Annotated in this window: 56 protein-coding genes and 1 tRNA gene (1 of these 57 running past the window's edge); 29 read left to right on the top strand and 28 right to left on the bottom strand. The window is 52.2% G+C overall.

Features of this window, described 5'->3' with window-relative positions:
* From VMF88_01575 to VMF88_01565, 3 genes are all read right to left on the bottom strand, one after another.
* Positions 1-494 carry the 5' portion of a sigma-70 family RNA polymerase sigma factor gene (locus VMF88_01575; GenBank protein HTY09735.1) on the bottom strand. The gene continues 262 nt to the left of window position 1, outside the view, so only the first 494 of its 756 coding nucleotides appear in the window; it begins with the start codon at positions 492-494; its stop codon lies off the left edge, out of view.
* Between the two features lie 203 nt (positions 495-697).
* A tRNA-Ile gene (locus VMF88_01570) sits at positions 698-771 on the bottom strand.
* 64 nt (positions 772-835) lie between these two features.
* A complete protein-coding gene (locus tag VMF88_01565) occupies positions 836-1,636 on the bottom strand; it encodes a hypothetical protein (protein ID HTY09734.1) in 801 nt (266 codons plus the stop codon).
* Between the two features lie 39 nt (positions 1,637-1,675).
* Between VMF88_01565 and VMF88_01560 the strand changes: the two genes are divergently transcribed.
* The 3 genes from VMF88_01560 to rpsU all read left to right on the top strand — a co-directional run bounded on the left by VMF88_01560 (position 1,676) and on the right by rpsU (position 2,947).
* Complete coding sequence (locus VMF88_01560) at positions 1,676-1,804, top strand: hypothetical protein (protein ID HTY09733.1); 129 nt, start codon at positions 1,676-1,678, stop codon at positions 1,802-1,804.
* 585 nt (positions 1,805-2,389) lie between these two features.
* Complete coding sequence (locus tag VMF88_01555; GenBank protein ID HTY09732.1) at positions 2,390-2,704, top strand: hypothetical protein; 315 nt, start codon at positions 2,390-2,392, stop codon at positions 2,702-2,704.
* 45 nt (positions 2,705-2,749) lie between these two features.
* Positions 2,750-2,947 carry a 30S ribosomal protein S21 gene (gene rpsU, locus VMF88_01550; GenBank protein HTY09731.1) on the top strand — a complete coding sequence of 66 codons (198 nt, stop codon included), beginning with the start codon at positions 2,750-2,752 and terminating at the stop codon, positions 2,945-2,947.
* A gap of 89 nt (positions 2,948-3,036) precedes the next feature.
* Here the strand turns inward: rpsU and VMF88_01545 are convergent, their stop codons facing one another.
* The 6 genes from VMF88_01545 to VMF88_01520 form a co-directional block, all read right to left on the bottom strand.
* On the bottom strand, positions 3,037-4,476 hold the full coding sequence (locus VMF88_01545) for a hypothetical protein (GenBank protein HTY09730.1): 1,440 nt from the start codon (positions 4,474-4,476) through the stop codon (positions 3,037-3,039).
* Between the two features lie 22 nt (positions 4,477-4,498).
* A complete protein-coding gene (locus VMF88_01540; GenBank protein ID HTY09729.1) occupies positions 4,499-5,125 on the bottom strand; it encodes a sigma-70 family RNA polymerase sigma factor in 627 nt (208 codons plus the stop codon).
* Between the two features lie 125 nt (positions 5,126-5,250).
* Complete coding sequence (locus tag VMF88_01535; GenBank protein ID HTY09728.1) at positions 5,251-5,457, bottom strand: histone H1; 207 nt, start codon at positions 5,455-5,457, stop codon at positions 5,251-5,253.
* 55 nt (positions 5,458-5,512) lie between these two features.
* Positions 5,513-6,625 (bottom strand): deoxyhypusine synthase, encoded by a 1,113-nt coding sequence (gene speY / locus VMF88_01530; GenBank protein ID HTY09727.1) that lies wholly within the window; start codon positions 6,623-6,625, stop codon positions 5,513-5,515.
* Positions 6,626-6,751: 126 nt separating this feature from the next.
* Positions 6,752-7,672, bottom strand: a complete 921-nt coding sequence (locus VMF88_01525; GenBank protein HTY09726.1) for a CPBP family intramembrane glutamic endopeptidase — start codon at positions 7,670-7,672, stop codon at positions 6,752-6,754.
* Positions 7,611-8,372 carry a 3-oxoacyl-ACP reductase family protein gene (locus VMF88_01520; protein ID HTY09725.1) on the bottom strand — a complete coding sequence of 254 codons (762 nt, stop codon included), beginning with the start codon at positions 8,370-8,372 and terminating at the stop codon, positions 7,611-7,613. The genes VMF88_01525 and VMF88_01520 overlap by 62 nt, the downstream gene beginning before the upstream one ends.
* A gap of 281 nt (positions 8,373-8,653) precedes the next feature.
* On the opposite strand from VMF88_01520, the gene VMF88_01515 reads away from it, so the two are divergent.
* The 6 genes from VMF88_01515 to VMF88_01490 all read left to right on the top strand — a co-directional run bounded on the left by VMF88_01515 (position 8,654) and on the right by VMF88_01490 (position 14,619).
* Positions 8,654-9,094, top strand: a complete 441-nt coding sequence (locus tag VMF88_01515) for a transcriptional repressor (protein ID HTY09724.1) — start codon at positions 8,654-8,656, stop codon at positions 9,092-9,094.
* Between the two features lie 6 nt (positions 9,095-9,100).
* Positions 9,101-9,337, top strand: a complete 237-nt coding sequence (locus VMF88_01510; protein HTY09723.1) for a FeoA family protein — start codon at positions 9,101-9,103, stop codon at positions 9,335-9,337.
* Between the two features lie 3 nt (positions 9,338-9,340).
* Positions 9,341-9,583, top strand: coding sequence for a FeoA family protein (locus VMF88_01505; protein ID HTY09722.1), 243 nt, complete (start codon positions 9,341-9,343; stop codon positions 9,581-9,583).
* The gene (gene feoB, locus VMF88_01500) at positions 9,580-11,694 is read left to right on the top strand and encodes a ferrous iron transport protein B (GenBank protein HTY09721.1); all 2,115 of its coding nucleotides are present in this window, start codon (positions 9,580-9,582) and stop codon (positions 11,692-11,694) included. Before VMF88_01505 ends, feoB begins: the two co-directional genes overlap by 4 nt.
* A gap of 243 nt (positions 11,695-11,937) precedes the next feature.
* Positions 11,938-14,217, top strand: coding sequence for a TonB-dependent receptor (locus VMF88_01495; protein HTY09720.1), 2,280 nt, complete (start codon positions 11,938-11,940; stop codon positions 14,215-14,217).
* A 75-nt stretch (positions 14,218-14,292) separates the two neighbouring features.
* Positions 14,293-14,619, top strand: coding sequence for a metal-sulfur cluster assembly factor (locus VMF88_01490; GenBank protein HTY09719.1), 327 nt, complete (start codon positions 14,293-14,295; stop codon positions 14,617-14,619).
* A gap of 78 nt (positions 14,620-14,697) precedes the next feature.
* Here the strand turns inward: VMF88_01490 and VMF88_01485 are convergent, their stop codons facing one another.
* The 3 genes from VMF88_01485 to ychF form a co-directional block, all read right to left on the bottom strand.
* Positions 14,698-16,695, bottom strand: a complete 1,998-nt coding sequence (locus tag VMF88_01485; protein HTY09718.1) for a carboxypeptidase-like regulatory domain-containing protein — start codon at positions 16,693-16,695, stop codon at positions 14,698-14,700.
* A 40-nt stretch (positions 16,696-16,735) separates the two neighbouring features.
* Complete coding sequence (locus tag VMF88_01480) at positions 16,736-18,043, bottom strand: hypothetical protein (GenBank protein ID HTY09717.1); 1,308 nt, start codon at positions 18,041-18,043, stop codon at positions 16,736-16,738.
* A 149-nt stretch (positions 18,044-18,192) separates the two neighbouring features.
* Positions 18,193-19,290, bottom strand: coding sequence for a redox-regulated ATPase YchF (gene ychF / locus VMF88_01475; protein ID HTY09716.1), 1,098 nt, complete (start codon positions 19,288-19,290; stop codon positions 18,193-18,195).
* Positions 19,291-19,440: 150 nt separating this feature from the next.
* Between ychF and argC the strand changes: the two genes are divergently transcribed.
* The 17 genes from argC (at position 19,441) to VMF88_01390 (ending at position 38,194) form a co-directional block, all read left to right on the top strand.
* Positions 19,441-20,454, top strand: coding sequence for an N-acetyl-gamma-glutamyl-phosphate reductase (gene argC, locus VMF88_01470; protein HTY09715.1), 1,014 nt, complete (start codon positions 19,441-19,443; stop codon positions 20,452-20,454).
* Between the two features lie 2 nt (positions 20,455-20,456).
* Positions 20,457-21,680: a bifunctional glutamate N-acetyltransferase/amino-acid acetyltransferase ArgJ gene (gene argJ, locus VMF88_01465; GenBank protein HTY09714.1), complete on the top strand. Its 1,224-nt coding sequence runs from the start codon at positions 20,457-20,459 to the stop codon at positions 21,678-21,680.
* Between the two features lie 35 nt (positions 21,681-21,715).
* A complete protein-coding gene (gene argB / locus VMF88_01460) occupies positions 21,716-22,576 on the top strand; it encodes an acetylglutamate kinase (GenBank protein ID HTY09713.1) in 861 nt (286 codons plus the stop codon).
* Between the two features lie 9 nt (positions 22,577-22,585).
* Positions 22,586-23,044 carry an arginine repressor gene (argR, locus tag VMF88_01455; protein ID HTY09712.1) on the top strand — a complete coding sequence of 153 codons (459 nt, stop codon included), beginning with the start codon at positions 22,586-22,588 and terminating at the stop codon, positions 23,042-23,044.
* A 50-nt stretch (positions 23,045-23,094) separates the two neighbouring features.
* Positions 23,095-24,330, top strand: coding sequence for an argininosuccinate synthase (locus VMF88_01450; protein HTY09711.1), 1,236 nt, complete (start codon positions 23,095-23,097; stop codon positions 24,328-24,330).
* A gap of 209 nt (positions 24,331-24,539) precedes the next feature.
* Entirely contained in the window at positions 24,540-25,274 is a 735-nt protein-coding gene (locus VMF88_01445) for a cytochrome c biogenesis protein CcdA (GenBank protein ID HTY09710.1), read from the top strand.
* Positions 25,275-25,300: 26 nt separating this feature from the next.
* Positions 25,301-27,142: a 2-oxoacid:acceptor oxidoreductase subunit alpha gene (locus VMF88_01440; GenBank protein ID HTY09709.1), complete on the top strand. Its 1,842-nt coding sequence runs from the start codon at positions 25,301-25,303 to the stop codon at positions 27,140-27,142.
* The gene (locus tag VMF88_01435; GenBank protein ID HTY09708.1) at positions 27,139-28,188 is read left to right on the top strand and encodes a 2-oxoacid:ferredoxin oxidoreductase subunit beta; all 1,050 of its coding nucleotides are present in this window, start codon (positions 27,139-27,141) and stop codon (positions 28,186-28,188) included. The genes VMF88_01440 and VMF88_01435 overlap by 4 nt, the downstream gene beginning before the upstream one ends.
* A 156-nt stretch (positions 28,189-28,344) precedes the next feature.
* On the top strand, positions 28,345-29,334 hold the full coding sequence (locus tag VMF88_01430) for a bifunctional oligoribonuclease/PAP phosphatase NrnA (GenBank protein ID HTY09707.1): 990 nt from the start codon (positions 28,345-28,347) through the stop codon (positions 29,332-29,334).
* 20 nt (positions 29,335-29,354) lie between these two features.
* Positions 29,355-30,860, top strand: a complete 1,506-nt coding sequence (locus VMF88_01425) for a leucyl aminopeptidase (GenBank protein ID HTY09706.1) — start codon at positions 29,355-29,357, stop codon at positions 30,858-30,860.
* A gap of 64 nt (positions 30,861-30,924) precedes the next feature.
* On the top strand, positions 30,925-31,494 hold the full coding sequence (locus tag VMF88_01420; protein ID HTY09705.1) for a thioredoxin family protein: 570 nt from the start codon (positions 30,925-30,927) through the stop codon (positions 31,492-31,494).
* Positions 31,494-32,018: a TlpA disulfide reductase family protein gene (locus tag VMF88_01415; protein HTY09704.1), complete on the top strand. Its 525-nt coding sequence runs from the start codon at positions 31,494-31,496 to the stop codon at positions 32,016-32,018. The genes VMF88_01420 and VMF88_01415 overlap by 1 nt, the downstream gene beginning before the upstream one ends.
* Positions 32,019-32,109: 91 nt before the next feature.
* On the top strand, positions 32,110-33,309 hold the full coding sequence (locus tag VMF88_01410) for an NAD(P)-dependent oxidoreductase (protein ID HTY09703.1): 1,200 nt from the start codon (positions 32,110-32,112) through the stop codon (positions 33,307-33,309).
* A 281-nt stretch (positions 33,310-33,590) separates the two neighbouring features.
* Positions 33,591-35,129, top strand: coding sequence for an FAD-binding oxidoreductase (locus VMF88_01405; protein HTY09702.1), 1,539 nt, complete (start codon positions 33,591-33,593; stop codon positions 35,127-35,129).
* Positions 35,130-35,292: 163 nt separating this feature from the next.
* Entirely contained in the window at positions 35,293-36,513 is a 1,221-nt protein-coding gene (locus VMF88_01400; GenBank protein ID HTY09701.1) for a GWxTD domain-containing protein, read from the top strand.
* Positions 36,510-37,505 (top strand): 4-hydroxythreonine-4-phosphate dehydrogenase PdxA, encoded by a 996-nt coding sequence (gene pdxA / locus VMF88_01395; protein HTY09700.1) that lies wholly within the window; start codon positions 36,510-36,512, stop codon positions 37,503-37,505. The genes VMF88_01400 and pdxA overlap by 4 nt, the downstream gene beginning before the upstream one ends.
* Before the next feature lie 20 nt (positions 37,506-37,525).
* The gene (locus tag VMF88_01390) at positions 37,526-38,194 is read left to right on the top strand and encodes an ATP-binding cassette domain-containing protein (protein HTY09699.1); all 669 of its coding nucleotides are present in this window, start codon (positions 37,526-37,528) and stop codon (positions 38,192-38,194) included.
* Between the two features lie 80 nt (positions 38,195-38,274).
* On the opposite strand, the gene VMF88_01385 is transcribed toward VMF88_01390, so the two are convergent.
* From VMF88_01385 to VMF88_01315, 15 genes are all read right to left on the bottom strand, one after another.
* Complete coding sequence (locus VMF88_01385; GenBank protein ID HTY09698.1) at positions 38,275-38,502, bottom strand: NifU family protein; 228 nt, start codon at positions 38,500-38,502, stop codon at positions 38,275-38,277.
* Complete coding sequence (gene apbC / locus VMF88_01380) at positions 38,502-39,605, bottom strand: iron-sulfur cluster carrier protein ApbC (GenBank protein ID HTY09697.1); 1,104 nt, start codon at positions 39,603-39,605, stop codon at positions 38,502-38,504. The genes VMF88_01385 and apbC overlap by 1 nt, the downstream gene beginning before the upstream one ends.
* Positions 39,606-39,685: 80 nt before the next feature.
* Positions 39,686-40,579, bottom strand: coding sequence for a phosphoribosylaminoimidazolesuccinocarboxamide synthase (locus VMF88_01375; GenBank protein HTY09696.1), 894 nt, complete (start codon positions 40,577-40,579; stop codon positions 39,686-39,688).
* 91 nt (positions 40,580-40,670) lie between these two features.
* Complete coding sequence (gene aat / locus VMF88_01370) at positions 40,671-41,267, bottom strand: leucyl/phenylalanyl-tRNA--protein transferase (GenBank protein HTY09695.1); 597 nt, start codon at positions 41,265-41,267, stop codon at positions 40,671-40,673.
* 14 nt (positions 41,268-41,281) lie between these two features.
* Entirely contained in the window at positions 41,282-41,815 is a 534-nt protein-coding gene (locus VMF88_01365) for a CBS domain-containing protein (GenBank protein ID HTY09694.1), read from the bottom strand.
* Between the two features lie 78 nt (positions 41,816-41,893).
* Positions 41,894-43,354, bottom strand: a complete 1,461-nt coding sequence (locus VMF88_01360) for a pitrilysin family protein (GenBank protein HTY09693.1) — start codon at positions 43,352-43,354, stop codon at positions 41,894-41,896.
* 44 nt (positions 43,355-43,398) lie between these two features.
* Entirely contained in the window at positions 43,399-44,760 is a 1,362-nt protein-coding gene (locus VMF88_01355) for a pitrilysin family protein (GenBank protein HTY09692.1), read from the bottom strand.
* A 56-nt stretch (positions 44,761-44,816) separates the two neighbouring features.
* Positions 44,817-45,149, bottom strand: coding sequence for a DUF971 domain-containing protein (locus tag VMF88_01350; protein HTY09691.1), 333 nt, complete (start codon positions 45,147-45,149; stop codon positions 44,817-44,819).
* 87 nt (positions 45,150-45,236) lie between these two features.
* Positions 45,237-46,208 carry an aldo/keto reductase gene (locus VMF88_01345; protein HTY09690.1) on the bottom strand — a complete coding sequence of 324 codons (972 nt, stop codon included), beginning with the start codon at positions 46,206-46,208 and terminating at the stop codon, positions 45,237-45,239.
* Positions 46,209-46,269: 61 nt separating this feature from the next.
* Complete coding sequence (locus tag VMF88_01340) at positions 46,270-46,485, bottom strand: hypothetical protein (GenBank protein ID HTY09689.1); 216 nt, start codon at positions 46,483-46,485, stop codon at positions 46,270-46,272.
* Between the two features lie 117 nt (positions 46,486-46,602).
* Complete coding sequence (locus VMF88_01335) at positions 46,603-47,703, bottom strand: ATP-dependent 6-phosphofructokinase (protein HTY09688.1); 1,101 nt, start codon at positions 47,701-47,703, stop codon at positions 46,603-46,605.
* 60 nt (positions 47,704-47,763) lie between these two features.
* Positions 47,764-47,991, bottom strand: coding sequence for a hypothetical protein (locus VMF88_01330; GenBank protein ID HTY09687.1), 228 nt, complete (start codon positions 47,989-47,991; stop codon positions 47,764-47,766).
* A 10-nt stretch (positions 47,992-48,001) separates the two neighbouring features.
* Positions 48,002-50,407 (bottom strand): glycoside hydrolase family 31 protein, encoded by a 2,406-nt coding sequence (locus tag VMF88_01325; protein ID HTY09686.1) that lies wholly within the window; start codon positions 50,405-50,407, stop codon positions 48,002-48,004.
* Positions 50,408-50,480: 73 nt separating this feature from the next.
* The gene (locus VMF88_01320; protein HTY09685.1) at positions 50,481-51,482 is read right to left on the bottom strand and encodes a Gfo/Idh/MocA family oxidoreductase; all 1,002 of its coding nucleotides are present in this window, start codon (positions 51,480-51,482) and stop codon (positions 50,481-50,483) included.
* Positions 51,463-51,801, bottom strand: coding sequence for a hypothetical protein (locus VMF88_01315; protein ID HTY09684.1), 339 nt, complete (start codon positions 51,799-51,801; stop codon positions 51,463-51,465). The genes VMF88_01320 and VMF88_01315 overlap by 20 nt, the downstream gene beginning before the upstream one ends.
* Here VMF88_01315 and VMF88_01310 point away from each other — a divergent pair.
* Positions 51,782-55,306 (top strand): discoidin domain-containing protein, encoded by a 3,525-nt coding sequence (locus tag VMF88_01310; GenBank protein ID HTY09683.1) that lies wholly within the window; start codon positions 51,782-51,784, stop codon positions 55,304-55,306. The genes VMF88_01315 and VMF88_01310 overlap by 20 nt on opposite strands.
* Before the next feature lie 113 nt (positions 55,307-55,419).
* On the opposite strand, the gene VMF88_01305 is transcribed toward VMF88_01310, so the two are convergent.
* Positions 55,420-56,379, bottom strand: coding sequence for an integron integrase (locus tag VMF88_01305; protein HTY09682.1), 960 nt, complete (start codon positions 56,377-56,379; stop codon positions 55,420-55,422).
* 288 nt (positions 56,380-56,667) lie between these two features.
* Between VMF88_01305 and arr the strand changes: the two genes are divergently transcribed.
* Both arr and VMF88_01295 read left to right on the top strand, forming a co-directional pair.
* Entirely contained in the window at positions 56,668-57,105 is a 438-nt protein-coding gene (arr, locus tag VMF88_01300) for an NAD(+)--rifampin ADP-ribosyltransferase (GenBank protein HTY09681.1), read from the top strand.
* Positions 57,106-57,407: 302 nt separating this feature from the next.
* A partial coding sequence (locus VMF88_01295) for a hypothetical protein (protein ID HTY09680.1) occupies positions 57,408-57,671 on the top strand: 264 nt, incomplete at its 3' end.

The following is a 57,671-nucleotide window of genomic DNA, read 5'->3' as shown; positions in this document are numbered from 1 at the left end:
GAAGAGCTGCAATCCGGATACCATCGGCGAATATCTTCGGCGTTCAATGGAATCCTATAGTGAAGCTTCAAGCACAGTAACAACTTGGGGCGCTGTTTGTAGTAAAGAGTAAGAACTGTCTTGAATCGACGGATCTCCTCTTCGAGAGAAATCTTCTTATCTACAGTATCGGTCTTACCATCGTCGGGAATTTCCGCCTGATGCACGATATTTTTTCTTCTAGCTTTCGCAAACTCCCTCATGCAGCTATTGCGAACAATAACGGAAAAATAGGTCTTGAAGAGAGACATTCCGTTGTACTGCTTCTGCATCGTTGGAATTTTCGTCAAAACTTCTGAAAGGGCTTCCTGAACGGCATCTTCAAAGTCTGCACGCGAGATGATTCCGGACAGTATAAACTTCTTCACGATGATCCTCACCGTCTCTTGATATTTCAAAACAAGAGCATTGGGGTTTTTGTGAAGCAGCTCAATATCCTTTTCGTTTTCCGTCATACAATATCTTTGCGCAGGTACGTCGGCCATTGTCGGGTTGACAAAACATTTCGTCAAGTTCAAGTGCTAGAGATGTTCCACTCGACGATCTAAGAGTTTTTGTCACTACATGTGATCCCCTATTCCTTACAGTGCGACGAAACAATATTATGGTATGGCCGGATATCGGCCGTTAGCGGGGAGAGTCGGGGAGAATCCCAAAGTGGGCCCTGCAGGACTTGAACCTGCGACCCGCTGATTATGAGTCAGCTGCTCTAACCAACTGAGCTAAGGGCCCAAGATTATTGTGAAAATAATTTACCACTAATTGATTCGAATATCAAGAATGGCCCGCATCCCAATCATCGCGGATAGAACATTTTGATGAGAGACTTCGGCTTCTTGAGACGGCTCATCAACAAAGCGATGTAAACGAGCGGATCCTTGAGATAAAACCGGAGCGCCGAACGGGAGTACGGGAATTTTTCAACGCGCCTGAAGAAAAAACGCCTCACACCGCGGAGGACCGTTTCTGCCGGCCAGATATAGTGGATAGGAATCATTGCCGGAAGAGCAACCGGACGTCCCAATGCTGTGTAACATGCTAGGAGCGGAAAATTAATTCCGGCGGCAGCGGAGCCGCAAACGCTTCCCCAATACCGGGCGTTAAAGTCGACAACCATCCTTGCACCGGTACCCCTTTCGATCCTCATGTCCAGGTGCGCAATGCCGCTGAACTTCAGGTCCTTCACCAGCTTGCCGACGGTCTGTAAAGTCATTGCGTCATCCAGGAACTTTACTACTCTGTCGGTTTTAAATGGATCTCTCCTCGTCACGGCCGTTGTTTGCATCGAATGATAAAGAATCGCTCCGTCCCTGGCAAGAAAACTGCAATCGATATCGGAGCCAGGAACGTATTGCTGCATGATCGCTTCCCCTGCAAGCTCTCGGAGCATCTCTCGAGCCGCAGAAATTGTTGCAAAGTCTTGATACGACTTCATGTTCAGTGCATTGTCTCCCCTGCGCATTTTCAAAATAACCGGAAATGTGATCTCGGATATATACTTCATGTAACTGCCGCCGGTGTCAACCAGGACCGTCTTGGGAGATGGAAGCTGCTGCTCCTTCAAAAAATTGTGAAGAAGCCACTTATCATTGACCATTTCAAACACCTTGGGCTCGGGATGAAAGCAGACCAATACATGAGGCAAAAGGTCTTTGAAATGGGCGGCAATAAATCTAACGTCGGCGTTGTTGACCGGCAGAATTACATCGCATCTCTTTTGTCGCACGATCGAACGCAAATCTGCCATCAATTCTTCATCGGGTAACGGACGCCGGAAAACACTGAACGAGCGGCAGCATCGGCTAAAGCGTCCCGGGTCCTCCAGTGTATCGCTAAAAAGATGGACGTCAACCGACGGGTCTTCTGCAAGGCAGGAGGTAATTCTTCCCCGCAAACTATTTCCAAAAACGAGGACCGATATCCTTTGCATTACTCAATGACGTTTTTTTCGACAATCCCGTTGGCTTCAAATTTCATCGCAAAATCTGACATATTTTCATTCCCAGCAGCATGCCCAACGACCACAAGGACGTTTGAAACTAATGAAAATGCGGGCTGGAAACAAGCACACAACACCGTGATTCGAACGGAACTGCTTCCAAATTCACGTAAACTAGAGCACACCCCCCATCTCCCCCCAAAAATCCGCTTGACTTCGAGGCATCGATTGCTTAATTTTAAGAACGAATTGCAGATGACCATAACTCTTCGAGGTTGCTCTACCTGCCAATTTTTCATCGTGACGTTTTTCAACTGATCTAAATGCTAGACGAAGGCGAAGGGAGTTTTGCTCATGAGTAAAACAAAGTACGTTTTGCACTTTTGTGTTTCCTGTAATAGAGAAGCCAAGATGGCGATCGTGGGCACCATGGAAGGTGAAGGTAACAAAGTTTGGTATCGGTGCACGAGGTGCCATCACAGCACGATGATCGACACCTCCAAAAGCCCCGCCGAAAGCAATGTCATAAAATTCAGCAAAGAAGAGTGCATCAGCTATTCGCCCGAACGAAGCTACACCGTCGGAGAATTGATTTATCATTCCGATTGGGATGATATGGGAAAGGTCACCGGGAAGGAAAAAACGTCGAGCGGCGGACGGGCTATTCTTGTGACCTTCGAGAAGTTAGGATCACGCCGGTTGGTGGAGAATCTGCCGGCGGAATAAATTGAGACCGTGTAACAATTTGCAAACTTGAGGAGGTGATTGTTTTTGGTCGGTATCGTCGTGAATGAGAATGAACCGATCGACCGTGCTTTAAAGCGATTCAAGAAAAAATATGAGCGGTCGGGCGTGTTGAAGGAATTTAAAAAGCGCACGTTCTTCACAAAGCCTTCTGTCAAGAAGCGCATGAAGAAAGTGAAGGCCATTCGGCGCTCGCAGCGCGCGGATGCTGAAGAAAAGATGTGACAAAAAAACCCGTCACGAAACTCTCGTGACGGGTTTTTTCTTGCCGGCCCTTCCCTTTTCTGCCCCCACTCTGAAATCCCTCTAAGAATTTACAGCTCGAACGGACTCTTGTATCGTTTTTTGCTTTGATCCGAATGCGGCCGCGATTTCCTGTCCCTCGGCGCGCTGATCACGGAATCAAGGTCGATATTGCGGCTTTGTGGAGCGCCTTCGTTCCAAACACCCGGAGGCGGAGTGTTCTGGAAGAAACGGTCCGATGCTTCGGAATCGCCATTGAAAAATTTCGGCATCCCGGGCGTTTGATGCATCTCGTACTGAAATTGAAGAGCCCTCGGCGCGCGCGCAACAACCTCAAATGGCATCTCACCCGGCGGCGCTTCCAGCGCATTCTCTTCCACCTTGATACTCAGATAATTCGAACCGGAAAATACGGAGAGCGGTGAATTCGGCGCTATCGGCCGGCGGGCATGCTGGGCAAATTCCCGTATGAGCGCATGTGCCCGCTCGTTCATCGTCCGAACTTCCTGCACCGATAAATCCTGCGAGCGCATAACTTGTTGAAGGTCGATCTTCAGGTGCGCTATGGTGCAGCTGTCCGGAGTGATCAGGACGAATTGTTCCATGCCCGGATGAGGAGGCATCCGCCGCGCCGGCGCCGGCGCATGACCGGGAAGCGACGGCGGAATCACGAAAGTGTACGGCGATCCCGACACTGCAAGGAACTTCTTGAATTTCATCCGCTGCGGCTGATCCAGGCTTGCGGCGATGTTCGACATCATCGTACGATTCATCATCGGAAGGTCGGCATGGACAGCCAGCGACCTATTCTCTCCTAAGAAGACCGACGCTTGAATTTTGTCGCGCGCTTCCGAAAGAATGGAGTCAACTGATCTATGCTCATCGGACGTCGCGCCGATCTCGTCGCAAAACTTTTTAACAGTGAGCTGAGGATAATGTTCCGTCTCGTCGCTGGCGAATTCAATGCGCGTCCCCTTCTCCTTGCTCTCGTCCACGCGGAGCGCCGTCTTGGCCTGCGCATCGACCGGAAGCGTACCGAACAGCGCAAACTGAAGCACCTGGTCTTTGTTCAGGTTCGTGAAGAGCGGCAGAAGCTTTCCCGGCAAAACACTCCCTTCATAGATCTGCTGCACCTGTTGCTGCTTTTCGGAAAAAAAGCTCGTCAAAAGCGCTCGCTGCTGAAAGACCGCGATTCCGCCGAGCAGGGCGACAAGAACTGTCAGCGCCGCTGCGAGCGGAACATATTTCTTTGAGAACGGAAAAATATTTTCCGCCTTCTTCTCCCGTTGTCCGAGACGAACCGAGAGCTTTTGCCAGAACCACTCGTTCGGCCGAATGCCCTGATTGGACCTCAGGAGCTGTTGCTGCTTTTTCCATGCCCGCAGCTCCGCGGCAACGTCAGGGTTCTCTGCCAGATAATTTTCGAACCGAATTTTGTCCTCTTCATCAAGAGCGTCGTCGAGATAAAGAGACATCATTCGTTGCAACTCGTTTGTAGAAAGTGATTTCATAGTGGCGTTCCTTCCGTAACCGTCATGACGCGTCGAGCATTGGCGCCAGAATTTTGCGCAGCATGGCCCTCGCCCTCGACAGCCGCGATTTCACCGTGCCGACCTCGCATTGAAGTATTTCCGCCATCTCCTCATACGATAAGCCGTCGATGTCTTTTAGGACGATCGGGATGCGGAATTTTTCGGGGAGTTCCTGCAACCCTTTGTTGACAAGTTCCTTCGTCGAATCGTCGTCGGGGAGAACACGTATCTTCGATTGAAGCTCCGCATTCGATGAATCCAGCATCGCATGCAGAGAAAAAAATCTTCTCGCTTTCCGTTTCCTCAGCTCGTCCCGGCTTTTGTTGACGGTGATCCGATAAAGCCATGTATAGAACGAAGACTCGAACCTGAATTTGGGGAGCGCTTCGTAGACCCGGATGAACACTTCTTGGGCGATGTCGTCAACCAGAGAACTTTCGTTGAAAATGGAAAAAATGAGGTTTCTCACCCTCTGGGCATACCGCTCCACGAGGATGCGGAATACATCCTCCTCACCCCCCTGAAAGAGGGTGATAAGAACGTCGTCGCTCATCTGGTCCAACGATGTATCGCTCGTGCGAATAACTGCCTGGTTAACCATCCGCGGTATGTTATTGGATTCACTCATTTAGACGGGCAAAGTGAAGAGATGTTCCCGGGAAATATACAGAAGACGGGTGCCAACGGCAAAACGGGGGAAATAAAAAAGCCGGCGGAAAAGGTCCCGTCGGCTTTACACCAGGTATGACCAAACTATACGGCGGGCGTGTTCGGAGCTTCTTCTTTTGCCTGCGCTTTGACTTCCTGCACTTCCTTCCGGATCTCCTGCGCCTTTCGTTTCAGTTCGTTCATTGATTTTCGAACACGAGTGCCAGCCGATTTATTGCCTTTGTCGTAGAATTTTATGAAGTCCTTTTCAAAACTCTGCACCAGCTCTACTAGTTCGCTGAAGCGGCTCATTGATACCTCCTCAATAAGTTAATAATGTGCCGGACCGACTCCGGCGCGTTCTTAATTACGTTGCGTATTTTCGCTTATCCTTCACCCTGAAATATTCCTTTTTCAGCTTCTCAAGATTCTCAACTCTGTGCTCGACAAGCCGTTTTAGCTTTCGCGGCTTGTGCTTTGCCAGAGCATAGGCCGTAAGTATTGGCATGGCAACAGTAGAATCCAGGTAAGCAACCACGGTGTCCGGCAGCTTGTCGGGATCAATTTTCCCCCAGCTGACAGCTTCGGAAGGGGTCGCACCGGAAAGGCCGCCAGTGTCGGGACGGGCATCTGTAATCTGGATGAAGTAGTCATGCCCTTTTTCTTCAATTCCTAGCACTTCCTGAATCTGCGGCTCAGTTTGCAGAATGAAGTTCTTCGGCGAACCGCCGCCGAAGATCAATACCGCGCTTTTGCCGCCGGTCCTCTTCGCGTTGAATACAATCGACGCCGTTTCATTCACATCGGCAAGCGTGTCGAAATTCAGCTTGTTCCCGGCGAGCTGCTGCTCCGCGACGTTCATGCCGATCGAACTGTCTCCCGGAGAAGAAGTGTAGATCGGGACGCCGAATTTGTAGGCAGATGCCAGCACACTGCTTCTTTTTATCCCAAGCGCCTTCTCCCGCTCATAAACATATTTGCCGACCTTGTAATGAAATTCGGCCGTACTCAGCGGTTTTTGAAACTCCGGCGACATGATGATCTTTCGATAAAAAGCATCAGTTGACAGGAGAACATCATACTCGAATAAGATATCGTAAATTCGAATCACTCCTTCGCGCCGGAGCACCCTGTCATCGATAAATGGACTTCCTTGGTGGAGCGTCTTTCCAATCGCAAAATGAGTATCGTGATATAAGTTTGCTCCGGTGCTTACGATCCAATCAACAAAACCAGCCTTCATGAGGGGAACAATGCATGAACCCCCTAAACCGGCCGGTGTTAAAGCCCCTGTGATTGTCATGCCAACTGTCACCTCCGGAGCCAGGTATCGTGTGACAAAGAGCTGGCATGCCTCGCGAAGACGACCCGCATTATACGCCTGGAAATAAGAATCAACAATTTCCACGATTTTGGCGTTTTTTGCCATCGGCTCGGGAACAATAGCTTTTCCTTTCAAATACTTCGATTTAGAGGCCATTGTTAGTCTTTTGCTTTTAAGGATTAACTTAACTCTTTCTGGGCATAAGAAAGCAAAATTTTGCCTTAGAGTCAAGGAAAAACTTGCCAAAATACTCTGTTTTAGGGGGTATGGGAATTGTCAAAATTAAACGCTAAATTGCGGCTTAATTTGAGGCTTCGAGGCCTTAAATATGCATGCGGCAAAAATGAAGTTTAACGAAGAAAGGATAATTCCACTGTTGGAAAATGGGGAAAGGCCTGAAACGAAGAAGGAATTTGCGTCATCCAGCTTTCCGCATAAGAGGGGAATGAGAAACGTCGCTAGGCCAACCCGGAACGAATAACTCGACCATATTGACCGCGAATAGTAAAACAGCGAAGAGCAAACAAACCCGATCGACACTAAATATATGAATCCGCCTGCGATCGACGAAAAACTCAATTGCCGGACATCAAAAAAATTGACATAAAAAAGCAATCCCCATAGAGCTGAAGTTAAGAGCACCGCAGCGATGAAGCTGCGTTCAGATGAGATATAATGAAAAACGTATCCTCTGAAAACTATTTCTTCTAAAAGAAGCGTCGTCGCAGAAAAGAAAAAAAATGCCGGAATGTCGATAAGGATTCCGAGCAGGAAAGTCGCTGCGTTGTCAACTCCTTGGTATACAATCCCCTTCGATATAAGCCCAGCTAAAATGACCGTTCCGCAAAGAAAAACCGGCGAAAAAAAGGCGAGGAGGTTTACTTTCCAACTCCACTTCCAGACCTGGCTATTGATCCGGCCGATCTGCACAGAATACTTCTTTGCGAAAAAATAACAGAGACCAAAGAAAAGGATCGGTTTTAGATCGATCTTAATTTCCCAAACGTAAAATTGAGATGGCACGCCGGCGCGGTCCAGCAGCGCAACGACCATCAATACGAGAAGAACCGCTGCAAAGAAAAAGAAGGAAAAATTGGCTCTTCTCATCTGCTTCGATGCCTGGCCGATCATTGAAGAGAGTTCACCCCACCAGAACACTGCCGCCGTTGACGTTAAGGATCTCCCCTGTAATGTGTCTCGCAAGGTCGGAGGCCAAAAACAAGATCGGTCCCGCAATGTCGTCGCCGGAGGGAATTCTGCCCAGCGGAATCCCTTTCACCACTTCATCCACGAATCTCGGATTCCGCAGCACCTCCATGCTCATATCGGTCTTCACCCATCCCGGCGCAACGCTGTTAACGTTGATATTATAGACACCAAGTTCCGTCGAAAGCGATTTGGTAAGTGAAATTATTGCCCCTTTTGTCGCTGCATAGTGCGAATGGAATGCCTCCCCCCGTTGCCCGGCAGTACTTGAGAGGTTTATGATCTTCCCAAAATGGCGTTTTTTCATGTACGGAACGACCGCGTTGATCATGTAAAACGTGCCGTCGAGATTAATTTCCATTGTCTCGTGCCAGATCTCTTCTGTGATCTTCCCGATTTCGCCGTACGTCCATATGCCGGCGTTATTTACGAGAATATCGATCTGTCCGAATTTTTGAATAGCCTTTTCTGCCACCTTTTTTGCGTTCTTTGGCTTTGAGACATTGGCCTTCATCATGATACACTTCCGCCCCAACGAAACGATCTCATCGCGCACTTCTTCAGCCGCCTTTTCGTTGTTATTGTAGGTGAAGACGATGTTTGCCCCCGCCTTCGCCAGCGTTATTGCCGCCGAAGCACCTATCCCCCTGGAGCCGCCTGTGATGATTGCAACCTGATTTTCTAAGTCAATGACCATTTTTCCTTCGTTTTCCCTCTTCAATTGGTTGGTTTGCATTTTCCAAATTCTGCGAGATTTTTCTTAACAAATATACAAATTATATGGTCAGTCTGCAATCAAATTATTTGGACAAACCAGGACTAATTTAGTCCAATTTACGAATTCAGCACAATTTCAAAGATTTTTGTTGACTCATCTGAATATCATCCTTATATTTATTTAGATTAAGTCTAAATAAAATTATTGGTACGGATTTTGACGATAAGTTATGTATCCGAATCAATAAGGTGTTCAGTTTCATGGATATTGAAGCGGCAAAAGACAGTTTTACAAAGTATCTGAAGGCGGGAAGTTTCAGGATCACACCGGAGCGGTTCCAGGTTCTGGAATCGATCATGAGTAATGATGGTCACTTCGATGCCGACGGACTGTTTCTGCAGATGAAGTCCAACGGTTCGAAGGTTTCGCGCGCGACGGTCTACAACACACTCGAGCTGCTCCAGGATTGCGGGCTGATCTCAAAATACCGCTTCGGGGAAAATCACTCGAGATACGAGAAAGCATTCGGCCGCCCGCATCACGATCATTTGATCTGTCTTGAATGCGGAGATATTATCGAGTTCGTCAGCGATAGACTTTCAAAAATTCAGACAGATGTTTGTAAAGAAAATTCATTCAAGCCCCAAAGTTCAACGCTGCAAATTTTTGGAGTATGTAAGAAGTGCCAGGAAAAGGGATAGAACAGTATGAGTGATTTCACCACATCGCTTTCTGAAATACCTGCCGGACGGTACGTCCGGATCCATCAGCTTCAATCGAAGCCGGATGTCTCCTTCCGACTTCGCGAAATGGGCTTCTGCGAAAATGCCGTTGTCCGCCTCGTCGTCAACGCGGAAGGAAATCTCATCTGCGAAGTGTGCAATACGCGAATCGGATTGAACCAGACGCTCGCGGACGATATTATCGTTTCACCGTTCGAGTAAGCCATGCCGCGCATCACGCTCAACGCTCTCCGTCCGGGGGAACAAGGGACGATCGAACACGTCGACTCGGCCGCTTCATCGATCAGGCAGCGTCTTCTCGAGATGGGACTAACAAGAGGAACGGATATTGAACTGATCCGCTTTGCGCCGATGGGAGACCCGATCGAGATCTCGGTCCGAGGCTACCGTCTCTCGCTCCGGCGGGTCGAAGCCGAATCGGTCATCGTCAATAAGAAACCGGCATGATCAATTCCCTTCATACCGAAACGCGGGTTCGTCACATCGCCATCATCGGAAACCCGAATGCGGGGAAGACAACGATCTTCAACGCGCTCACCGGCCTTCGCCAGAAGGTTGGGAATTATCCCGGCGTGACGGTCGAAAAGAAGGAAGGAAGAATTGTTTTTGACGACGGCAGCGAAGCGATCCTGCTCGACCTCCCCGGCACCTACAGTCTCACGGCAAATTCTCCCGATGAACGCGTGGCGACCGACGTCCTGCTCGGCCGCGTCGACCACACTCCCCTGCCGGAACTCGTCGTCTGCGTCGTCGACGCAAGCAACCTCGAACGGAATCTCTACCTGATAAGCCAGATTATCGACAACCGCCTCCCGATCGTCATCGCCTTGAATATGATCGATGTTGCCGAACGGGCGGGGCTGACCATCGATGTGCAGAAATTATCCGCCGAGCTCGGAGTGAGGATTGTTCCGACCGTCGGAAGCAAATCGATCGGGATTGATGCGTTGAAATCCGCGATCGCCGGCACCGTCGAACCGTCCGAAAAATCGCGCCAATGGATCCTCCCGGAACCCGTCCAGCGCGAATGCGATGAGCTCAAGGGGATGCTGCAGACGTTGCATCATCTTGCCGAGCCTCTTGCCTTCCATGAAGCGATCGTCCTGTTAACATCTTCCGCGGCGCTCTCCGAGCACAACGATCGGTACGCTCCCGAATTGCTCGACCACGTAAAGAAAGATCACGCCAATTTAGAAAGGCTCGGCATCGACCGAAACTCGGTCGTCGTTGAATCGCGGTACGAATGGATCAAGCGCGTCTGCACCTCTGCCGTCGTCGCCCAACGACGCAATGAGAATACGACAAGCGACAAGATCGACCGAGTGCTTACGCACCGAATATGGGGCTTCGCAATCTTCATCGGCCTGATGGCGGTGATGTTCCAGGCGATCTTTTCGTGGGCCAATGTGCCGATGCTTCTGATCGGCGACGGCATTAATTGGATCGATGCACAGATCATGCAGGTGTTGCCCGCCGGCGACCTGCGAAACCTGCTGATCGACGGAGCGATCGCCGGCGTCGGCGCCGTGGTGACATTCCTCCCGCAGATCCTTTTCTTGTTCCTGTTCATCGGATTCCTTGAGGACACCGGGTACATGGCGCGGGCAGCGTTCATCATGGACCGGACTATGAGCAAGGTAGGACTGCACGGAAAGTCATTCATCCCTCTCCTCAGCTCGTTTGCATGCGCGATCCCCGGGATCATGGCAACAAGAACGATCGAGAACCGGAAGGACCGCCTTGTGACAATGCTTGTTGCACCTCTCGTCAGCTGCAGCGCACGGCTTCCCGTCTACGCGCTGATGATCGCGGCATTCATTCCACAAAAGCGTATGTTCGGAGTATTTTCGCTCCCGGGCCTCACGCTCGTATCGATGTATCTTCTCGGACTGACCGCCGCGCTGGTCATGGCATGGTTTTTCAAGAAAACGTTGCTGCGGAGCGAAACTCCGGCGTTCATCATGGAACTCCCGCCGTATAAAATGCCGTCGTTGAAGTCTGTGCTGCTCCATATGTGGGAACGGTCGGCCCTGTTTCTGAAACGAGCCGGCACGATCATCCTCGGCGTCTCAATAGTTTTGTGGTTCCTCGCGACATACCCGAAAACGGAAAATGCTTCCGCATCGGAAAGCCTGGACAGAAGCTTCGCCGGTCGGGCGGGGCATTTCATCGAGCCGGCGATCAAGCCGCTTGGGTTCGATTGGAAGATCGGCATCGGCCTGATCGGGTCCATTTTGCAGCGCGAAGTTTTTGTGAGCACGCTCGGAACGATCTACAACATCAGAGACGCGAAACAGGAAAGCGGCATTATGTCGCTGCAGGAGCACCTCCATAAAGACATCAATCCTGCCACCGGACTCCCCGCTTTTACCGCATTGACAGCGATCTGCCTGATGGTGTATTATGTGCTTGCAATGCAGTGTATGTCGACATTTGCCGTGATGCGGCGGGAAACAAACGGATGGAAATGGCCGCTGTTTCAGATGGGGTATATGTCGGCGCTTGCGTATGTGGGAACGTTCATTGTTTACCGGGCCGGCCTTTTGATCGCAGGATAACGATGGGTGACTGGCAGCAAATAGTTTCTTTGTCGATTGTAGCTTTGAGTGCCGTGCTCTTGGTTCGGAATCAGATCCAAAAGCGAAAACGGTCCCGACTCAACGGCTGCGCCGCCGATTGCGGATGCGCCGAATCTGCTGTTCCGCCAAAAAAATCTTGAAGTAAAAACCATACAAAAAAAATGCACTGCCGCTTCCTCGCCAAAGGTCAACGGCAATGCATCAGATCAAAAGGAGCGCGTTGTGCACACCCCTCTCGTTTTTAATGTACGGAAGAAGCGATGGTTTGTCAACACGAATACGCTCCAAACCAATTGCCAGGAGCGCTTCATGACCGTGCCGCGTGGATTTCTCCTCGTCCTTTTCATCCTTACCATCCCACACTTTTCTCTCGCTCAATTCTCAACAGCGGACTCGACGTACGTCATGGGGGAAGTTCTTGTCCCGGCCTACAAAAGCATGGACGGGATCGGCCAGATGAAAGACTATTCACGCGGCATCATCTACGCCGGGATGAAGAACGAAGTGCTCGAGATCGACAGCCTCGATGCCAACAAGGCGATCAACAACACCCGGCAGATTCTCGGACGGATCCCGGGGATCGACATTACCGAAAATGAAATGGGAGGATTCACTGCGAACGGAATCGGCTTTCGCGGATTCAATCCGTACCAAAGCATCGAGACGAACACCCGGCAGAACGGATATAACATTTCCGCCGACCTGTACGGCTACAATGAATCGTACTACCTTCCGCCGATGGAAGCGGTCAACAACATTACTATTTTGGAGGACGGCTCTGCGCTCGCATTCGGCCCGCAGCTCGGGGGCGTGGTAAATTATGAACTGAAGGACGGCGGGCCGGATCCGCTGCAAATCAATTCCTCTCAAACTGCGGGAAGCTACGGGCTCTTCAACAGTTTCAATTCCATCGGTGGAACCGACGGTGATTTCAAGTATTACGGTTTTCTGCAATACCGGCGCATTCAGGGATGGAGAGAAAACTCGCAGCAAACGCAGTGGTCGGGGTACGGAAGCGTGAAGTATGACGCTTCCGAAAGGCTGCACGTCGGATTGGAGTACACGATCTTGCGCAACCTTATTCAAATGCCCGGCGGCGAGAACGATTCGATGTTCTACGCAAACCCGCAGGGTTCGCTTCGCAGCAGGAATTGGCTCAACAGCCCGTGGAACATTCTCGCCTCTCACATTGATTATAGAATAAACGACAACACTTCCCTCAACCTTGTTTCGTCGTATCTTTCCAGTCAGCGCAATCTTGTTTGGAGGAATGAAGATGTGCCGGCGTACGTCCCCGATACCATTATGGCAAACCTCACGTACGCACCGCGCGAAGTTGAGGAAGAATTTTTTAATACATTCACCACCGAACTCAGGCTTTTGTCGAACTATCATCTCTTCGATCAGGGGCACACCTTCTCTTTCGGCGTTCGTTATGCATATTCTCATCTCATAAGAAAGGACGGCGCCGACGGAACGACCGGATCGGATTTCGACCTGACAACCGTTTCGCCGTGGGGACAGGACATGGATTTCTACACCACAAACATCGCTCCATACATTCAAAATATTTTCAGAATCGGCGACGCGTTAAGTGTCACGCCGGCGTTGCGATTCGAATACCTGAACACGACAGCTAACGGGTATGCCGAGAACGAGGATGGAGACCTTGATCAACCGTATGTCACTGTTGCCAACGAAAGCCATTCGAGAACATTCTTTCTTGGGTCAATTGGATCCCAGTTGAAAATTTATGATGCCGGCGAACTGTATGCCAACGTTAGCCAGTCATACCGGCCGGTGACCTACGATGATCTGACGCCGTTCGGCACCATCGCCCGCATCGATCAGCATCTGAAAGATGCTTCTTCAAACAATGCCGACATCGGGTACCGGGGGACGATCGACAGCTTCCTTAATTTTGACATAAGCTTGTTCTACATGCACGTTAGAAACGACATCGGCATTGTCGAGCAAAGGGAAGATACGGCGGTATACCAATTTGAAACCAACACCGGAGTGGACGACCACAAAGGCGCCGAAACGTATATCGAAATGAATCTTCTCGGAGGCATCATTCCGAACGATGATTTTGGAAGATTGGGCATTTACAATTCGTTCGCCTACACGGACGCGCGGTATACTTCCGGCGAATACTCGGGCAACTCTGTCCCCTACGCGCCGAAGTACGTTGAGCGTGTCGGGCTCGATTACAGCTACAGAGGCTTTTCCATGAACCTCCAATACTCGTACACATCGCTCTGCTTCAGCGACCCCGGCGATGCCAAGTTTTCTTCCGACGGATTGGTGGGGACAATCCCATCGTATGGGGTCATCGATCTGTCCGCAACCTATAAAGTTGCAAAATATGAATTTAGGTTGGGGGTGAACAATCTCACCGATGCCGCTTATTTCACGATGAGAACCGACGAGTATCCTGGTCCGGGCATCATTCCCTCCATCGGCCGAATGATCTACATCGGACTCTCGGAAACAATGTGACGAATATGTCCATGAGGACAGGTTTCAACTTTAAAAGAAAATTTGTAGATTGAAGTACATTACTTCGAGGAGACAATGGACAATACCAGCGTTCAGCCGACAGCGGTCACAAAGGAGCTTGTCTATGAAGCTCTCAAAGATGTGCACGATCCGGAAATTCCCGTCAGCATTGTGGACCTCGGGTTGGTCTACGATGTTAAGATCATTGACGGCTGGGTCGGCGTGAAAATGACGTTGACCTCACCGGGCTGCGGCATGTCATCGATGATCGCGAACAACGTGCGTGACCGTGTAAAGAAGATCGCCGGTGTCAGCGACGCCGACGTACGCATTGTCTGGCAGCCCCAATGGAATCCCGCAATGATAGCCCCCGAAGCGCGCAAGAAGCTCGGCTGGACATAAGATAATTCGCGTCACACGAAAACAAAAAAGGCATCTCACGATCCGTGAGATGCCTTTTTTAATGATATGCCGGAGACCTTATCTGCGTGCAAGCGAAATCCCAGCTTTCTTCCTGATGGAAGCGGGGATATGCTTAAAGAAATTCTTCAGCGCGAGCGGCGGCGTTTTCGTCCGGCGAGGCAGCATGCGCGAAATTGAACCCGCTGCTTTCCCGGAGCCAGTCCCGGATGAAGTGAAATTCACCGGGGTCCCGAAATAGTAGGAATAAAAATATCCCGTTACGTTCTGACCGCTGATGTTTGGAAGTTGGTCGCCGACCTCCGAAAGAAAGTTTCCGGGACCGTTGAACGACCAAAGGCTCAAACTGTATGAACCTGCAGGAAGCGGCGAATTTACCTGCGGATACCCCCAGAATGAAGAATCGATAGTGTTGTCGCCGATGACCTTTTGAGTGTTGGTCGTCAGAAAATACAGGAACGTGCTGTCGCCCGAGAGGAAACCCCAATAGTTGGCGCTGTATCCTGAGTGTGTGGCCCCGCTGTCCACCCACGTCGCGGTAAACGTCTTCGGGACCGTTCCGTTATCGGCCGGATTCGTAATTGCAGTGACACCGACCATCCTCACAGAGCCCTCGGCATCGATTGTTCCGTTCTTATCAAAATCGATCTTGATCTGATACATCTCGCCGGGCGTCAGCGCGAAATTGGCGGGGGAACCGGTGAATGCATAGTACGATCCACCCCCAAGAGGGGTGAGGGTCGTGAATTGGCTGCCGTACCCTATCTGCACAGCTGCACTGTCCCAATCGCTCGTAGAGTTATCCGGCGTGGTCAGCTGGATCGAGGCGATAGCATAATCAAAAGCCTCGCTGCCGCTGCCGCTGTGATATAAGGAAGCATTCACCTGAAAATTTCCCTGTTGAGGAAGCCCCAGCGTCAGGTCGGGAGCCGTGTAGCAGGAATCCCCCGCGGAGCCTGTGTAGACCACTTCTTCAGCCGTGCTCACCTTCGAGCCGGAAAGCACCGTGGCCACGATGCGCACGTTCGATGACGGAGATGCATCCAGGTCGAAATACCCGTTCTTATCGGTCGAGCCATTCGCCCCGGGATACAAGTCGACCTCTGCACCGGCGGCCGGTGTGCCGTTTGAATTTTTCACGTAGCCTTTGATGCAAGCGCGCTGATTGACAGCGGGAGCTCCGCCGTACCACGAAAGATGCATGATCGTTGCTTTTATCGCGGGGATGGAAGCGTCAACCGAGGAGGGCCCGATGACTCCGGGTACGGGCGTTTTCCATTTTCCGTCGGATGGATCGTACAAATAACATTCGATCGGGTCTCCGTTTCTATACCCGGGTTTGCCGCGCAACGAAGCCGGAATGGGAAGCTCGATATTTGCCCCCGATCCGGCGGACGTATTGAACGGCAGGACATTGCCGTTGGCGTCGGTCACGGTGTACTCGGCGAACGAAACGGGTTGGAGATACACCGTGTTGCCGGTCGCATCCACCGCCTGAAGCCCGCCCGGGAGCGCGCGAACCTGATCCGTCGTCGGATCAAGCCCGGTCACCGTTACGGTGACATTTCCCGACGCGGAAACAAAATTCGGCGGCAAGGTGATGACGGCGTTTGATTTTGTATCGGCAACGCTGCCGCCCGCGTTCGCCGGAACGCTTTGGCTTCCCCCCACTTTTAAAAGACTTACCGTGATGTTCCTGGTGCTGTCTCCCTTCAGGGTAACCACGACCTGATTCAAGGAGTATCCAGTTTTTGATATGTTGATGGTTTTGGTGGAATCGGTCGGGACAGAGATGGAAAAGGCCCCGTTCGCATCCGTGGTCGTCGACGTGCTTGAGCCGACGATCTGTACAGTTGCTCCGGCCAACACAGGATTGCCCGTCGTGCTAGCGTCGTTGACGACCCCCACAACCTTCGCCGGGCCGGATGATGTACTGCCGCCACCGCCCGGTCCTGTCATGGAATTATTTTTGCTGCAGCTCGCCACCCACATCCCAACTCCAACGATGAACAGGACTGAGACGCCGAGGCGCATTGCAAAGCGAGATCGTTTTTTCATGATCCTCCCTTTAGTTTATTGATTGATAGATGAAGTAGAGTTATTGATGTTCTCGTTCGTCCATGGAATGAAATGCATACGCGCCGAATAGCATCTTGTGCTTCTCGATGACCTTTCCCTGATCAACGTCGATCATGTCCAGTGAGCTCTCCCCACCGCACAAGACATATAACAGTTTTCCGCCGGGAGAGAATTCCAGTGACGTAGGGTTTGCGTCGACCGGGATCTCCTTCAGCACTTCTTTTGTTTTCAAATCCACAAACAGCACACGGTCGGTGTAAAAGCAGCTCACCACAATCCGGCCGTTCTCCGGCTGCAGCAGCATCATGGATGGGCCATTTTGCACAACAATCGAATCGACGATCTGCATTTTCTTGACATCCACAATTGAAATCCGGCTGCTTTGAAAATTATTGACGTACAACGTGCTCCCGTCGGCGGACGGAAGAAGATGCCACGGATAAATCCCCGCCGTGATAGATTTCAGCAGCCTGCCATCATGAAGGTCCAGAACTAGTATCAATCCGGGCTTACTCTGCCCTATCTCGTTGCGGCACGTCACAAAGCACTGGCGTTGATCCGGCGTGATCCATGCTTCGATCGGCGAATAATGGGATGAGCATGGGACAGGAATACGCCGCTTGACCGAAAGGGTCTTTGAATCCAGGAACGAGACGGTGCGATAGCCGAGCTGCACGATGAAGATCTCGGAACTGTCGGAAGAATACTTCGGGGCGAATGGTTTCGCTCCGACAGATCGGTCATGGCAATCGTAGCATGTCGCATGGGCCATCGCGTTGACTTTCTCATGCATCGGTTTTGCGATGTCAGGAAAATTCGGATCCGTAAGATAAGTTCTCGCGAAGGATGCAGGGAGAAGCTGGGCCGGAGCTCTGTTCAAGGTGATCCATGCCGAACTGTCTTTCATTGCCCCTTGACCATTGCCCTCATGTCCTTGTCCCATCATGCTCGGCGACGGGGAACGGAAGGCGGAGAGGTTTGAAGAATCTTTTTTGATGAATTGTCTCGCATATTCCCAGAACTCCGGGTTCTTGAGATCGTAAGTCGTTATGCTTTGTGCCCCGCTGTTGACGACATACAACAAACGGTCGCGCGAAACAATCATGTCGTGAGGGAGCTTCTGCGTCGGCAGCGCACCAACGATGGTATCAGCTGCAAGATCGAATATCGTAATTCGATTGAGGGCAGAATGGGTGATGAGAAGATAATGGTCGGGGGGGAACGCCGCCTTGCCGCGTTGACAATGAAAATTTAGCGTTGCAAGAACAAGGGCAAAGAGGATTACCCCTTCCCTCCGCAGACGAAGAGTGTGGCGCTGTCGTAACATTGAGTCTTGAAACTTAGGTATGCTGGTGAAACCGTTCTGCCGGCAAGAAGGACGGCCACAAATGATCTGCTCTAAAATTAACGAAAGGCTCTCTAAATTGCAAAGACAAAACTATTTTTTTTGACCGTGCGGCTTTCTTGTGAGCCGTGTCAAACATTGAATCTAAAATGAACGATGTCGCCATCCTCAATAATGTACTCTCTCCCCTCTATGCGAAGCAGTCCTTTATCCTTGACGGCCTGTTCACTTCCAAGTCTGATCAGATCGTCATATTTCATTATTTCCGCTCGAATAAAACCTTTTTCAAAGTCGGTGTGAATAACGCCCGCCGCTTCGGGTGCAGCAAGCCGGCGCCGAATTGTCCATGCGTGGACCTCTTTAGGGCCTGCTGTATAAAAAGTCAACAGTTGAAGAAGGTCATACCCGGTATGGATGACCTGTTCCAGCCCGGATTCTTTCAATCCCAGCCCGGAAAGAAACCCGGCTCGTTCTTCAATCGGCAGTTCCGCGACTTCTGCTTCAACCGCCGCGCTTACGACGACTGCTTTTGCATTTTCTTTTTGCGCTATTTCTTTCACCTGCGAAACGTAGGCATTTGCTCCCGCAACATCTTTTTCGTGGACATTGCATACGTACATGACCGGCTTGTTTGTCAACAGATGCATATCCCGGATCCAAAAGCGCTCCTCGTCGCCGTTGAGGATCATGTACTGGGCAAGCCGGCCCTCCAGAAGATGCCGTTGAAGCCGCAGGCAGAATTCGTGTTCGGCCTTGTTTTTTTTATCTCCGGTCTTTGCTCTTTTTTCCGCCTCCCCCGTTTTCTTCTCAACAGTCTCAAGGTCCTTGAATATGAGCTCGGCCTCGATGACTTCAATGTCCCGTTTCGGATTGACGCTCCCGTCCACATGGATTACATTCGGGTCGTCGAAGCAGCGGACCACATGCGCGATGGCGTCAACCTCGCGGATGTGCGACAGGAATTGGTTGCCGAGCCCCTCGCCTTTGCTGGCCCCTTTCACCAATCCCGCGATATCGACAAATTCGATGACAGAGGGGATGGTCTTGGCCGGATGATAAAGAGTGACGAGCCCGTCGATGCGGGAATCGGGGACCGCGACGATGCCTACGTTCGGGTCGATGGTGCAAAAAGGATAGTTTGCCGCTTCCGCTCCGGCGGCCGTGATCGCATTGAATAGAGTCGACTTCCCGACGTTCGGCAAGCCGACGATACCGCAGTTAAAACCCATGGTTCCCGGCGAATGTCAAAATTGAAAAATTATTCACGAATGAACTAAAGATACTGAAAATTCGCCACGTTTCAAAAACTTCGAAAAATAACTTGCATAATTATACAACATACTGTATATTTATACCCTTGCAATTCGAAGGATGAATGTATGAACGTATCGATCGTAGGCGCTTCCGGATATTCGGGAGCGGAGTTGATGAGGCTGTTGTTAAAACATCCCAACATCACGATCACGAACGTCTTTGCGCACAGCAGCGCCGGAAAACGCGTCGACGAACTCTACGGGGTCTTCCGCGGACAGACCGACCTCGTGTTCAAGGAATATTCCGTTGGCCTGGTTGCCGATGCAGATGCCGTGTTCGTCGCCCTGCCTTCGGGGGAAGCGATGCACATTGTGCCCGAGCTGTTGAAGGCGAAAAAAAGAGTCATCGACCTCGGCGGGGACTTCAGGCTCAAGAATTTGCAGTCATACCAGAAGTATTATCAGCGCGAACACGTCTCGGCGGAGTTTCTTTCTGAATCGGTGTACGGCCTGCCGGAATGGAACTGCGCGAAGATCAAAACTGCCCGGCTTGTCGCAAACCCGGGATGCTATGCCACGAGCGCCGTCCTTCCCTTGATTCCAATGCTCAAAGAAGGGATCGCTGAAGAAACGGGCATCATCATCAGTTCTCAGTCGGGGGTTTCGGGGGCAGGGCGCAGCGCCTCGCTCAACTATTCATTTTCAGAAGTAAACGAAAGCGTCAGAGCATACAAGGTGAGCGTCCACCAGCATACCCCTGAGATCGAATCAGCAATTATGGAAAACGGACCATCGAACATCAAGGTGACGTTCGTTCCCCATCTCATCCCGATCACGCGCGGAATTTATTCTACGATCTATCTAAGGCTGAAGAAGGCCGTCGAGCACGGAGAAATTTCTTCGATCTACAAAAAATACTATTCCGGCGCTCCGTTTGTCCGGGTGGACGGCTCATCGGTTCCCGAGATCAAGAATGTGAATTATACCAATTTCTGCGATATCGGCTTCCACATCGATGAAAGGAACAATACGCTCATTCTCCTGAGCGTGATCGACAATCTCGTAAAGGGAGCCGCCGGCCAGGCGATACAAAATATGAATCTCATGTTCGGGTTCGCGGAAACGGAAGGACTGTTGTAAGAGTGAAAAAGAAAGATGGAAAAATCAAAATTGTCACTGGGGGTGTCTGCGCACCAAAAGGATTTATGGCTTCCGGCGTTCATTGCGGCATCAAGAGGCAGAAGAAAGACGTCGCGTTGGTCGTCTCCGAAGTTCCGGCACTTTCCGCCGGAGTCTTCACACAAAGCATCACGAAGGCCGCGTGCGTTACGCTCGACCAGCAGCAGCTGAGACAATCGAAAGTTGCCTCGGCAATTTTAGTGAACAGCGGCAACGCGAACGCGTGCACGGGGAAAAGAGGAATGCGGGATGCTGTCCGGTCGGTTGCAGCGACAGCGCAGGCTCTGCACGTTCCTTCATCGCAGGTGCTCGTTTCCTCTACCGGCGTGATCGGCCAGTTCCTTCCGATGAAGGCCCTACGCTCCGGCATCATTGCGGCGTCGCACCACCTTCGAACCGACGGCAACGCTGATGCCGCGCTGGGAATCTGTACGACCGATACGTTTACGAAAGAATATGCCGTTGAAATTACGATCGGGGATGTCCCGGTCCGCATCGGCGGCATGGCCAAAGGCTCGGGAATGATCGCGCCAAACATGGCAACGATGCTCGCCTTCATCACCACGGATGCAAACATCTCCCATCCTCTTCTGAAAACGACTTTGCGGCGCGCGACGGAACGATCGTTCAACAGGATCACCGTCGACGGCGACACGAGCACGAACGACATGGTCATCGCATTGGCGAATCGGAAATCCGGAAACCTCCTGCTGAAGGAAAGCTCTTCATCATACCGACTTTTTTACGAGGCATTTGAGCATGTTCTGGTCGTTCTGTCGAAAATGATCGTGAAGGACGGCGAAGGCGCTACAAAGTTCGTCGAAGTCACTGTCAAAGGAGCAAAGTCGACTGCGGAAGCCGAAGCGGCAGGAAAGACAATTTGCAATTCGCTATTAGTTAAGACTGCCATTCATGGCGAGGACGCCAATTGGGGGAGGATTCTTGCCGCAGTCGGACGCTCGGGAATACAGTTCAATCCCGACACAACAGAGATCTTTTTCGGCGGCCTCAGGATCCTCGGCAAAAACTACAATATTTCATTCTCCGAACAGAAGGCGAAAACTATTCTGAAACAGAAAGAAATCACCATCACCGTCGATCTTCACGGAGGGAAACACGCTGCGACACTATGGACATGCGATCTGTCCAAGGGATACGTCGACATCAACGCGAGTTATAGAAGTTAAGAAAGCCCCAAAAGTCTTTTTGTGCTAAGAAGAAGATGAAAAAAGAAGAAGTCCTCATTGAAGCCCTCCCCTACATCCAAAAGTATGAGGGGAAGACGTTCGTCATAAAGTACGGCGGTGCGGCAATGACCGATCCGTCGCTGCGCGAAACATTCGGCAAAGACGTGACGATCCTTCGGAAGATCGGGATCAACATTGTCATCGTCCACGGCGGCGGGAAAGAGATCACCGAGATCGCCAGGAAGCTCGGCATCGAGACGAAATTCGTGAACGGGCAACGCTACACGGACGAAGCAATGGTTGAGGTCGTGCAGATGGTCCTGGCGGGAAAGATCAACAAGGAGATCGTCAATCTGATCAACGGCAACGACGGCGACGCCATCGGCTTGAGCGGCGTGGACAACACGCTCCTTCGGGCCGAAAAAATTCTTGACGGCGAAAATGACCTCGGCCTGGTTGGACGAGTCACATCGGTCAATGTCCCCTTCATCGAGCTTCTCTTAAAGAACGGAATGATGCCGGTGATCGCACCGCTGGGCGTCGGCAAAAAGGGAACGATCTATAATGTCAACGCCGACCTTGCCGCAGGAACCATCGCCGACGCGCTGAAGGCAGAGAAACTCGTGTACCTGAGCGACATCGAAGGGATCGTCATCAATAACGAGCGGATATCTTCGCTCACCGAAAAAGAGGCCGAGCGTCTCATTGAACAGGGAGCGATCTTCGGGGGGATGATCCCAAAAGTCCGTTCGGCGTTCAAAACATTGAACGCGGGGGTGAAGAAAGTTCACATCGTCGACGGACGCATCAAGCATTCGCTCCTTCTGGAGATCTTCACCGATGAAGGTATCGGAACACAAATGGTCCGCGAGAGCCTGATCAAAAGAAAATCGTAACGCATCATCGTGAACAAGTCCAAACGACATTTTACGATCAAGGAGATCATCCAGTCGAAGGCGATCTCCAGCCAGGAGGAGCTCTCCGTCGACCTGAAGAAACGGGGTTTTGACGTCACCCAGGCAACGCTGTCGCGCGACCTCAACGAACTCGGCGTCGACCGCATCCATGCTGAAGACGGCATGCGGTACGTTCTCAGTACCGGGAGCGAGGAACGAAAGCTGAAATCGCTTGTCGGTTTCGAAGTGACAAGCGTCGACGCAAACGAGGCGATGATCGTCATTCGAACGCTGCCGGGGAGAGCGCCGGGCGTCGCCTCGTTCCTCGATTCGCTCCACCACCCGCACCTTCTCGGGACGGTCGCCGGTGACGACACTGTCCTGGTGCTGCCGTCGACGATCAAAAAAATTCAGGCGGCGTTGAAGGACGTCAAGGACGCTCTTGTTGAACGAGCCGGAACACGTTGATGAATAATGTACGTTCACACTATCATGGACAACCATAAGGAAGAATACTCTTGAAAAAGGAAAGAATTGCCGTCGCATATTCGGGCGGCCTCGATACCTCCGTCATCGTCAAATGGCTGCAGGAAAAATATGATGCGGATGTCATCACCGTCACAGGAAATCTGGGACAGCAGAAGGAACTTGTCGGCGTTGCCGACAAAGCCTATAAAACGGGCGCAAAGAAAGTATACGTCCAGGACCTGAAAAAAGAATTCGTGGAAGAATATATCTTTCCCGCCCTCAAAGCGGGAGCCTTGTACGAGCACGTGTATCCGATGGCCACGTCGCTCGGCCGCCCTCTTCTTGCAAAAGCCCTGGTCGACGTCGCGAAGAGAGAAAAATGCACGGCCGTTGCTCACGGATGCACGGGGAAAGGAAACGACCAGGTTCGTTTCGAGGTGTCGGTGATGGCGCTTGCGCCGGAATTGAAAGTGCTCGCTCCGCTGCGCGTGTGGGAATTCAAATCGCGCGAGGAAGAAATCGCCTACTGCGAAAAGCACGGCATTCCCGTTTCCGCCACCAAGAAGAATCCGTATTCGATCGATGAAAATATCTGGGGAACGGCGATCGAATGCGGTATCCTCGAGGACCCGATGGTCGAGCCGCCGCAGGACGCGTACCAGCGGACGGTCGCCCCCGAAGACGCGCCGAACAAGGCGACGTATGTGTCAATCGAATTCAAAGAAGGCATCCCGGTGGCCCTTAACGGCAAGAAGATGAGCGGCGTTGCGCTGATCGAAGAGCTGAACGCGGTCGCCGGAGCAAACGGCATCGGAAGAATTGATCTCGTCGAAAACCGGCTGGTCGGAATCAAGTCCCGCGAAGTCTATGAAGCTCCGGCGGCCGTCACCCTTCACTTCGCTCATCTCGAGCTGGAACGATTGACCCTCGACAAAGAAGTTTTCCACTATAAATCGAAACTGGCGGACGAATACGCGACGATCATTTACAACGGGCTCTGGTTCTCGCCGCTGAAAGAAGCCATGGACGGATTCATCAACGAAACGCAAAAAAATGTTTCGGGGCTGGTGAAAGTGAGAATGTATAAAGGCAACCTCACCGTCGGCGGACGCACATCTCCTTACTCCCTCTACGATACAAATTTGGCAACGTATACTGTTGAAGACACCTTCGACCATTCGGCGGCCGAAGGCTTTATCAAGATCTACGGCCTTCCGTCGAAAACGTTCCACAAGATCAACAAGGCGAAGGAAGGAAAAGTGAAGGGATTGTTGCGAAGAAAGTAGTCGGGAGACAGAAATAACCGAACGGTTGACAGGAGTCAGAGAAAAGCCATCCGATAAAAAGGATGGCTTTTTTATTTGTCTCAGGTCACAGAGGGGGATTTATTGTCCGGATTTCTGCCAATTTGGGCGGTGATCCATTTCGGTCGGCTTCTTTGCCTTGATATTTTTGGCGGAATGAGTTACATTATTACAGGAAGATGAGGTTTTGATTGCAGAATGTAGGAATCTTAACAGCTTTTATTTTTGGATTGCTCTCCTTTGTATCCCCTTGTGTGCTTCCGATAGTACCAGGATACATTTCCTTCATTTCGGGCGTTTCGCTCGATGAAATGAAGGGGGTGGAACAGAACAGGTCTGCCCTGCGTTCAATTATATTGAACTCCATATTTTTCATCGGCGGGTTTACGCTGGTCTTTGTCCTTCTCGGCGCAACCGCAACGACACTCGGCAAGGCGTTCAACGAATACTATGCGACGATCAGCAAGGTCGCCGGCGTGCTGATCATCGTCTTCGGCCTGCACATGATGGGATTGTTCAAGATCAAGTTCCTGAACTACGAACAGAGATTTCACGTCCAGCAGAAGAAGCTCGGCATGCTGGGATCGTTTTTAGTCGGCACCGCGTTCGCTTTCGGGTGGACGCCGTGCATCGGACCGGTGCTAGCGGCCATCCTGGTGATCGCAAGCCGGCAGGACACCGTGTATAAAGGAATTGTGTTATTGGGAAGTTACTCGCTTGGACTCGGCATCCCGTTCTTTCTGACGGGCGTGAGCATCAATATGTTCTTCTCGATGTTCAACAGAATTAAGAAATATTTTCATGCGATCGAAGTCGTGGGGGGCGCCATGCTCGTTGCCCTGGGCATCCTCATCATCACGAACTCTCTGACAATTCTCTCATCGTACTTTTCACGATGGCTTCCATTTCTCAATGAACTGTCATAACGACAAATGTAAAGGAATCGCTATACATGGTTAAGAAAACAAAATCCCTTGATGAAGTGACGATCCGCTTTGCGGGCGATTCGGGGGACGGAATGCAGTTGACCGGAACGCAGTTCACGAACACATCCGCCATCATGGGGAATGACCTGAGCACGCTCCCGGATTACCCGGCGGAAATTCGGGCGCCGCAAGGGACGCTCTTCGGCGTCAGCGGATTTCAGATCCATTTCGGCAGCACAGAGATCAACACGCCGGGGGACCAATGCGACGTCCTCGTGGCGATGAATGCCGCCGCGCTGAAGGTGAACCTTCGCGGGCTTGTTGATGGCGGCGCTATCATCGTCAACACGGACGGTTTCAACGACAAGAACCTGAAACTTGCCGGCTACGCGTCCAATCCGTTGACCGACAATTCTCTTGCCAATCATCCCGTCTATCAGGCCGACATCACGAAGCTCACCAGCCTTGCGCTCGCCGACATGAATTTGCCGACAAAGATCGTCGACAGGACGAAGAACTTTTTCGCGCTGGGGATGATGTACTGGATGTACAACCGTCCGATCGACAACACCGTCGAGTGGATCAAGTCAAAATTCAAGAGCAAGCCGGACATCATCGAAGCGAACACCCGAGTGCTGAAGGCGGGATGGAACTTTGCAGAGACGACGGAAATTTTCAACGTCCGGTATGAAGTGAAGGCAGCCTCCCTTCCGCGCGGAAAATACCGGAACATCACCGGCAATACCGCGGTCGCGCTCGGCCTCGTCGTAGCGGCGAGCAAGGCGAAGCTCGACCTGTTCCTCGGCAGCTACCCGATCACTCCGGCGAGCGACATTCTCCACGAGTTGTCGATGTATAAAGAATACGGCGTAAAAACGTTCCAGGCGGAGGATGAGATTGCCGCGATCACCAGCGCCATCGGCGCTTCCTTCGGCGGCGCGCTCGCCGTAACGACGACGAGCGGTCCCGGGGTCGCTTTGAAGACCGAAGCGATCGGCCTCGCGGTGATGGTTGAGCTCCCTCTGCTCATCATCAACATCCAGCGCGGCGGACCGAGCACAGGGCTTCCGACGAAAACGGAGCAGGCGGATCTGCTTCAGGCCCTTTATGGACGCAACGGCGAAGCTCCCGTTCCGATCCTTGCCTCCGCGACGCCGAGCGATTGTTTCGACACCGTCTTTCAGGCTGCAAGGATCGCACTGAAGTACATGACTCCGGTGATGGTGTTGTCCGACGGATATCTCGGCAACGGATCCGAGCCATGGAAGCTTCCGAACCTCGCCGACATCCCCGACATTTCACCCAAATTCAGGACCGATCCCAATAATTATCTCCCGTATTTGCGCAACGAGACGACGCTCGCGCGCGAATGGGCGATACCGGGAACACCGGGGCTCGAGCACCGGATCGGCGGACTTGAAAAACAGGATAAGACGGGAAACGTCAACTACGAACCTGAAAATCACGACAAGATGGTCCGGCTCCGCGCCGAAAAAGTCGAACGCATCGCGAACGACATTCCTCTCGCAACTGTTGATGGAGATGAGAAGGGTGATTTGCTTGTGGTCGGTTGGGGGGGCACATATGGCGCTATCCGGTCTGCGGTCGAAGCGGCACGGGCGCACGGAAAGTCGGTGTCGCATCTCCACCTCCGCCACCTCAACCCGCTCCCGAAGAACGTCGGAGAAATCCTCTACAGTTTCAAGCATGTTCTGGTGCCGGAAATCAACCTCGGCCAGCTCATCAAGGTCCTGCGGTCGAAATATTTGGTCCCCGCCGTTGGATTGAACAAAGTTCAGGGTCTCCCCTTTAAGTCGTCGGAGATCGAGGCAAAAATTGAAGAAATTTTGGAAGGTAAAAAAGCATGAGTACCCTTGTTGAAGAAGTAGTGTCGAAGAACGAACCTCCCGCAACAAAGTACACGACAAAGGAATTTCAGTCCGACCAGGATGTGCGTTGGTGTCCCGGGTGCGGCGATTATTCGATCCTCGCCCAGGTGCAGCGGATCATGCCCGAGCTTCCGATTAAAAGAGAGAATACCGTGTTCATCTCCGGGATCGGCTGCTCGAGCCGTTTTCCGTATTATATGGACACGTATGGATTCCACAGCATTCACGGACGGGCAACCGCGATCGCCTCCGGGTTGAAAATGGCTCGGCCCGATCTTTCGGTGTGGGTGGTCACGGGGGACGGGGACGGATTGAGCATCGGCGGCAACCACATGATCCATCTTATCCGCCGCAACATCGACGTGAACGTAATGCTCTTCAACAATCAGATCTATGGATTGACGAAGGGACAATATTCGCCGACGTCCGAGTTCGGCAAGGTGACGAAGTCCACCCCAATGGGATCGATCGACTATCCCTTCAACCCGGTCAGCCTTGCCCTGGGCGCAAGCGGCACGTTCGTCGCACGGACAATGGACCGCGACCCGAAGCACCTTCAGCAAATGGTCAAACGGGCCGCCGAGCATAAGGGAACCTCCTTCGTCGAGATCTACCAGAACTGCAACGTTTTTAACGACGGAGCGTTCTTCATGTTCACCGAAAAGGAATCGAAGGACGAAAACGTCGTCTACCTCGAGCACGGCAAACCGCTGATCTTCGGCAAAGAACGGGACAAGGGGGTCATTCTCGACGGATTCAGACCGGCGGTCGTTTCGTTGAAGGATGGAAAACATTCGGTGAACGATCTCATCGTCCACAACGAGAATGATTCGACGTTGGCATTTATCCTTGCGAACATGACGTACAACGCGTCGCTCCCCCGTCCTGTGGGCATTTTCCTCAGCATCGACCGTCCGACGTACGAATCGCAAATGTCCCTCCAGATCAGAAACGCAACCGACAAGAAGGGCAGAGGCGATCTGGAAAAACTGCTCGGCTCGGGCGACACCTGGACGATCCAGTAATCCGGGATTGCAATTTATCGACGCACTTTCTTGCATGAGGAAGTGCGTTCTTTTTTTGCCTTGAACGGAAAGGGTGCTGTTCGTATCTTTAACCCGCTCTCTTCCCCGCTTCCGATTCATCATGATTATTCTCTGGAACATTTCAGCGCGATTCCAATGGATCTAGGTCAGTTATTCGAGCGATGTAAGGCAATCTTCGCTGAAAAGAAAAGTTTCGTCCTGACAACGCACATCAATCCGGACGGCGACGGTTTGGGAAGCGAAGTTGCGCTCGCGTTATACCTGACCGGCGAAGGGAAAAGCGTCTCCATCATTAACCAGAGCAAGACCCCCGAGTATTACATGTTCATGAATTCGCTCTTCCCGATCGCGACATTCGTTCCGGAAATGCATAAACAACTTGTCGGAGACGCCGACGTAATCATTGCACTCGACACGAATACCCCTTCCCGTTTTTCTGCCTTAAAGGAGGCTGTCGCAAAAAGTTCTGCTGCAAAACTTTGTATCGACCATCATCCCGATCAGGAGGCGTTTGCCGACCTCTATATCATCGACGAACAGGCGACAGCAACGGGCGAGATCGTCTTCAAGCTTTTGAAATACCTGAACCCGAACTCCATCACCGCCCCGGTCGCCGAAGCATTGTATGCTGCGATCATGACCGATACCGGCTCGTTTCGGTTTCCCAAGACCGACCCAGAGACCCACGCGATCGCCGCCGAGCTTCTGCAGGCCGGAGCCGACCCGGCAAAAATCTATCAGAGGATTTTCGAGGAGGGTCCGGCGAATAAATTAAAGCTTCTTGGACGGGCACTCGACTCGTTGATGGTTGATCATCACGGCAGGGTTGCATCGATGACGCTTCGGAGAAAGGATTTTACCGAAACCATGACCTCCGAAGAAGACACCGACAATATGGTCAACTTTGCTTTGACGATCGGCGGAGTGAGAATCGGCCTGATGTTCGTGGAGCTTGAAGACGGGATCAAGGTGAGCTTCCGCTCAAAGGGAACAATTCCGATCAACAAGCTTGCGAAAGAATTCGGCGGCAACGGGCATACGAACGCTGCCGGGGCAAGAATTCGCGGCAGGAGCCTCGATGAAATTGTAAGATCCGTGACCGAAAGGTCTAAACAGTACGTGTGACATTTTTTTAAGGAGCCATAATGGAAATCAAGTTCGAGCTTGCTTCACTCGCCGAAATCAAAGGAGATGCGGCTGCGGTATTCATTGTCCAGGAAAAGAACGGGATTGCGCAGCAAATCGCCGCGCTGGGAAAACAGGTCGGCGAAAAGATACAGCCGGCCGTCGCACTCAAAGACTTTACCGGGAAGGCGGGCGAACTGCTTTCGCTCTATACCGAGAGATCGCTGACCGCTCCCCGATTGTTCCTTGTTGGAATGGGTGAACCGGAAAAGCTCTCCCTAGAGAAGATCCGCCGCGGATCAGCCGCAGCCGCTACAGCTGCTCAGAAAATGAAGCTCGGGTCGCTCGCCATCGAATTTTCCCTCTCGCTCCCCAACGGAAATTCGAAAATCTCCCCATCCGAAATAGCGCAGGCCATTGTCGAAGGCGCAGCACTCTCGGCCTATAAATACGACAAATACATCACCTCGAAGGACAACGGGAAGAAGCTCAATCGACTCACGATCTTTACTCCCGATAAAAAAAGAGGAAACGAAATTCGGGACGGTGTCCGGCGCGGCGAGATCCTTGTTGCGGCGGCGTGCGCTGCGCGGGATCTGCAGAACGCTCCTTCCAACGAAATTTATCCGGAAACGCTCGCTCATCAGGCGCAGCAAAATGGGAACGAGCATGGATTTAAAGTGACGGTATTTGACCAGAGAAAGATAGAGAGTTTGAATATGGGAGGAGTTCTCACCGTCGGCAAAGGGAGCAATCATCCTCCGCGATTCATTATTCTTGAGCACAATCCGGGCAAGGTGAAAACGGGAACCGTGGTGCTTGTCGGCAAGGGAGTGACGTTCGACAGCGGCGGTATTTCCATCAAGCCGGCGGCGAACATGGCCGAGATGAAAATGGACATGAGCGGCGCCGCGGCGGTCATCGGAACGTTTCAGGCGCTTGCGGAGTTGCAGCTTCAGGTGCACGTCATCGGATTGATCCCTGCGGTCGAAAATATGCCGAGCGGAACTTCGATGAAACCGGGGGACATCGTCCGTCATTACGGCGGGAAGACTTCGGAGGTCGACAACACTGATGCAGAAGGACGGCTGATCCTCGCCGATGCGCTTGGCTATGCGTCCCAATACAAACCCGACGTCGTCATCGATCTTGCGACGCTCACCGGAGCATGCGTTGTGGCGCTCGGCCACCTGGCGACCGGAATGATGGGGAACGATCAGCCGACAATGGATGCTCTGAAAGTTGCCGGAGAGACGACGTACGAGCGTGTCTGGCAGCTTCCGCTTTTTGATGAGTTCGAGAAGCTGATCAAAAGCGACGTGGCGGACGTCAAAAACGTCGGCGGGCGCTGGGGAGGCGCGATCACCGCCGGATGGTTTTTGAAAAAATTCATCGGCGAATATAAATGGGTGCATTTGGATATCGCGGGGACCGCAATTTTGGAAGAATCTATGGAGTACATCCCTAAAGGGGGTTCCGGCGTCGGGGTCCGGCTGCTGGTTGAATTTTTAAAGAACAGAAAATAGCCTGAGCGGGTTCAACTTTTGCCGTCGCAATCCATCTAACGAAAATAATCGAAAGGAGCGTTGTATGAAACGGAATGTTTTGGTTCTTTTCTTTCTCTCCTTCTTTGTCTCAAACCTGCTTCTTGCAGCTCCGCCGGCCAAGGCTGAAAATTTCACTCTCCCCGACTATAACGGCGTCAAACACTCCCTCTCGGATTTCAAGAAAGCAAAAGCGATCGTGCTGATGTTCATTGCGACGCAATGCCCGGTCTCCAACGGATACAACACACGCATGGTGTCGCTCTACAATGACTACAAAAATAAAAATGTCGTTGTCATCGGCATCAACTCCAACAAGCAGGAAAGCGCCGAAGAAGTGAAGCAGCACGCAAAGGACCATGGGTTCGAATTCACCATTCTTAAAGACGATAAAAATGTCATCGCCGATAAATTCGGAGCTTCGGTCACTCCGGAGATCTTCGTTCTCAACCCTTCCTTCGACATTCTCTACCACGGCAGGATCGACGATTCGCGCCGGGAGTCCGATGTGACCTCCCACGACCTTCGGAACGCGCTCGACGAGATCCTTGCCGGCAAACCGGTCACCGTCACAACGACAAAGGCGTTCGGCTGCACCATCAAGAAAATAGATTGATGAGACAGAGACTCTTCGCCGCTTTACTGCTGAGCACATTATGCGGCGGTGCGAGAACTGTGGTTGCGCAGCAGAACGATACCCGCCCGGCTGTCAGGACAATCAATGACAAGGAGCTTGACAGCCTCATCCACAACAGGAACGGAAAAGTTCTTTTCCTCAATATCTGGGCAACGTGGTGTCAGCCTTGTGTCGAAGAATTTCCCGATATCGTCAAACTCTCCGGGATGTACCGGGAAGAGAAAATAGACTTCGCCGCCGTCAGCGTTGATTACCCGGATGAACTCGAATCGAAAGTCCGCCCCTTTGTCGCGGCACACAACGTTCCCTTCAACGTCTATGTCGCGAACGTGAAGAAAGACGAAGACCTCATTAATGAAGTCAACCCTTCATGGAGCGGCGCGATCCCGGCAACCGTAATGTTCGACGCTCAAGGGAAACGGCAGGTATTTATGTTCGGACAAAGCCCGCTCTCGGTTTTCAAAACGAAGCTTGATTCGGTCCTGCACCTAAAAGATTTTTGACGGCCCGCTGACTCATTGTTGATTGTTCATTGATAATTGACCAAATGTACGTTACCTTTCATTAAATCTTTTTTAGTGAAAGGAACGTTCCATGAAAATTCTCATCGCAGATTCATTCCCCCAGTCATACATCTCAGATATTTCAAACCTCGGCGTCGAAGCTCAGTATAAACCGAAACTCAAAGCGGAAGAGCTCGCAGCAAACATCGGTGACGCCTCCATTCTTATAGTCCGTTCCACCGAAGTTCATGCCGACTGCATCAATGCGGGCAAGAACCTCAGCCTGATCATCCGCGCGGGAGCCGGCGTCAACACCATCGACGTGAAAGCGGCAAACGCACGGGGTATTTATGTTGCGAACTGCCCCGGGAAGAACTCCATCGCCGTTGCGGAATTGACGATGGCGCTCCTTCTATCTCTCGACAGACGTGTCGTGGAAAACGTGACCGATCTGCGGAACAACAAATGGAACAAGAGCGAGTACTCGAAAGCTGACGGCATTTTCGGCAAGACCATCGGCATTATCGGCGTGGGACAGATCGGCAAAGAAGTGATTATCCGTGCAAAAGCGTTCGGCCTCCATGTGATCGCTTGGTCGCGTTCGCTGACGCCGGAGAAAGCCGAAAAATTGGAGATCGAATACGCACCGTCGGTCGAAGCGCTCGTCCCCCAATGCAACATCATTTCCATCCACGTGGCATTGAAGCCCGAGACGCGCAATCTGATCAACAAAAGCATCATTCAAGTGATGAAACCGGGCACAATTTTCCTGAATACCTCCCGTGCCGAGGTCGTGGATGAAGCGGCCTTGCGCGAAGCGGTGACGGCAGGAACGCTGAAGGTCGGCGCGGACGTGTTTTCGAACGAGCCGGAAGAAAAAAGCGGGCCGTTCTCCCATCCGCTGGCGTCGATGGCCGGAGTGTACGGAACGCACCACATCGGCGCGTCCACGAACCAGGCGCAGAATGCCGTTGCAGCCGAAGCCGTCTCCATCATCGGCGAATACATCCATCACGGGACCGTCCGGAATTGGGTGAACCGAGCGAAGAAGACCGCCGCAAAATGGGAACTCGTGGTCCGCCACTTCGACAAACCGGGCGTCCTCGCCAACGTGCTCGAGTATCTGAAGACCTCGAAGATCAACGTTCAGGAAATAGAGAACGTGATCTTTGAAGGACAGCAGACGGCATGCTGCACGATGAAACTCGACTCGCGTCCTTCCGATGATATTCTCAGCGAGATCCGGAAGAGAGGAGACGAGATCATTCAGGTGTCGTTGATCGGGCTTTAAGAGCGATACGCATACTCATCGATCCAAAAAGGTGATGCTCACACATCACCTTTTTTTGTTTTGCCGGAGAGATATCGCGCGCGCGGCGGCGGTGACCCAGTTCGAAATCCATGTTTGCAGGACAGGCATTCCTGCCTCTCCGCGTAAAAGGTCAGACAGGAGTGTCTGACCGGCATTTGCTCAACAATGAGTCCCGCCGGTGTGGATCTTGCCTTGCGTTTACGGCGCCATCTTTCTATCTTTTATTTATGTACTCTCAATTTCAATCCGTCGAACGAGAATTGCGCAGTCGAATTTCAGGTGAGGTCTGGTTCGATGTCGGCAGGCGGACGGAGTACAGCACCGCGACGTGCATGTATAGGGTAATGCCGATCGGTGTCATCGCGCCGAAGACCATCGATGACGTTCAACAATCCGTTCGCGTTTGTTCCGAACATGAGATCGCTGTCATACCAAGAGGGGGGGGCTCGGGCCTGGTTGGACAAGCTGTGGGATTCGGAGTGGTTCTTGATTTCACGAAACATATGAACCACGTCAGGCGGATTTCGACAGAGACCGCTTCTGTCACGGCCGAGGCAGGGTGTATCCTCAATGACGTCAACAATCTCCTCCTTCCGATCGGACAATTTTATCCGGTCGATCCTCAAAGCACGAAGCTGTGCACCGTCGGCGGCATCGTCGCCACTAACGCCGCGGGGGCTCACGGCCTGAAGTATGGCTCGACAAAAAACCAGATCAAAAGCCTGACGACGGTCCTTTCGAACGGCGATACCGCCGTCATTAATCCAAACGAAGAGAACAACCGTCTAAGCGCTGAAGGTTCGGTGCGGTTCTCACGGGTGAAGGATATCCTTTCCACACATCGGCAAACCATCGAGAAGCACAAACCGTCGGTAGAAAAATATTCGAGCGGATACAATATTTTTGAAGCCCTCCAAGGGGGACATTTTGACGCGACACGTCTGGTCTGTGGTTCCGAAGGGACCCTTGCGATCGTCACCGAAGCAACGTTGAATATTCTCCCTGTGCCGAAAGCCGCCGTCGCTGCCGCCGCATATTTTGATTCATACCAAACAACGGCGGAGGCAATTCATATTGCCCGCAGATTCTCCCCCGCCGCTCTTGAGCTGCTCGATAAATCGTATACGGATGTTGGCAAAGGTTTAAGCCCGACGAGCGACCGGTTCATCGACCGGGAATTTCAGACGATGCTTCTGATTGAATTTGAGGGGGATGATGCGGCGGGAATGCAAAACGAGGCAGCCGCGCTTCGCGAGGCGCTGCAACGAGCGAACGTTCTCAGCGACTGGATCACGCTGAAGACCGACGACGAACGCCGGTCGCTCTGGATGGTCCGCGAGACGGTTTCGGACATGATCAACCATCTCCCGACCCATGAACATAAAATTTCGACGGTAGAAGACGGAGCAGTGCCGCTTCACAATCTTCCCGAGTACATCAACGGTCTGAAGAGAATTCTCGACAAGTACTCCATCCTTTTCACGGTCTATGGACATGCCGGAATGGGGCATATCCATTGCTCCACTTTCGGAGAACTCACGACGGAATCCGGAAGAGAGCGGATCGACCAGGCGACACAGGAGATCTTCGAGCTTATCATCAAGCTCGGCGGGGTCCTGTCGGCCGAACATGGCGACGGTTTTGTCCGGACGCCCTTTTTAGAGCAGGCATTCGGCCCGGAAGTATACGGCATATTCAAGGAAATCAAGCAAACGCTCGACCCGCAGAACATTCTCAATCCACAAAAAATAATCGGCAGGCAGGACAGGGTTTTTCTCCATGACCTTAAACTTACGTAGACGCTGGATCGGTCTTTTTTTTGCCGTGGTCTCATTGCTCTCTCTTTGGGGAAGCCTTTGTCAGCTTCGATCCCAAGAGGAAGATCGTTCACGGGAACGGTATGGAGACGAATCCCGGTCAAGGGAACAATCCGGCCAGGATGTCATCAACTTTGAATCCCACATGTTCGCCGCCGATTCGGGAATGGTGAGGGTGGACATCCTCTACCGAGTACGGTACGATTTTTTTGTCTTTACGCGAGATTTCTCGGCCGACGGGCCGTTATACCGCGCTCACGGGGAGCTTCTCATCGAGCTTATCGATTCCACCGACACGTCGGTATCGCGCAAAGTGCAGGCGATCAGCTTACAATCGGACGACAACGAAAGCACGCAGCTGCGGCTTCATTACTACCAGGGGGCTGCCTCCTTTGTCGTTCACCCGGGGCGATTTACCTCCCTCTATCATCTGGAGGACAAGGAATCGCGGCGTGAATTCGGCGATCGAAAGCAAATCATGCGTGTCGCTTCGTTCCGCGCAAGTGAGCTGGTCCAGTCGACGCCTCTCTTCGTTGAACCTGTCGGGGATCCGGCCGAGGTGAAAAGATTTGCGGCTCTCAACGATAACAATTCCTCGCAGCTTTCCAAGAACGCCGGGACCCTTCTCACGCTGAAAGACGGAGATGCGGTTCCCTCCGTGAGATACTCGCTCACAAAATTCCTTCCAGAAGGAAGCAATCGCACGATCGTCCAGGAAGATACTGCGGCCGCCGCAGCCGTTTTTCACCACGCCATACTCCGGCTTGCACAAACAACGGGGGAAAAAGTGGAATATGTCTTGGATTCCAGCGCGACGATGGAAACGGTATATTTTCCTCTTGCCACCTCCCGCCTGAGACAAGGACGCTATGCTGCGCACATCCATATATCCGCCGGAGACACGGCAACGGTCAACAAAGAATTTTCAGTCCGCTGGACGGACATGCCGTTATCATTGTACGATTTGGATTTTGCCGTCACGGCAATGAGATACATAACGACCGACAGCGAATACGACGACCTCCGAAGCGGAAACAGGGAAAGCAGGATCAAGAAGTTCGAAGATTTTTGGGCGAAACGGAATACGGTACAGGGTTCGGCGTATAATGAGATGATGGCGGTTTATTTCCGGAGAGTTGATTATGCATTTTCAAATTTCAGGACCCTCAAGGAAGAGAACGGAGTCCTGACCGACCGCGGCAAGGTCTATATTCTCTACGGCAAGCCCTCGAGCATTGAGCGCTCGCTCGCGCCGGGGGGACCGCCGAGGGAAACCTGGATCTATGCTTCGCTCAACAAACAATTCATTTTCGAAGACCCGAGCCGCCAGGGGAACTATAAACTTATCGAATCCGGAACCAGATGAAGCCTCGCATTGCGCTTACCATCGGAGACTTTAACGGCATTGCACCCGAAGTTATCCTTAAAAATATTGACAACGCTCCCCTCCTCAAGACCATTGAACCGGTTCTCGTCGGTTCATTGGAGGTCTTCGATTACTACGCTAAAAGGCTGAAGACCAAAAAGAAGCTCGTTGCTGTGCAGTCGCCGAAGGAACGTGTGGCGGCGAACGCCGTACCGGTGATCAATGCCTACAACGGCACGGCGAAAAATCTTCAGATCGGGAAAGCGGCTCCCGACGCCGGCATCTGCGCGGGAATGGCGGTCGAACGGAGCGTCCGCATGTGCCTCGACGGAGAGGTCGATGCGCTGGTGACCGGACCGGTGTCGAAGGAATCGCTCCACATTGCGGGCTACAACTTTCCGGGGCAGACGGAAATGCTGGCGATGCTGAGCCGGTCTAACCGCGTGACGATGATGCTGATCGCAAAATCCTTCCGCGTCGGTCTCGCGACGATCCACATTCCGATCCAAAAAGTTTCCGAAAATATTTTTGCGGAGCGGATCATCGACAAGCTCGAGACGATCGATGCATCGCTGAAAAGAGATTTCCGGATCGCGATGCCCTCCATTGCCGTTCTGGCGCTCAACCCGCACGCAGGCGAGCATGGCGCGATCGGGCTTGAAGAAATAGAGGTGATTGAACCGGCCATCCTGAAAGCGAAAGAGAAAGGCATCAACGCATCGGGCCCTTTTCCTGCTGACGGATTTTTTGCAACATCGGAACAGAAGAAATATGATGCGGTGCTGGCGATGTACCACGACCAGGGCCTGATCCCTTTGAAAATGACCGGCTTCAATGAAGGGGTGAATTTTTCTGCAGGATTGAATATCATCAGAACGTCCCCCGACCACGGGACGGCGTTCAATATTGCCGGCAAGGGTATCGCAGACCCGCGAAGCATGAATGCCGCGATCCAGCTGGCGCGGACAATCGTTCTCAACAGAAAGAAATAATACTCAACCTGTCGGCCTTCATGATGGTTCGCCTTTCCAACGTTACCGTTTCGTTCAGCAAGCAGGCAGTCCTCGACCGCGTCGGCCTCGAGATCGATGCGGGGGAATTCGTTTCCCTCGTCGGCACGACCGGGAGCGGCAAGAGCACGCTGCTGCGGCTCCTTTACATGGATCTGTTCCCCGATTCCGGCACGGTCACGGTCGGAAAGTTCTCGTCGAGCGGGATCACGTCAAAACAGATCCCGTTGTTGAGAAGGAAGCTCGGCATTGTCTTCCAGGATTTTAAGCTGCTGGAGGACCGTTCAGTCTACGACAACGTCGCCTTTTCCCTGTACGTCACGAACGTGCGCTCGACAGACATCAAAAAGAAAGTGTTGAACGTTCTCGCGAACGTAGGGTTGAGCCATAAACGGAACAGTATGCCGCATCAGCTCTCCGGTGGAGAACAGCAGCGTGTTGCGATCGCACGGGCGCTCGTGAACGAACCGATCCTGTTGCTGGCCGACGAGCCCACGGGGAACCTTGACCCCTCGACATCGCTCGAAATTCTGCGATTATTGAAAGATATCAATGCAAAAGGAACAGCCGTGCTGATGGCAACGCACAATTATGATCTGGTCAGGAAAGCTCAGGGAAGGATCGTGCAGATCAAGGATAGGAAAGTTTTCGACGTGAAGCTAAAGCATTAGGAAGATCGGCCACGAAGGCTCTCACCATGTCTTTTGGAACAGAAGTTCTAGCGGCCATGTGCGTGCGCGATAAAATATTCTCAACCGTTAACCGCCTCAACTCTACGCACTTCAGGAATTTCCAGCATCAACGCCCGCTCGATTCCGCCGCGCAATGTCATGATCGACATCGGACATGATGCGCACGCACCCACGAGCTTTACCTCGACGATCCCGTCGGGGGAGACCTTTACAAGCTCTACATCCCCGCCATCTATCTGCAAATACGGACGGACACGCCCCAGGGTCGACAAGACTTTTTCTTCCATCAGTTTGCCTGTGCAGTCCCTAAAGAAATCTCGATCGACGGAGCCGAAGACTGCGTCAGATTTTTGATGCTGATTTGCGCCGCAAGGTTGCGCGCGATCTGTGCAATGATCTTCGACTGAGCGCTCTTCGGGTCGGACTCTACGATAGGCCGTCCGACATCGCCGCCGATCCGGATGTTCGTATCGATCGGAATTTCTCCAAGGAACGGAACGCCCAACTCTTTCGACGCTTTCGCTCCTCCACCTGCATCAAAAATATTTTCGCGTGCGCCGCAGTGGGAACAGATGAAGTAACTCATATTTTCGATGATGCCGAGGATCGGCACATTGACCTTGTTGAACATCATCAGGCCCTTGCGCGCATCGGCGAGGGATATTTCCTGCGGCGTCGTGACAATGACAGCACCCGTCAACGGTATCTGCTGCACCAGCGTCAGTTGAATATCTCCCGTTCCCGGTGGCATGTCGAAGATCAGATAATCGAGCGTTCCCCAGTCCACGTCGGACATGAACTGGCGCACCGCGCCGCTCGCCATCGGTCCGCGCCAGATCACCGCCTGCATCGGGTCGACCAGAAAGCCGATCGACATCACCTTCACGCCGTATTTTTCCAGCGGCTGCAGCTTTTGATTATGGAGCTTCGGCTTCTCGTTGATATTGAACATCAGCGGAATGCTCGGTCCGTAAACATCACAGTCGATCAGTCCCACGCTCGCGCCGTCCATCGCCAGCGCGACTGCGAGGTTGACGGCAACGGTCGATTTGCCGACGCCCCCTTTTCCGCTGGCCACAGCGATCGTATTCTTCACCCCGGTCAACAATGGACTCGGCTGGACTGCCTGGCGCGACGTCACGTTCGAGGTCATCGCAATGTCGATCGCACCGACGCCTGAAATTGCTGAGCGAATCGCCTTTTCGGATTCGGCCTTCAATTCGTCGCGCACCGGACACGACGGGGTCGTGAGTTCGATCGTGAAGCGCAGATCGTTCCCGGCGATCTTCACATCTTTAACAAAATTAAGAGCGACGATATCTTTCCGAAGGTCCGGGTCATGCACACTGCGCAATGCCTCCAGCACATTATCTTGAGTAAGTGATTTCATGCGATATAGTATGGACGTGGTAGACTGAATATTTGGTGCCAGCGGACGATAACAGTTCCGGCTTCAATTGACTTCATGACTTATTCAACGCTTTTTCCAGTCAGCGTCCGCAACGCCTCTCTGTATAACGCAGCGGTCTTCTGAATAATTTCCTCCGGCATCATCGGTCCCGGCGGCCGTCTGTTGAATTTTATCGAGGTCAGGTAATCGCGGACAAATTGTTTGTCGAAGCTCGGCTGGCTTCCCCCCGGGACATACTTGCTTTTCGGCCAGAACCGGGAGGAATCGGGAGTCAACAGTTCGTCGATGAGGATCAACTCGTCGTTGAGTATGCCGAATTCCATTTTCGTATCGGCGATGATGATCCCTTTCGCTTCAGCGATCTGGGACGCTTCGTTGAAAATCCGGATCGCAATATCCTTGACCTTCTTGCTGACCGCTTCCCCTTCGAGCTTCACCATTTCCTCGTAGGTGATGTTTTCATCGTGAACGCCGAGTTCAGCCTTCGTGGACGGAGTGAAGATCGGCGAGGGAAGGCGGGAGCTTTCGACAAGTCCCGCAGGAAGCGCTATGCCGCAAACGCTTTTCGCCTCCTGGTATTCTGCCCACCCGGACCCGGAGAGGTAGCCGCGTACGATGCACTCGACGCCGAGCGGGCGCGTCTTTTTCACCAGCATGCTGCGGCCGCGCAACTCTTCCGCATACGGCCGGCACTCCGCCGGAAAATCATCGACGTTGGTCGAGACAAGATGGTTCTTGATGATCCCCTTCGTGAGGTCGAACCAGTATTTCGAGATTTGCGTGAGGACCTTCCCTTTGTCGGGTATTCCCTGAGGCATGACGACATCGTATGCCGAAAGACGGTCGGTGGCGACGATGAGAAAGTAATCACCGACGTCGTACATATCGCGGACCTTGCCGCGCTTGACGAAGCGGAGCCTGGAAAAATTGGTTTCGATGATGACTGATGACATGGATGAAAGAGAATTAAAAGTTTGAAAATGAAGGATTAAGAATTGCTAATTTAAGGCAACCATATGTGTTGAAATCTCGGCTATGCATCTGCTATAAAAACGAACGCTCGAGGCGGAGCGACGACCGGAGGCGGCTTAGATATTCACGCTGGGTAATTTCGACCGCGCCCAGACTCCTCAAGTGGGGCGTCATGAACTGGGCATCGAGCAGCACGAACTGCTGCTGCCGGAGCCGTTCGACCAGGCCGACAAGCACCGACTTCGAAGCGTCCTTCATTCTGCTAAACATCGATTCTCCGAAAAAGGCTCCGCCGAGTGCGACTCCGTACAGGCCGCCGGCGAGCGCACCGTCGTGCCACGCTTCGACCGAATACGCATGCCCTCTGCGCTGAAGCTCACAGTAACTTTGAACGATCGTTTCCGAAATCCATGTTTCCTCGCGGTCGGCGCACAGGCGCATGACCTGCTCGAACGAGGTGTTAAAGCGAATCTCGTAAACTTTTTTCCTCAGCGTCTGCCGAAGGCTTCGCGACACTTTCAAACCGTCGAGCGGAATCACTGCCCGGAGCTTCGGCTCGTACCAATAGATCTCTCCTTCTTTGCTCTCCGCCATCGGAAAAATTCCGTTGCGATAAGCGTTGAGAAGGAGCTTTGGATCAATGCAGTCGCGGGTAATCGCTCCGGTCATACCTTGACAAAGACTTAAGCACCCTCGCGTTCCGAGGTCGTGCGCAGAGGTTTCGGCGGAAGGTTGAGGATCTCGTCCGGAAAATGTTCTACAATATACGAAATGACATCCTTTACCGAAAGAATGCTGACAGGCCTCTTCTGGTCGTCAACGATCGGCACATGGCGGTAACCGCCGACCGACATGATATTCATCGCATACGCGATCGAGTCATCGAGGTGCAGCGCTTCGGGGGAAGCTTTCATGAACTCGCTCACCTTCACTTTATAGAGATCCGTTTTCTTATTGACCACCTTCATCAGGATGTCGCGTTCAGTGAATATCCCAACAAGCAGGCCATCCTTCACCACAAGCACTGACCCGGTCTTGCGCTGCTGCATCGCCTCGATCGTCGTGCCGACGTCCGCGGCGCTGTCGACGACGAGCGCGCGCCTCAGGTCGAGAATCCTGATCGGCTGCTGGATCGTCTCGTTCGACAGGACCTTCTTGACTTTCTTCTCGTGCTCGAACATCTCCTGCAGCTCATCATCAAGTTCGTGAGTGCTCATGCCATCCTCCGCAAAGTTAATTATGATGCCGCTTACCCGGGAAACTCGTAACTCTCTGGCTCCGGAACAACGTGCGACTCATTTCTCAAAAAGGTCGCCCGACGGGACGATCGTGAATTTCTCTTTATTGATGTTGACGGGCAGCACTTGAATTTCTTTATCCTGAGCGAGAATCTCTGCCGGAACGTTCGGGTTATTGTATTGGATCGGCGACGGAGCGTTGGAAAGCAGAGCGTCACTGAGCGGACCGGCATCCTTCGCAACGATCGACAGATAATAATTCTTGGCCTGCAGGTGCTTCTTTATTGCCGCATTGACATCATCAACGGTCAGCAACGAAAGCTGTTTGGCGAGATAGTCGATGTAATACGGAATGCCGTAGACTTCGGAGTCCATCACATAGCCGAGCCTCCGGCTTTGCGTCTGCACCCAGAGCTTCGAATAATGGATCAGAAAGTCTCTGGTCGTTTCAAATTGATCCTTCGTCAGTCCATTGTCAACGAGCAGTTGAACTTCACGCATCGCAGCGCGGATAGCGAAGTGGGCGTTCTTGGGCTCGACGGGACGGATCCAGACGCTGAAGAACTGCTGGCGCCGGGGAATGTTCGGGTCGGGGAAGGTCGATCCGCCGTCCTGAATAAAATTCTCGATATACGAATAATCGCCGTAGTTCAATCCGCGGTCGCCCCGCAGGTGGTTCATCAGCACGCCGTTAAACGTCCGGTGTTCGCCGAGGTAAGAGTTCGCGACCAGCAGGGCGTAAAAATCTCTGTCTTTACGCGTGACATCGATCGGGTAGCCGAACGATACGGCCGTTGCCCGGTTATCCTTCTGGATGATCATCCCCTCCACTCCGACCGGTTGCACAGGAGAAGGAAGCGGCACTTCGCTGAACGACCCGGCGGGAAGAGCCGAAAGGTCATTCTTGATCCGGTCGATCAATTCCTTTGGATAGCCGCCGGCGATGCCGAAGATGATGCGGCTCTGCGTATACATCGCGCGGTGGAAGGTTCTCACGTCATCGAGTGAAACCGCGTTGAGCCCTTGAACCGTTCCGGCCACGACGGCATGGTAGGGATGATTGGCGTACATCAGCAGGTTCAATCCGGCTTTGCCGAGGTTTTCGTCATCGTTTCCGCGGAGGGTATTCTTAAGATAATTAAGCTGATCGTCCTTGTTGCGCGCAAAATCGTCGGCATCAAACCGCGGGGCCGAGACGAGTTCCCAAAGCAATCCGTAAAATTCCTGCACGTGATCTCGGTGCACTTCACCGACGATCGTTGTGATCTCTTTATCCGCCTGGGCAGAGATCCTCGCGGCCCACGGATAAAGTTTATCGACGATTTGCTGGTAGGTCAATGACTGCGAGCCCCCCTGTCCGATCATCGCTGCGGTCAGGGCGTTCAACCCTTCCTTGCCGGCGGGATCGTTGACCGACCCGGTGCGAACGACGATGCGGAACGAGACGAGCGGTGAATTGGGGACGTACACTTCTGTGATCCTGGTCGCTTGCTGTGCGTCAACTGATGGTGTGCTCATAAGAAAAGAGAAAATAAAGGCGAAAATGGAACAAGTGCGGAGGTTCATTGGGCGGCCTCATGCTCGAGTATGACGACGGTACGGTTTTCTTTTCTGAAATATTTCTGCGCCGCATGCATGATATCCTCGGGAGTCACTTTTTCGTACAGGGCATACAGCTTATTAACGGAGTCGTAATTGCCGGTCAAGGCGATATAGGTCGCGATCGTGACGGCGACGTTATCCGGCTTGTTCAGTTGCATCGCAAAGGCGTAGCGAATATAAGACTTGATGTCCCGAAGTTTTTGCGCATCGACCGGGACTGTTTTTGCGTTCTCGAGGGCTGCGTAGATCTCATCCAGGACAGAGTCGACGTCTTTTACATCCTTTATGCGGGAGAGTGCGGTAAACAGAAACGGGTCGCGATGGTCATCGACTCCGCCGTTGACAAATTCCACAAGCTGCTTCTTAATGACGAGCGATTGATACAGCGGCGAGCTTTCGGAGAACACAAGCTGTGAAAGAATGTCGAGCGATGCCCGCTGCACATCGTCATCGCTGAAGGCCGGCACATGGTACCCGATCATGAGGTACGGAAGCGTCCGATTCTTCCACGGCATATGAACGACCTTTTCTTCCTTCTGCGGCGGCTCGACAGGGACCTGCACCTGATAGTTTCCACGCTTCCAGCCGGAATAATATTTCCTCACGATCCTGATGACCTCGTCGTTCTTCACGTCGCCGACGACAACGACGGTGCAGTTCTCAGGCCGGTAGAAGCGGTCGAAAAACTTCAAACTGTAGTCGTATTGATTCGGCATGTCTTTAATATCCGCGAGGAAGCCCATCGTCGTGTGCTTGTAGGTATGCGTCGTGAAGGCAGTGTTCTGGAGCGTCTCGTACATCGACTGAAACGGTACGGAGTAATTCTTATTATACTCGCCGAGAATTGCGCCGGCTTCGGTCTTGAATGCCTCCTCGGAATATTTAAGGTTCATAAAGCGGTCGCTCTCGATATCTGCGAGCGTCTCCAGAGCATCCGCGCTTGCGACGATATGGTAGCAGGTCCAGTCGTCGGTCGTGAACGCGTTGGAATCAGCGCCGAGGCGTTTCAGGATATCGTTGTATTTATCCGCCGGGTATTTGACTGTGCCGCGGAACATACAATGCTCGAAGAAATGCGCGAAGCCGGAGTGTCCCGGCTCGACCTCATTGCGCGAACCGGTGCGCACGACGGTATAGTACGCAACAAGCCCCGGGCTGTCGTAGGGAATCGTGAGAACGGTAAGCCCGTTGTCCAGGACTGTCTTGGTAACGGGATAAGGGAAAATGTCATTCGATGTGCCCGGTTCGGCTGCCCGGCCCGTAGCCACAAGAGCCAGCATCGCACCAGCAAGCAGAACTGCACCAGAAAGTTTTATCATCATAACTCCAATGAAGAGTGGATCGGCAAAAAATTGGTGAGCGAATAATTCCGACAGAATCAATGGGCATCCGACGAAATGGGAACAGAGCATTGTTCGCATTGGCACAGACTTCGGAGATAGCTGAACGGATAAATCCCGGAACTATGTCCGTCCCCCCACACGATCTGCAGCGCGTACTGCCCGACCGGGGCAGCTGAGGCAATCCGGAACTCTCCCTCCCTGAAAATAGGAAGAAGGGCTTTGTCTCGATTTTCTTCCCGTTCGATTTTGCATGAAGCGCACGGACAGGATGTCCGGAGATGCCGCAGCGTGTAGCGGCCGGCATGTCCGTCGTTCCAAGTGATCGAGAGGTCCTGCGTGGAGGTCTGTTGTACGCGAACTGGCTGCACGTTTCAATGTAGCCAATTTCGGAATAAAAAAAAAGGGGGCGGATTCAGTTCCTAAGTGAGAGTGCGAAACGCTACGGGAGATTGGTACTATTCCCCGTAGAAATTCCTCGGCCATTTGTGTTTCTTCAGTTCTTTCAGCAATTTTTCTGAAAGAACTTTGCCATCGGAAACCGCGGTGTTGGTCTCGACATTAGGAATGGTCCGCATCCCCGGGATGACGGTCGAGACGACCGGCCGCGAAAGGATAAAGCGCAGCGACAACTCAGCAAGCGTTTTCGCTTCGGGGCCGAGGAGAAGTTTCAATTTTTCGACGCGGTCGTAGACCTGCTGCTTTCTGTCTCCGCGGAAGTAATCATTCCGCCAATCCTCCTTCATAAAAACCGTGTCCGGCCTGATGCGTCCGGTGAGCCCTCCTTCGTCGAATGGAACGCGCGCTATGACGGCGATATTGTTCTTCTGGCAGAAGGGAAAAAGTTCTTCTTCAGGCGACTGGTCGAAGATGTTATAGATGACCTGGAACGAATCAACCAATCCGGTTCTGGCGGCCTTCAACGCCGACTCCGGCTCGTGGTCGTTGATGGAAATTCCGAACGCCCGGATCTTCCCGTCCGATTTCAACCGCCGAACCGTGTCCCAGATTTCTTCAACGTCTGCCCACTCATCGCTCCATACGTGAAATTGGAGAAGATCGATCCGTTCAACGCCGAGATTTTTCAAACTGAGGTTCGCCGACTCAATGATGTAATTCTTGGGAAACGCCTCGTTGAACGGAACTCCCGGCCGCGCAGGCCACTGACGGTTTTTCGGCGGCACTTTCGTTGCGATGAAAATCTTCCCTTTCATGCCCCGGTAGAGTTTGGAGAGAAGCCGCTCGCTGTGCCCGCCGCCGTACGCGAGCGCAGTGTCAAAAAAATTCACGCCGAGGTCGACCGCTTTCCGCAAGGCGTTCATCGCCTCTTTGTCGGTGGACCCTTTCCACATGTCTGCACCGATTCCCCAAGCGCCGAAACCGATCTCGGAAACATTGATGCCAATTTTACCTAACGGACGAAATTTCATAGCGGGGCTCCAAAGAACATTGTCTTGCGGATGTTGGAGGACGGAAAGCGAAGGAAACGGCTTATTTCTCGAACGGGTTCTTCATCTTCGGCTTTGGCCGCATCGCTTTGTACATATCGTAGAGAGACTCGAGGCGGCGCTGAGACAGCTCGTCGAGATCTTCATCATCTTTATCGCGCTTGACGAACATTTCAAAGTCGGAAGCATCCTTCCCTTTCATGAAGCGGGAATAATCTTTCAGCTCGCCGATCATCGCATGTTGTTCAACGCGGGTCATGAGTCGTTCCCTTGCACAGAACCATTGGCAGCTCAGGCATTCATGCCTTAGGCGATAGGCCAGACAGGAATGTCCGACCTACGCAAAACTGCATTTCAACAAAGACAAGGCTTTTGCTTATTCATCGCCGAAATTGATACCGACGGCGCGGGCTGATTTCACGATCTCCCCGTCGACGGGAACGAGGCGCTGGTGCGCGATCGCCTCTGCGATCGGAACTGCGGTAATATGGAGGCCGCGGAGGCTGACCATATGTGCAAATTTTCCGTGCATAGCAAGTTCGACCGCTTTGGTGCCGTAGCGCGTCGCAAGAATTCTGTCGTAGGCTGTCGGGCTTCCTCCGCGCTGGAGATGTCCGAGCACCGTCACGCGGGATTCCAATCCGGTCTCTGTCGTGATCCGCCGCGATACGTGTTCGCCGATGCCGCCGAAGCGAACAGGGTCGGTGCGCTTGATGTCCGTTTCTTTCACCACCACTTCCTCATCCGCCGCTTTCGCGCCTTCCGCAACGCAAACGATGCTGAAGCGATTGCCGCGAGTTCCTCGTTCGATGACTTTTTCAAACACGGAGCTCCACTTGAACGGGATCTCGGGAATAAGAATGATATCCGCTCCGCCGGCAAGCCCTGCCTGCAGCGCGATCCATCCCGCATAGCGCCCCATCACTTCGATGACCATCACCCGATGATGCGCCGAGCCGGTGGTATGAAGACGGTCGATCGCTTCCGTCGCGATTGACAGAGCTGTATCAAAGCCGAACGTCTGGTCGGTCGCCTCGAGGTCATTGTCGATCGTTTTCGGGACGCCGATGATGTTCATCCCCATTTCCCCCAGCTTGTTGGAGATGTGCATCGTGCCGTCGCCGCCGATCGCGATCAGGCAGTCGAGCCCCCATCCTTTATAGTGTTTCAGCGTTCGCGCCGATGCATCGACGATCTCAATTCCGTCATTTCCCTCCGTCGGATAATGGAATGGGTCCCCTTTGTTCGATGTGCCGAGGATCGTCCCTCCCAGACCGATGATCCCTGAGATCTCCCTCCGGGAGATTTCGTGCATTTTCCCTTCCACAAAACCTTCAAAACCGTCTTCAATGCCGACGACCGTCAATGCGTGATCATTGATCGCTGACTTGCCAACGCCCCGGATCACAGCATTAAGTCCGGGGCAGTCGCCTCCTCCGGTGAGAATTCCAACTCGCTTCACTTTCTTTTCAGCCACGTATAATCCTTCATTTTTAATTGAACAGGTATTTCTTTTTCAAGCTTTAATGTACGGAATTTATCGGACATCGTAAAGGGGAAATGAGGCAGGGAGCGTTCTCGTTTGACCACTGATTTTTTGAATGCTTTCAGCGGTCAACCCGGATGAAACATACTCGGCATCCAGCTTTGTCCAAGCGCGGCGAATGCCGGGGCTTCCCTTCGGGAGAATCCATGACACTGTGCTGCGATGATGGCAGGATCCTTCATCAGCAACGCCTGCGGGTTCCACGATCCGTAATGTCATCGAATTTCTCTTATTTTATGGACACATCGATCTGATTCTGGGAGTCCTGCGTCTTCACACTCAACCGTTGGAGTGATAGGTCATAGACCCAGCCCTCATTCGCGCCTGCCAGGGACGGCACTTCTGCAATTCGTTTTCCGCTCAACGTCACTGAAGCCGGCTTCTGTGAAACGCCGTTGACCGCGAAAACAACGGAACGTTGGCCGGGAACAAACTCCCCTTCTGCGGCAGAACGTGTGATCGCAATTTCTCCCCCCTGGACGGCGGCCTTTATACCGACAGTTCTGTATTTTCCTTTTTGATAGTCGAAGCTGATTCCATCATCCTCGTAGCATATGCCTTTCGCTTCGCTGGAAGGAAAAATTTCGAATGTCAGCGGATCGGCAGGTGCCTGGTCGGTGTATTGAATCACCTGCTGCATCGGCACAACGGCGCCCGCGCGGATGAAGATAGGCATCTCGTCGAGTGGAGCGTTTGCGTCGATCCATTTTCCCCCTGTCACTTTCTCCCTTGTCCAGAAATCGTACCAATCCCCTTTCGGCAAATACATATACCGTGTCTTCGCGCCAGCTTCCAGCACCGGAGAGATCAGAATATTCTCTCCGACCATAAACTGCGTGTCGATGCGGTAGGTCGTTTTATCATCGGGAAATTCGAGCACAAGCGGCCGCATGATCGGCACGCCGGAGACAGACGCCTTATAGAATTCAGTGTAGAGAAACGGCAGCAGTTGATACCGGAGTTCGATGAATTTCTTATTGATCTTCTCGTACGCTTCGCCGTATGCCCAAGGCTCCTTGTTGATGCTTCCGCGCACGGAGTGCGAGCGGCAAAGCGGAAGAAAGACGCCGTACTGCAGCCAGCGGGTGTACATTTCGCCCGTCGGCGTGCCGATGAATCCTCCAATGTCCGGGCCGACGAACGATTGTCCGGACAATCCGAAATTCAGGCACATCGGGATCGCCATCGCGACATGTTCCCAGCTGCTCACGTTGTCGCCGGTCCATGCCGCCGAGTAACGCTGCGTGCCTGCGTAACCGGCACGCGTCAACACGAACGGCCGTTCGTTCGGATCAAGCCGGCGCAGTCCTTCGTACGTCCCGCGGGCCATCTGCATGCCGAACACATTATGGATCTCAGCGTGAGTGCGGACCTCTCCGTCGACATTATGGCGAACATCGACCGGAAACGTCTTCGTCGGCACATCGAAGACCGACGGCTCGTTCATATCATTCCAAAATCCTTTGACCCCGGTATTCACGAGATCCTTATAGAGCGTCCCCCACCAAGCACGGGCCTGCGAATTTGCAAAATCGGGAAAGGCGCAATCACCGGGCCAAACGGGGCCGATGAACAGCGTGCTGTCGGGGTTGAGGACGAAATGCTTCCCTTTCAATCCCTCCTTAAAAACCCAATACGACGAATCCTGTTTGATGCCCGGGTCGATGATCGTAACGATCTTGAACCCATCGGCCTTCAGGTCAGAGATCATTTTCTTGGGGTCGGGGAAATTTTTGTTGTTCCAGGTGAAGCAGCGGAAGCCGTCCATGTAATCGATGTCGAGATAGATGACATCGCACGGGATTTCGCGCTTGCGAAAATTCTCTGCGATCTCGCGCACTCTCGATTCGGGATAATAACTCCAGCGGCATTGCTGGTACCCGATCGACCACTTTGGCGGAAGGTTCATGCGCCCTGTCAGTTCGGTGAAGCGTTCGATCACCTTCTTCGGACTCGGACCATAGAAAAAATAATAATCGATCATTCCCCCCTCCGCGCCGAATGAATAATACCGTTCGGATTCTTTCCCCATGTCGAACGAGCTGCGGAAGGTATTATCGAAGAATATCCCGTAGAACTTTCCGTTCTTCATGCCGAGAAAGAACGGTATCGTCTGGTAGATTGGGTCGGTGCCCGCGGTATATGCGGGGATGTCGAAGTTCCAATTCGTCATTGCCAGCCCGCGCCGGTCGAGTTTGCCGGTCTTTTCGCCGAAGCCGTAATAGAATTCGTTCTCCGGCATCGTCTTCCAAACGTGGACCTGATCGCCGTCCCACGCCATTCCTTTGGACGAGTCGTCTTGATTGATGATCTCTCCATCCGGTGCAAGAAAAGTGATTCTCAGCGGGGATTTCGAAATTTTGACGGTAAGATCCTTCAGTGTGAGGGTAATGCTTTTTTGGTCCTGGACAAATTGATGAGCAGGGAGATCCCATTTCTCTTTCGCGACAGCCCATGATCCGAGTTCTTTAGAAGCGCTGCCGCGCACCACGCGGACGCGCACCATGTCGTCGGCGAACGGAGTGATCTGGACCTCCGCCTCGCCGCAGTTCACGACGAGCTGTTGGTCGGAGTTCAGCACAAGTTGCGCATCCCCGATGGTTTTCCATCCGGCAGTAACGGTTGTGAGTGCCATGCCAAAAAGTCCCGCGATTAAGAGATGAAACTTCATTGAAATGATCTCCGCATGTTCATGCCGATGCACTTACTCATTTTCCTTCTTTCATCACTGCGTCAAGCACGATTTGATTTTTCAATCCGGTGCTGCCCGGCGCATACGGCTCTGTCCCCTCTATTATTGCGGTGGAAAATCTGGTGATCTGCTCTATATAAAGATTGGGCACAACGACCTCTTCAATGGCGGGCGGCTGTTCTTTTCCATCAATCCCCATCGTCGTTCGGAGGGAAATCGTGGCATTGTTTTGAGTAAAGCCGTATGCCGATATGATTCCCTTTGTCCCGATAAATTCAATGAATGTCCTTCGCAGGGGTGCAGCGAACGAGCAGTAGATGGAAGCAAGAGTTCCCCGCGAGAACCGCAGAATAATATTGGCGCTTTCTTCCGTTTTTTTTGCGGTCGGACGAGGCGACAGATCGCTTTTGACCGAAACGACTTCATCGTTCAAGATGAACCGGAGCGTGTCGAGGCCGTGGACTCCGATATCATAGACAGGACCGCCGCCGGCGAGTTTTCGGTCCAGGAGCCAGGTTCGATGGCTGATCTTGCCGTCGTAGACAAAATCCGCTCGCGCCGCAGTAATGTCGCCGATCATTCCCGACTGGACGATGTCGCGCATGCGGCGAACCAATGGCGAGAGCCTCAGCATGTGTCCGACCATAAGCTTCACTCGGTGCTGCTTGCAGGCGGCAATCATTTTCCGGGCCTCCGCAGCATTCATTGCCATCGGCTTTTCGACAAGCACGTGCTTCTTCGCGCGGGCTGCGGCGATCGCCGACGGAGCGTGAAATGCGTTCGCGGAAACGATGTAGACCGCATCGACGTCATTGTGTGCGACCAATTTTTCCACAGAGTCGAAGGCCAGTGGAATGCTGAGCTCTTTGGCTTTGGCATTTGCAGCGGCCATCGAGCGCTTTTGGATCGCGATCAATTCTGAATTGGATGATGCCCGGATCGCCGGCGCGATGGCGCGCTCTGCAAACAGCCCTAATCCGAGAATGCCATAGCGAATTTTAGACGGTGAGGATTTCATGTGATGGAAGGAAAAATGTCCGGCTGATGAAGATCAGGAAGTTTGTTGACAGATTGAATTCTCGGGAAACAATATCAGGAAAAAGGGGTAGAGAATCAATAACGGAGAGAACGAACGAAGTTTCATATTGAAGGCCGGTTTGGAAGAAGACATTCAGCTTCCAAGAAATACTTGCGTACACTACGCAAGAATCTGTATATTCATCTTGCTCTGTAATCAACCCTTGCTGCCACTCGGCCCGATCCACCATTATGATCATCGCCAAACAAGTCGCCGTCTCAATTCTCATCGCCATGTCGATGAGCGCTTCATTATTCACGATTCAGGCACAGGAATACACACGGGGCGTCGGCATTTACCCCGGGGAGGTTAATGCTGATTTCTCTCCGTCAATGAAAATCGACGCAATGAATTATCGGAATCTCGCGCTGCATCGTCCGGCGTACCAATCGAGCAGCTACGATTTCAATTGCACGGCGCAGCTCATTACCGACGGTATAAAAGAGACGAAACTGCCGGGATGGGTTATTGTCACCACAAGCAGTGAAGGGCCTTTGAAAAGGAACGAGCGCGGGTGGGTGATCGACAGGAATCCGATGACGCGAAAAAATGTGGATGGCGGAAATGCCTGGATTCAGATCGAGCTTGCAGGAAACAGCCTCATACCAGACATCGACAGTATTTATCTCACCGGCAACCTTCTCGTTGACAGTCTCCCGGTAAGGCATTGGGAAATTTCCGTAACCGGCTCGAACGACGGAAAAAATTGGCGGCAGATAGGCATGGTAAGCGGCGATTCATTGCCCGGCGACTCCCTTACCGGCTACTGGCGGAGAGTCTCCCCTCCGAACCTGCGGTCGTTCAGTTATTCGATCAAACCAACCTCAACCGCTCATTTCAGCTTTTATCGTCTCAACATGATCTCACCGAACGTAAAGAGCTGGTCGGTAGGAGAAATCGGGATGCTGCGCAACCGCAAACATGCAGAGATTGGCGGACCATACAGCTTCACCAGTGCATGGATGAGTCGCAGTGTACAGGATGAATGGGTCTATGTCGATCTTGGCGCAGAATGTACGTTTGATCGAGTCGTATTGAGCTGGATACGCCGGGCCACAGTCGGAACGATCCAATCATCCGACGATGCCGCAAGCTGGAATGACATAGCGGCGATCCCTCAACATTCTGAGAACAATGAGACCGACGACATCAAACTCGTTTCATCAGTCAAGGGAAGATACGTCAGAGTGATGATGAAGCAAGCGGAGTCCGCCGACGGATATATTCTGAGCGAGATGGAAGTTTTTGGCACCGGCGGACCGGTTCCTGTTGCACATCCTTCCGCGTCAGCAGCAAAAAATGGAAGAGTCGATCTTGCAGGAGGGGGATGGAGACTCCAGCGCGAATCGTTAGTGAGGGGAGACGGCGAATCGCTTTCCAAAACGGGTGTCGATGATCATGACTGGATGATCGCGACTGTTCCGGGGACAGTGCTTGTGAGTTATTTGAACGACGGCGCTCTCCCCGATCCGAACTTTGCCGACAACCAGCTTCTCATTTCCGATTCATTCTTTTGGTCTGACTTTTGGTATCGGGATGAATTTATTCCCCCCTCTTCCACTCAGGGGCAGAAGACTTTTCTCAATTTTAATGGAATTAACTGGAAGGCAGAAGTCTATCTGAACGGGAGAAAACTCGGATCGATCGAAGGAGCATTTACGCGGGCACAATTTGATGTCACTGACATTATTCACCCGGGAGAAAAAAATGTCATAGCTGTTCGTGTCAAGAAAAACGACACGCCAGGATTTGTAAAGGAGCAGACGAAACTCAGCCACGATGCCAACGGCGGCGAACTCGGCGCCGACAATCCAACGTTTCACGCCTCTATCGGGTGGGATTGGATCCCGACCATCCGGGGACGGGAGATCGGGATTTGGAGTGACGTCTATCTCACGACAACCGGTGCAGTGACGATCGAAAACCCGTTCGTTTCGACCACTCTGCCTCTTCCCGATACATCATCGGCCGATGTAAACGTCGAAGTAACTCTCCGCAATCATACAGCCAAAGAACAAGAAGGGACAATACAGGGAAGCGTTGGCGACGCAAAATTCGAACAGGTGATTCTACTGAATCCATCGGAATCAAAAACGGTACATTTCAATTCATCGGTATGTCCTTCCCTCCACTTGAGAAATCCAAAACTCTGGTGGCCGAACGGATACGGCGAACAGAGTCTTTACGATGTGAAACTGGAATTCACGACCGCGGACAAAAGTGTATCGGATTCGCAATCGTTCAAAACAGGGCTCAGACAAATGACCTATTCCGAAGACGGCGATGTTTTGAAGATCTGGGTCAACGGAAGACGTTTTATCGGACGAGGGGGAAATTGGGGATTTTCCGAGTCGATGCTTCGTTATCGGGCGAGAGAATACGACGTAGCAGTGCGGTATCATAAAGAAATGAATTTCACGATGATCCGGAACTGGGTTGGCCAAATTGGCGACGATGCCTTTTACGATGCCTGCGACAAGTACGGCATCATGGTCTGGCAGGATTTTTGGCTTGCCAATCCGTTGGACGGTCCCGACCCGAACGATAACGGGATGTTCATGCGGAATGTCGTCGATTTTGTAAAGCGCATCCGCAATCATCCTTCGATCGGATTATATTGCGGACGGAACGAAGGGAATCCGCCGCAGCCGATCGATTCAGCGAACAGAGCGTTGTTGCCGCAGCTGCATCCCGGCCTTCATTATGTTTCGAGCTCTTCTTTCGGCCCGGTGAGCGGGGGCGGGCCGTACCGTGCTATGCCGTTGAAATTCTATTTTGAAAAAAGAGCGACGGAGAAACTGCACAGCGAAATAGGCATGCCGAATATGGTTTCATACGAGAGCCTGACGCAAATGCTTCCGGACTCAACATTGTGGCCGATCGGAAGGATGTGGGGCGTTCATGATTTCAACCTTGAAAGCGCGCAGTATGGTTTGTCCTTCATCCAAGAAATTACCGATCACTTCGGTCCTGTTGACAACGTGAAAGATTGGCTCATGCTGGCCCAGTGGGTGAACTACCAGGGATACAGGGGAATGTTCGAAGCGCAGAGCAGGAACAGGATGGGTGTGTTGTTGTGGATGAGTCATTCGGCATGGCCTTCGATGGTCTGGGATACCTACGACTACTATTTTGAGCCCACTGCCGCATATTTTGGATGCAGGAAGGCGAATGAGCCGCTCCATATTCAATGGAATGCGCTGACCGACAGCATCGAGGTTGTGAATTACAGCCTTGAGAATGGAGCCGGACTCACAGCGACGATGCAATTGATCAATCTCGACGGCTCAGTGAAACAAGAAAAGACAACAAGGCTTGATTGTTCAGAGGATCAGACTGTCCGCTGCTATAAGCTCGAATATCCCGAAGGGCTCAGCTCCACATATTTCATCAGGCTCAAGCTTTCACGAGGCTCAAATGTGATTTCGGAGAATCTCTACTGGCGCGGAGTAAAGGAAGATGACTTGAAAGCCGTTCGAGGATTGCCAAAAGTAAAGCTGCGAGCAGATACAAAAGCCGTGAAAGAAGGCAGCGGATGGCGTCTGACTACAGAGATCGGAAACGCCAATGCACAGCCGGCATTAATGATAAAATTAAAAGCTGTCAGGTCGGCAAGCCGCGACCGCATTCTGCCGGCGATCTTCAGCGATAACTATTTCTCGTTGATGCCGGGCGAGAAACGGACGATCACTATAGAGATTGAGGATGCCGACACGCGCGGCGAGAAACCCGACGTTGAAATTGAAGGGTTCAACATCCAATAGCAGGAATCGTTGTATTGCCACAATGACACTAAGCCGGTAAGACGAGTTAGAAAAGTTTTAGATATTTTCTCGTGATTTTGGGCTTTCATGGCAGCCAACAAAAAATTCGGGCCCTATCGATCCAGCGGACTCAGAACGGCGAGCCCCCCCTTATTGAGGACGTGAGTATAGATCATCGTTGTCTGCAGATTCTGGTGTCCGAGCAGTTCCTGCACAGTACGGATATCATACCCTTGTTCGAGCAAATGCGTTGCAAACGAGTGCCTGAATGAGTGGCAACTGCCATTCTTCCGGGGGCAGGTGAGGGTGATCGCTTCCTTCACCGCTCTTTGCACAGCGCTTTCATCGAGATGATGGCGCATTTTTTTCTTGGTGCGGGGATCGACCGAGAGTTTCGAAGCGGGGAAAACGTATTGCCAGGCAATTTCTTTTCCCGCGCCCGGATATTTTCTCGCGAGCGCATCCGGCAACATAACCTCCCCTTCCCCGTGCATCAAATCACGCTCGTGCAAGATCGTTACCATTCTTAAATGGAGCTTCAGTTCTTCTTTGATTTTTTCGGGGAGAGGGACGATGCGGTCTTTATTTCTTTTCGCTTCCCTCACAATGATAAGTCCCCTTCCGAAGTCGATATCCTTGACCCTGAGCTTAAGGCACTCCTGCAGACGGAAGCCTGACCCGTAGAGCAGGCTAGCGATCAATTTATTTGTCCCGTGCAGCCGTGCGAGGATAGCCTGCATTTCTTCTCTTGTAAAGACGACAGGAAGCCGGCGAGGCCGGTTAGCACGCACGACGTCTGCAACATTGCCAAGCTCACGTCCGAAGATTGTTCTATAGAGGAAAAGAAGTGCATTGAACGCCTGATTTTGTGTTGATGCAGAGACCTTTCCGATAACAGCGAGATTAGAGAGGAACGCCTCAACTTCTTTCTCCCCCATTTCGCGCGGATGTCGTTTATGATGAAAGAGGATAAATCGTTTGATCCAATAAAGATATGCTTGTTCAGTTCGCATGCTGAAGTGCCGAAGCCGCATACGGGACCGAACCTGGTCGAGCAATTTTCCTTTTTCCATTGGACTCCCCCTTTGTGAAGTTGCATTTTACAGCGGAATGCAGTAGTTTTGCGGTTGTAACAATGGGAAGATAGTAAAACTCACAGAAAAAAGCGAGGGGGCATGCAATATCCTTCCGGGCAATCCCCCACTATTATAGTATACTGCGGGGAGCAGTCTATGTAATCAAATCAGGGCACATACCTGCTTCGCACAATCTAAACATAGTTAGAACGCACAACATGCTGTATCGATTTTCGAACAATTAGCGGACATTGCAGCCAGATGCTCATAACACAGCACTAAAGAATGAAAGACACAATTACTACACTTGGCGTGTCTGACGTTTTAGACAATGGCCCCTTCTACCACGGGACGAAAGCGGATTTGCGGGTTGGCGATCTGCTGACAGCTGGGTTCAATTCAAATTACAACCCAGAGGTTATAATGAATCACATTTATTTTACAGCCTTGGTAAATGGCGCGGGACTTGCTGCGGCCTTGGCCAAAGGCGAAGGACGCGAACGTGTCTATATCGTCGAACCGACTGGGATTTTTGAAAATGACCCGAACGTTACCGACAAAAAATTCCCGGGTAATCCGACACGATCATATCGCACCAAAGCTCCATTGAAAATTGTTGGCGAAGTTACAGATTGGGTAAGACAAACACCTGAGGAACTCCAAAAATGGCGCGACAAGTTGGCGAATGTCAAACCCCATTCTAGAGGAGAAATTATCAATTAGTTCCCGAGCTGCCAATGCCCAGCCCGATGTGTGCGTTCTAACCAGGCGCTGAAGCTGCGGATAAAACAGTCTGCGTCTACGCCGCGCGGCAGTTGGCCGCAACGAAACTTGATTCTGGAACATCCGCGCACCGAACTACATGGCGCCATCAGTTCGCCGCCGTCAGCTTAGCGCCGGTCCGTTAGGCGGTTGGCACAAATCAAGAAACTCTCGATAGCGTTCAAATGACAAATTACGCGATCATCTTCCTTACCCTCATAGCCTTTTGTGGATGCAACAGGTCGGAGGTCACATCTCCACCAATGGCAGTTGGCGTTACTCTTGCATTTTCCTCTGGATTTCAAGGAGACTCGCTAATTTGTAAATGTGACACCACAACCTTCGGCGAATGCCGCGCATACAGTGACAGTCTCTTTATGACGGCTGGATATCAATTTATAGCAACGGAAGGAATGCATAGGCTCACCTTGATCTTGCCTCTTGAACACGCCCAAGCGGATACGGTCTTCTGGGTTTGGAGGAATCTTCTGATAACAATAGAGGCGCACCTAGATCGAAAAACTATG

The sequence above is a fragment of the Bacteroidota bacterium genome, from assembly GCA_035506275.1.
Lineage (GTDB): Bacteria > Bacteroidota > Ignavibacteria > UBA10030 > UBA8401 > JAGVPT01.
This window is presented reverse-complemented; position numbering and strand designations above follow the sequence as displayed.

Coding starts and splice junctions, on each gene's coding strand:
- VMF88_01565 (HTY09734.1), bottom strand. CDS start 1,636: ATGGTCAATGATAAGTGGCTTCTTCACAATTTTTTGAAGGAGCAGCAG.
- VMF88_01560 (HTY09733.1), top strand. CDS start 1,676: ATGAGGCAAAAGGTCTTTGAAATGGGCGGCAATAAATCTAACGTCGGC.
- VMF88_01555 (HTY09732.1), top strand. CDS start 2,390: ATGGCGATCGTGGGCACCATGGAAGGTGAAGGTAACAAAGTTTGGTAT.
- VMF88_01545 (HTY09730.1), bottom strand. CDS start 4,476: ATGAAATCACTTTCTACAAACGAGTTGCAACGAATGATGTCTCTTTAT.
- VMF88_01540 (HTY09729.1), bottom strand. CDS start 5,125: ATGAGTGAATCCAATAACATACCGCGGATGGTTAACCAGGCAGTTATT.
- VMF88_01535 (HTY09728.1), bottom strand. CDS start 5,457: ATGAGCCGCTTCAGCGAACTAGTAGAGCTGGTGCAGAGTTTTGAAAAG.
- speY (HTY09727.1), bottom strand. CDS start 6,625: ATGGCCTCTAAATCGAAGTATTTGAAAGGAAAAGCTATTGTTCCCGAG.
- VMF88_01520 (HTY09725.1), bottom strand. CDS start 8,372: ATGGTCATTGACTTAGAAAATCAGGTTGCAATCATCACAGGCGGCTCC.
- VMF88_01515 (HTY09724.1), top strand. CDS start 8,654: ATGGATATTGAAGCGGCAAAAGACAGTTTTACAAAGTATCTGAAGGCG.
- VMF88_01510 (HTY09723.1), top strand. CDS start 9,101: ATGAGTGATTTCACCACATCGCTTTCTGAAATACCTGCCGGACGGTAC.
- VMF88_01505 (HTY09722.1), top strand. CDS start 9,341: ATGCCGCGCATCACGCTCAACGCTCTCCGTCCGGGGGAACAAGGGACG.
- feoB (HTY09721.1), top strand. CDS start 9,580: ATGATCAATTCCCTTCATACCGAAACGCGGGTTCGTCACATCGCCATC.
- VMF88_01490 (HTY09719.1), top strand. CDS start 14,293: ATGGACAATACCAGCGTTCAGCCGACAGCGGTCACAAAGGAGCTTGTC.
- VMF88_01485 (HTY09718.1), bottom strand. CDS start 16,695: ATGAAAAAACGATCTCGCTTTGCAATGCGCCTCGGCGTCTCAGTCCTG.
- VMF88_01480 (HTY09717.1), bottom strand. CDS start 18,043: ATGTTACGACAGCGCCACACTCTTCGTCTGCGGAGGGAAGGGGTAATC.
- ychF (HTY09716.1), bottom strand. CDS start 19,290: ATGGGTTTTAACTGCGGTATCGTCGGCTTGCCGAACGTCGGGAAGTCG.
- argC (HTY09715.1), top strand. CDS start 19,441: ATGAACGTATCGATCGTAGGCGCTTCCGGATATTCGGGAGCGGAGTTG.
- argB (HTY09713.1), top strand. CDS start 21,716: ATGAAAAAAGAAGAAGTCCTCATTGAAGCCCTCCCCTACATCCAAAAG.
- VMF88_01440 (HTY09709.1), top strand. CDS start 25,301: ATGGTTAAGAAAACAAAATCCCTTGATGAAGTGACGATCCGCTTTGCG.
- VMF88_01435 (HTY09708.1), top strand. CDS start 27,139: ATGAGTACCCTTGTTGAAGAAGTAGTGTCGAAGAACGAACCTCCCGCA.
- VMF88_01430 (HTY09707.1), top strand. CDS start 28,345: ATGGATCTAGGTCAGTTATTCGAGCGATGTAAGGCAATCTTCGCTGAA.
- VMF88_01425 (HTY09706.1), top strand. CDS start 29,355: ATGGAAATCAAGTTCGAGCTTGCTTCACTCGCCGAAATCAAAGGAGAT.
- VMF88_01420 (HTY09705.1), top strand. CDS start 30,925: ATGAAACGGAATGTTTTGGTTCTTTTCTTTCTCTCCTTCTTTGTCTCA.
- VMF88_01415 (HTY09704.1), top strand. CDS start 31,494: ATGAGACAGAGACTCTTCGCCGCTTTACTGCTGAGCACATTATGCGGC.
- VMF88_01410 (HTY09703.1), top strand. CDS start 32,110: ATGAAAATTCTCATCGCAGATTCATTCCCCCAGTCATACATCTCAGAT.
- VMF88_01400 (HTY09701.1), top strand. CDS start 35,293: ATGTTCGCCGCCGATTCGGGAATGGTGAGGGTGGACATCCTCTACCGA.
- pdxA (HTY09700.1), top strand. CDS start 36,510: ATGAAGCCTCGCATTGCGCTTACCATCGGAGACTTTAACGGCATTGCA.
- VMF88_01390 (HTY09699.1), top strand. CDS start 37,526: ATGATGGTTCGCCTTTCCAACGTTACCGTTTCGTTCAGCAAGCAGGCA.
- VMF88_01385 (HTY09698.1), bottom strand. CDS start 38,502: ATGGAAGAAAAAGTCTTGTCGACCCTGGGGCGTGTCCGTCCGTATTTG.
- apbC (HTY09697.1), bottom strand. CDS start 39,605: ATGAAATCACTTACTCAAGATAATGTGCTGGAGGCATTGCGCAGTGTG.
- VMF88_01375 (HTY09696.1), bottom strand. CDS start 40,579: ATGTCATCAGTCATCATCGAAACCAATTTTTCCAGGCTCCGCTTCGTC.
- aat (HTY09695.1), bottom strand. CDS start 41,267: ATGACCGGAGCGATTACCCGCGACTGCATTGATCCAAAGCTCCTTCTC.
- VMF88_01365 (HTY09694.1), bottom strand. CDS start 41,815: ATGAGCACTCACGAACTTGATGATGAGCTGCAGGAGATGTTCGAGCAC.
- VMF88_01360 (HTY09693.1), bottom strand. CDS start 43,354: ATGAGCACACCATCAGTTGACGCACAGCAAGCGACCAGGATCACAGAA.
- VMF88_01355 (HTY09692.1), bottom strand. CDS start 44,760: ATGATGATAAAACTTTCTGGTGCAGTTCTGCTTGCTGGTGCGATGCTG.
- VMF88_01345 (HTY09690.1), bottom strand. CDS start 46,208: ATGAAATTTCGTCCGTTAGGTAAAATTGGCATCAATGTTTCCGAGATC.
- VMF88_01340 (HTY09689.1), bottom strand. CDS start 46,485: ATGACCCGCGTTGAACAACATGCGATGATCGGCGAGCTGAAAGATTAT.
- VMF88_01330 (HTY09687.1), bottom strand. CDS start 47,991: ATGACATTACGGATCGTGGAACCCGCAGGCGTTGCTGATGAAGGATCC.
- VMF88_01325 (HTY09686.1), bottom strand. CDS start 50,407: ATGGCACTCACAACCGTTACTGCCGGATGGAAAACCATCGGGGATGCG.
- VMF88_01320 (HTY09685.1), bottom strand. CDS start 51,482: ATGAAATCCTCACCGTCTAAAATTCGCTATGGCATTCTCGGATTAGGG.
- VMF88_01310 (HTY09683.1), top strand. CDS start 51,782: ATGAGCGCTTCATTATTCACGATTCAGGCACAGGAATACACACGGGGC.
- VMF88_01305 (HTY09682.1), bottom strand. CDS start 56,379: ATGGAAAAAGGAAAATTGCTCGACCAGGTTCGGTCCCGTATGCGGCTT.
- arr (HTY09681.1), top strand. CDS start 56,668: ATGAAAGACACAATTACTACACTTGGCGTGTCTGACGTTTTAGACAAT.